We start from the raw sequence: 57,671 nt of genomic DNA on the forward strand, positions 1-57,671 counted from the left end.
GGGGGGGGGTGTTTGTATTTTTGGGGGGGCGGGGTGGGGGGGCGGGGGGCCCAATGTGGGTTGGTGTTTTTGGGTGTTGTTTTTGTATTTTCACTGGGGGGGGGGGGGGCGGCCCCCCCCCCCACCGCTTGGTGTGTTAAAAGGGGGCGTCCGCCACCCGCATCTCCTTGGCGAAGAAGGTGTAGGTGCCGGTGGCCACGGTCTGGCCCTGATCGTTGGTCAGAAGGGTGTCATAGACCAGAATGGTCTTGCCCAGCTTCTTGGGAGTAGCCAGGCAGTGGATATAGCTGCCGGTGCCGGGGGCCAGGTACTGCATGGAGCAGTCCAGGGTGACGCACACATGACCGCAGGTAAAGGCGGCGCAGCCCGCCACCGTGTCCGCCAGGGCCACCAGGGCGCCGCCGTGGACGATGCCCATGGGGTTCAGGCTCTCGGGGCGGATCTCCAGGGTGCCCTCTGCCTCCCGGCCCTCGATGCGGGTGACGGTAATATGGTTGTAGGGAGCAAAGTGGCCCTCGCCGTTGACCACCCGCTGAATATCACTGAAGGAATCCATCCAGAATCTTCTCCTCCGCTTCCTGCTCCGTCAGACCCAGGGTCATCAGCTTGAGGATCTGGTCTCCGGCGATGCGGCCGATGGCGGCCTCGTGGATCAGCTGAGCGTCCACGTGGTTGGCCACAATGGCGGGGATGGAGGAGATCTTCGCGTTGCCCATGATGATAGAGTCACACTGCACATGGCCGAAGCACTTGGTGTTGCCGGTCATTTTGGGGTAGAACACCTGGACGGAGTTGTCCTGGGCCACGGACCGGGAGATGACCCGGCCGGTGGCGTCCTCGCCGTCCAGAATGATTTCCATGTCGCTCTCGGCGGTCTGCTGACCGTGGGTGAGCAGCTTCTCGGTGATGATGGCCTCGGCGCCCTTGCCCACCACGATACGGGTCTCCCGCTTGGTGGAGTCCACGCCCCGGATCTGGGTGGACTCCATGTTGATGGAGGCGCCCTCGTCCAGATAGACGATGGTCTGGGGGTTCATGATCCGCTTGCCGGTGCCCTCACCGTCGCCGTAGTGGCGCTCCACATAGCGGACCTTGGAGTTCTTGCCGATGTGGAAGGTGTGGACGCCGTCGTGCTGGCTGGTCTCACAGCCGGTGTTGTGGATGCCGCAGCCGGCCACGATGTCCACATCGCAGTCGTCGCCGATGAAAAAGTCGTTGTACACCATTTCGCTCAGGCCGGTCTGGCTGATGATGACGGGGATGTGGACCGACTCGTGCTGGGTGCCGCTCTTGACGGTGATGTTGATACCCGACTTGCCCGGCTCCTCCTTGGTGGTGATCTCAATGTTGGCGGTGTTGTTGCGGGAGTCCAGCTGTCCGTTGCGGCGGATGTTGTAGGCCCCCTGAGGGGTCTTCTCCAGGTCCGCGATCTCCTTGAGGAGCTTCCATTCCGCTTGATCCATCTTACTTCGCTCCTTCCGACAGATAACTGCAAGAGGTCCTGGTGTTGGCCAGGATCTGGGGGAAGATCTCATCCTTGGGGCCCTGCTTCTGGACCTTGCCGTCGGCGATCATGACGATCTCGTCGGCCAGGTCGATGATGCGCTCCTGGTGGGAGATGACGATGAGGGTGGCCTCCCGCTTCTGGTGGATGAGCTTGAAGGTCTCGGTGAGCTTGGCAAAGGACCACAGGTCGATGCCGGCCTCGGGCTCGTCGAAGATCATCAGACCGGTCTTGCGGGCCAGGATGGTGGCGATCTCAATGCGCTTGACCTCGCCGCCAGACAGGGAGGCGTCCACCTCGCGGTCGATATAGTCCCCGGCGCACAGACCCACCTTGGTCAGGTACTGGCAGCCTTCCTCCCGGGTCAGCTTGTCGCTGCCGGCAGCCAGGGCCAGCAGGTCCTTCACCTTCAGACCCTTGAAGCGGGGGGGCTGCTGGAAGCCGTAGCTGATGCCCAGACGGGCACGGCCGGTGATGTCCAGATCGGTGATATCGGTGTCGTTCCAGCGGATGGTGCCGCCGGTGGGCTTAACCAGGCCCATGATGGCCTTGGCAAGGGTCGTCTTGCCGCCGCCGTTGGGGCCGGTGATGACCACAAACTGGTGGTCTTTGACAGAGAGGGAGACGTCGTTGAGGATGCCAAGCTCCTGGCCTTCCTCTCCCTCCACCTGATAGCTGAGATGATTGATCTCCAGCATAGACGGTCTCTCCTTTGTATATGGTTCATTCCACGAGCTATTATTTTATCACGCAGGGCTGGAAAATACAACCCTGAGCGGGGCAAATCTTACCGGGACGGCATAGAATGGGGGGAAACGATACCGAAACAGGAGGCAATGCGTATGGATCAGGAATGGCTGCCCAACTGTGACCGGGAGGTATTTGCCCGGGTGTGGAAGCGGGTGATGCCCGACCAGCGGGAGGACTGCCCCTTTGAGGTGGTGGAAGCGGCCCAACAGACCCTGCCCGCGGTGGTGGTGCCCGACCCGCCGGCGGCGGAAGAGGAGGAGGGGACGGTCTGCCTGGGGCCCGCCTCGGCGGTCCACGGTCCCCAGCTCCAGCAGTACATCGACCAGGAGCTGGCGGCCCACCGCTGCTGCCAGATGCTGGCCCGGCGGGTGCCGGGCAACGGAGGACGGATGCTGGCCACTCTGGCCGCCGAACAGCGGCGGCGGGCCAAGCGGCTGAGCACCGCCTATTTTCTCATCTCCGGGGTGCGGTATTGGCCTGCTGACCGGAGCGGAAGTCCCGTCAACGGCCCGGTGACCGCCCTCCTGCGGGAGCAGTTCCAGGCCAAGCAGGGCTACGCGGCCTGCTACCGGGCGGCAGCCGCTGGCACCGCCGACCCCTGCCTGGAGGCCCTTTTCCATGAGTCGGCCGATGAGGCGGAGGCTCACGCCTGGGTCATCCGCAACGTACTGGAGCAGATGTAGCAATCAGTCCCGGCGGAACACGTGGATGCGGAAGGAGGCCTGTACCTTCAGGCCGTCCAACTCCGCCAGCCGGGCGGCTCCCTCCTTGGGAGTCTTCCAGTAGTAGGGGGTCATCTGGAACAGGTGGGGCAGGTCCTCTCCCGCCACCTCCATGAGGGAATCCACCGGCACCACGTCCAGGTAGGAGAAGCCCTCATAGGGGATCTCCTGCTCCTGGTTGGGGTAGGGTGTATCGTAGAGCACCTGCTTGAGCTCCCACAGGTGGTTGGCGGCGGGTACTACATAGAGGAAGAGCCCGCCGGGGCGGAGCACCCGGCGAAATTCCTCCAGGGCCAGGGGAGAGAAGCAGTTGAGCAGCAGGTCCACGCTGTGGTCCGCCACCGGCAGGTGGTAGGCCGAGGCCACGGCAAACTCTCCCTGGGGCACCCGCTTGGCCGCCAGCCGCACCGAGGGCTTGGACAGGTCGATGCCTGCCAGCTGAACCGATTTGCCCGCCCCGGTGAGGGCGGCGTGGATGCCGGCGGTGTAGTAGCCCTCGCCGCAGCCCGAGTCCAGCACCGACACCGTTTCACCGGCGTGTTCCAGCGCTAAGTTGCACAGGGCGTCCCGCAGGGGAGCGTAGTAGCCCTTGGACAGGAACTGATTGCGGGCAGTTACCATGCCCTTGTCGTCACCGGGGGACTTGGAGTGTTTTTTGTTGGCTGGGAGCAGGTGGACATAGCCCTCCTTGGCCACATCGAAGCAGTGGCCGTTGGGGCAGGTATAGGAGCGCTCCGCCCGATGCAGGGGGGAGGCGCAGAGGGGACAGGTAAACAGGCTCAAACGGGCCATCTCCTTCCGAACGATCTGTTCGTATCATACCAGTTTGCCGGGGATAAAACAAGGGCCGCGCTTATGCGCGGCCCTTTGCTGTGGGAGTGATTTACTTGGTGGTGATGGTCAGAATGCCGTCAGTCACGGTCCAGGAGGCCCCCAGGGCATCCAGCAGAGGACCGGGGGAGACGTAGTAGTAGCCGCCCAGGGTAGTGTTGTGGAGCACCGCGTCCATGGTGCAGTAGGTGTCGCCCACGTAGGTGGAGACCTGGATGGGGGACAGGCCGGTGGGGGCCTGGTCGGGGTAGGAGAGCTTGTGCTCCTCAAAATAGGGCTGGCCGGCGTCCACACACAGGCTCTTCAGCCAGTAGACGTTGAACTGGGCGTCGGTGCCGCTGAGGGCGGCGGCCAGATCCCGCAGGCGATAATAGGTGTTGCCGTCGGCGTCGGTGGCGGTGGCCACGTCCTTGGCTACGCCGTCCACGGTGACGCAGGCGTTGGCCTTGGCCTGGGCTACCAGAGCGTCATAGTCGGCCAGGTTGTAGCTGGCGGCGTAGGGGGTGTCCAGCAGACCGGCGTTGATGTAGCCGATGAGCTCGGCACGGCGGGGATCATCCTCGTTTAGGTCCACGCCCACGATCTTCCAGTTGTTGTCCACCTCGGGGGCCACGGGGGAGTGCTCGGCAAAGTAGGCCACGATCATGTCGCGGATGGAGTTGGAGGACTCCCACTCCTTGGTGCCGGAGATCAGGTTTTGGCCCTTCAGGGCGGAGGAGTAGCGGTAGTTGTTCACCGCCAGGGTGAGGGTCTGGTCGTCCTTCAGAGGCTCGCCCTTGAACATGACGTTCTTGATGCGCTCCCCCTTGGGCTGGGACAGGTCGATCTCGTAGTCCACACCGGCGAACATATCATAGAGGTAGTCGGGGTACTCGGGGTCGAAGGAGATGTTGATGTCCCCTTCCTTCCACTGGTTGTAGCACTCGGCGGACCACTCCATGTAGGCCTTCAGTTCGGCGCCGGTGACCTTCACCCGGTAGAGGGTGTTGTCAAACTTGTAGATGTCGAAGATGTTGCCGTAGTTGATGTCACCGGCGGGCAGGTCGCTGGTGTTCTTGAACAGGGCGGCGGCGGACACGTCGGCGCCGGAGTTTTCCAGCTGGATCTTGTTGATCAGGTCCATGACGGCGGTATCCTCCAGCTTGCCCTGGGGCAGGCCGGCGATCTCATTCTCCGGCTGGAACTTGGCGGTGGTGGTGCCCAGCGGGGGGAGGGGCTCGCCGCTCTCGTCGGTGCCGCCGGCGATGAAGTCGATGGTCTCCTGATGGGCCTTGGCCACCAGGGGGATGTCCCGGATCTCCTGGCTGGGGGTCACGCCGGCCATGTCCACGATCTCCACGGAGGAGGCGGTGATGTTGTTGTCCTTGTCCAGGGTCAGATCGAAGCGGGCGATGTCACGGCCGCCGTTGCGGGCGCCGCCGATGACCACGTTGCCCTGCTGCTCCTTGACCACCACGTGGTTGTGGGCCACCTGGAGCACGTCGATCTCCGGATTGTCGTCCAGGATCTTCTGGGCGGAGTCGGAACCGCCCTCCTCGTCAAACTCGGCGTACATACCCATGTGGGCGGACACCACGATCACGTCGGCCTGGTCGCCGATCTCGTCGATGGCCTTGCCCGCGGCCACGTTGGCGGCCTCAAAGGTGGCGTCCTCGATGCCCTCCTTGCCGCCGTCCCAGATGGGCACGTCGGGGGTGACCACGCCGATGATGGCCACCTTCACGCCGTCCTTCTCCACGACGGTCCAGCCGGCGCCGGTGACCGGCTTGCCGTCGGTGCCGGTGACGTTGGCGGCCAGCACGGGGAAGTCGGCCTGGCCCAGGATGGTCTGCATGGTGGGGATGCCCCAGTTGAACTCATGGTTGCCCAGGGTCATGGCGTCATAGCCCATGTAGTTCATGGCGGTGATAACGGGGTGGGCCTGGTCGGGGGTCTTGTTGTAGAGGTCGTCGGTCATGATGGTGCCCTGGATATCATCACCGGCGTCAATGAGAATGGTGTTGGGATTCTCTGCCCGCACCTGCTGGATGTAGGTGTACAGGCGGGCCATGCCGTTGTTGTCGGTCTCCTTGTTGTCCTCGTAGGAAAAGCCCCAGATATTGCCGTGCATATCGGAGGTTCCCAGGATGGTGATGTGCTTCTCGTTGTCAGCGGCAAAGGCTGCGGGCATCAGGGATACCAACAGCGCCCCGGTGGCCAGCAGCGAGAGCAGCCGGCGGAACTGGCGTTTCTTCATAGTTGATCCTTCCTTCCAACCCATTTTTTACCGAGTAGTTTACTCGGCTTTCGATCTCATAGTAGCACGGCGTGACAGGGAAGTCACCCTTTTTTTCAGGTTTTTTTCAGAATCTTTTCCAGTTCCCCCTATTTTGCGCTTTGGGGCTGGGAGAAAACGACAAGGCCCGCCGCATTGCGGCGGGCCTCCGGGCTTTTTCAGGTATCCAGCAGCTCCTTGCCGGAGATGCCGGGCTCGGTCATGGAGTAGGGGTCCAGGATCTTGTCCAGGGCCTCCTGGTCCAGCAGACCCTCGTCCAGGATGAGCTTGCGCACCGAGGCGCCCGTCTCGATGGCCTGCTTGGCCAGCTGGGCGGCCTTCTCGTACCCCACGTGGGGGCAGAGGGCGGTAATGATGCCCACGCTGTTTTCCACCAGGTCCCGGCACCGCTCCCGGTTGGCGGTGATGCCGGTGACGCAGTTGTCCACAAAGGTATGTACCGCGTAGGTCAGGGTCTCCACACTCTGGATCAGGTTGTAGAAGATGATGGGCTCGAAGGCGTTGAGCTCCAGCTGGCCCGCCTCGGCGGCCATGGTCACCGTCATGTCGTTGCCGATGATGTTGAAGGCCACCTGATTGACCACCTCGGGGATGACCGGGTTGACCTTGCCCGGCATGATGGAGGAGCCGTTCTGCTTGGGGGGCAGGTTGATCTCCCCAAAGCCGCACCGGGGGCCGGAGGACATGAGCCGCAGGTCGTTGGACATCTTGGACAGGTTGACGGCGCAGGTCTTCACCGCGCCGGACACGGCCACAAATTCGTCCAGGTTCTGGGTGGCATCGATAAGGTCGAAGGCCTGCACCAGGCTCAGGCCGGTGACCTTAGACAGGTTGGGGATGATGCGGCGGAGATACTGCTCGTCGGCGTTGATTCCGGTGCCGATGGCGGTGCCTCCCATGTTGAGGCAGCGCATCTCGTCCTTGGCCCGCTCGAAGCGGGCGATATCCCGGCGGATGGCCTCGCTGTAGGCCCGGAATTCCTGGCCCAGGCGGATGGGCACCGCGTCCTGCATCTGGGTGCGGCCCATTTTCAGCACGTCGTCAAACTCCGCCGCCTTGGCGTCCAGGGCCTTGTAGAGCCGCTCCAGCTGGATCTGGGCCCGCACCAGCAGCTTGAGCACCGTCAGCTTGCCGGCGGAGGGGAAGACGTCGTTGGTGGACTGGCCGTAGTTGACGTGGTCGTTGGGGTTGACCAGGGTGTAGTCACCCTTCTGGCCACCCAGCAGCTCGATGGCCCGGTTGGCGATGACCTCGTTGGCGTTCATGTTCAGGCTGGTGCCCGCGCCGCCCTGGATGGGGTCCACGATAAAGGCCTCGTGGAGCTTGCCCGAGACGATCTCGTCGCAGGCATGGACGATGGCCTCTGCCACCCGTTTGTCCAGCAGGCCGATCTCCAGGTTGGTGATGGCCGAGGCCTTCTTGATCTCCGCGATGGAGTTGATGAGCTCCGGGTGCATGGTCAGGCCGGTGATATGGAAATTCTCCGCGGCGCGGAGGGACTGGACGCCGTAGTAGACATCCTTGGGGACGGCCTTCTCCCCCACAGAGTCGTGTTCGGAACGGTACTGCACTGCCATGATGGGGCCTCCTTGCAAGCTATCTGTCATTTGCGGCTCTCATCATAGCACTTTGCAACTGGATTTGCAAGTGCTCTTGCAAAAAAGATTCAGAAAACGGGAGGGGGTCTGCCACTAGGCACAGCAGAATTTGTGTGGTATAATAACTCTGTATAATGTTTTTTGCAAAAAGGAGTACGACATGATCACTGTTTCCGATCTGACCCTGGCATACAGCGGCCAGCCCCTGTTTTCTCATGTAGACCTGCAGTTCACCAAGGGCAACTGCTACGGCATCATCGGTGCCAACGGCGCCGGCAAGTCCACCTTCCTAAAAATCCTCTCTGGCGATCTGGAGCCCACCTCCGGCGAGGTGTCCATCCTGCCCAAGACCCGCATGTCCGTCCTGAAGCAGGACCAGAACGCCTGCAACGCCTATTCCGTCATGGATACTGTCATCATGGGCAACAAGCGCCTGTATGACATCGGCAAGGAGAAGGATGCCCTCTACGAGAAGGAAGAGATGACCGAGGAGGACGGCATCCGCGCCTGCGAGCTGGAGGAGGAGTTTGCCGAGCTGGGCGGCTGGGAGGCCGAGAGCGACGCATCCCGCATCCTCCAGGGCCTGGGCGTGGGCACCGAGTTCCACCAGACCTCCATGGAGACCCTGGATGCCCGCCTGAAGGTGAAGGTCCTGCTGGCTCAGGCCCTGTTCGGCAACCCGGACATCCTGCTGCTGGACGAGCCCACCAACAACCTGGACATCAACGCCGTCAACTGGCTGGAGGACTTCCTGCTGGACTTTGAGGGCACCGTCATCGTGGTCAGCCACGACCGCCACTTCCTCAACACCATCTGTACCCACATCGTGGATATCGACTACAACAAGATCAAGCTGTATGTGGGCAACTACGACTTCTGGTACGACGCTTCTCAGCTGATGCAGAACCTGATGAAGAACCAGAACAAGAAGAACGAGGAGAAGGCCCAGGAGCTGAAGGAATTCATCTCCCGGTTCTCCGCCAACAAGTCCAAGTCCAAGCAGGCCACCGCCCGCCGGAAGCTGCTGGAAAAGATCACCCTGGAGGAGATCCCCGCCTCCTCCCGCCGCTATCCCTGGGTGGCCTTCTCTCCTGACCGGGAAGTGGGTAAGGACATCCTCTTTGTCACCGACGTGTCCAAGACCATCGACGGGGTGAAGGTGCTGGACAAGGTGTCCTTCATCGTGGGCCACGGCGACAAGATCGCCTTCGTGGGCGACAACGAGAACGCCCAGACCGCCCTCTTCAAGATCCTCACCGGCGAGATGGAGCCCGACGAGGGCACCGTCAAGTGGGGCCAGACCGCCACCTACTCCTACTTCCCCAAGGACAACACCGAGTTCTTCAAGGACTGCGACGACAACCTGGTGGAGTGGCTGCGCCAGTGGTCCTCCGATCCCCACGAGGCCTACCTCCGTGGCTTCCTGGGCCGGATGCTCTTCTCCGGCGACGAGGTGTACAAGGCCGTGAAGGTCCTCTCCGGTGGTGAGAAGGTGCGCTGCATGCTCTCCCGCATGATGCTCTCCGGCGCCAACGTGCTGCTGCTGGACCAGCCCACCAACCACCTGGACCTGGAGTCCATCGCCGCCCTGAACAACGGCCTGGAGGCCGTCAAGTGCAACGTGCTGGTGGCATCCCACGACCATCAGCTCATCCAGACTGTGTGTAACCGGGTCTTCGACTTCACCGCCGACGGTCAGCTCATCGACCGCAAGATGACCTACGACGAGTACCTGGAGAGCCAGAAGGCAGACGCATAACAAAGCAAAACAGCGGGACGGCTTGGCCGTCCCGCTGTTTTTATAGTTCTGTGCTTTTTACCGGGCGGAGGCGATAAAAGAGCAGGCCCGTCAGATCGGCCAGGCCCCATCCAATAGGCACCGCCCACCAGATGCCCTTCAGGCCGATGGCCGGGATGGGGGCCAGTAGGTAGGCCAGGGCCACCCGGGTACCCAGGGAGACCACCGTCAGCACCACCGACACCCCGGGCCGCCCCAGGCCCCGGAACAGGCCGTAGAGCAGGAACAGGATGCCGATGCCGCAGTAGCACAGCCCCTCGATGCGCAGGTACTCCACCCCGATGGCGATGATCTCGGTCTCGCCGGGCTCCACAAAGAGTGCCATCAGCGGTGCGGCGAAGAGGCACACCAGCAGGGAGCTGACCACGCAGAAGAGGATGGACACCCACACGGCGGAGCGGATGCCCCGGCGGATGCGCTCCGGCTGGGCCGCCCCGGTATTCTGGGCCACGAAGGTGGAGAAGGCGTTGCCGAAGTCCTGGACGGGCAGGTAGGCAAAGGCGTCGATTTTGACGGCGGCGGCAAAGGCGGCCATCACGTTGACCCCGAAGGAGTTGACCAGCCCCTGCACCATCAGGATGCCGAAGTTCATTACCGACTGCTGCACGCAGGTGAGCAGGGAGTAGTTGATGATGCGGCCCAGCTCCCCCCGCCGGAAGGTACAGTGCTCTCGCCGGAGGCGGAGCAGGGGGACCCGGAACCAGCCGTACAGGGCGATGCCGGCGGCGGATATCCCCTGGGCCAGTACGGTGGCCCAGGCCGCTCCCGCTACGCCCCAGTGGAGCCCCAGCACGAACCACAGATCCAGGCCGATGTTGAGCAGGGTGGACAGAGCCAGAAAGACCAGGGGAGTGGCCGAGTTGCCCACCGCCCGCAGCAGACAGGCGAAGTAGTTATATAGGAAGGTGAAGCAGATCCCCAGCAGCACCACCTGCAGATAGGCGTGGGTGTCGTCCCAGGCCTCCGCCGGAATGCGCAGCAGCGTCATCACCGGTTCCAGCAGCAGGAGCACCCCTATGTTGAGAACCACCGCCACCGCGCCGATGAAGAGGAAGGAGAGGAAGAGGCAGCGTTTCAGCTCATCCTCCCGCCGGGCTCCATGGAGCATGGACCACAGGGCTCCGCTGCCCATGCACAGCCCCAGCAGCACCGAGGTGAGGAAGGTCATCAGGGTGAAGGAAAAGCCCACCGAGGCCAGGGCCTCAGCCCCCAAGGCACGGCCTACAATGAGGGTGTCTGCAATGTTGTAGCACTGCTGCAGCAGGTTGCCGGCGATCATGGGGGCGGCAAAGCACAGCATGGGACGGGTGATCCCGCCCCGGGTCAGGTCGATCTGCATGGTAAGTCCTCATCCCTTTCCACGGCATGATAACAGGCCGGGGGAAAAAATACAAGTGCGCCCTTGCCTTTTCCACTGGGAAACGGTAAGATAGAACATGCAAAAAAACCGTGCGTTTTTTCCCATTTCGTGCTATACTAAGTGCTTGAACTTACTTCATCCGGAAAGGATGCTGACAATGCGAAAAGAGATCCTTCTGCCCGCCGTCGCGGCGGTGGGCGGCCTGGCGGGTTTCGGCCTGCGCTGGTGGGAGCTGAACACCGCCTTTGAGCCGGATACCGGCCTTCCCATTTCCGGCGCCCCCGCCACCATGGCCCTCATCGCCCTGTCTGTGGTGGTGGCGGCTGTCCTTCTGATCCTGAGCCTGACGGTCAAATATCCCCAGTTCCAGGGGTACGACCAGGCCTTCTCCGCCAAGGGCAACACCCTGTATGCCACGGTGGGGGTGCTCTCCGGCTTCCTGCTGATCGGCGCCGGCGGCCTGATGGCCTACGACTTCGCCACCGGGGCCAATCCCATCTATACCCGGCTCATCGTGGCGGTGATGGCGGTGGCCTCCGGCGTGTGCGTCATGACCACCGTGCGGGACAACTTCAAGGGAACGGGCAACGGCAAGTACAGCGTGCCCCTGCTCATCCCGGCCTTTACCTTCTGCGTGTGGCTCATCGCCGCCTACCAGGTGCGGGCGGGGGACCCGGTGCAGCTGGACTACGTGTACGAGCTCTTTGCCATCATCACCGGCCTGCTGGGTCTGTACTTCATCGCCGGCTTCTCCTTTGATAAGGGCAAATGCGTCCCCGCAGTGTTCTTCTGCCTGCTGGGCGTGTATTTCTCCATCACCACCCTGGCCGACCAGCACGACTGGGCCACGCTGGTGCTCTATGGCTTTAGCATCCTCTACCTGCTGACCTCCAGCGCCTTGCTGCTGTACAATGCCGCCCGGCCTCTGCCTGTGGAGCCGGTCGAGAACGATACGGAGGGATCCTCTGATGTCTGAGAAAAAGAAATTCTATATCACTACCCCCATTTACTACCCCTCGGATAAGCTCCACATCGGCCACGCCTACTGCACCGTGGCCACCGACGCCATGGCCCGCTACAAGCGCCTGACCGGCTGCGACGTGATGTTCCTCACCGGTACCGACGAGCACGGCCAGAAGATCGAGGACAAGGCCAAGGCCGCCGGCGTCTCCCCAAAGGAGTACGTGGACAACATCGTGGAGGGCCCCCAGGGCGTTAAGGACCTGTGGAAGCTGATGAACATCTCCAACGACCGGTTCATCCGCACCACCGACGACTACCATGTGGCCGCCATCCAGAAGATCTTTAAGAAGATGTACGAGAAGGGTGACATCTACAAGGGCAAGTATGTGGGCAAGTACTGCAAGCCCTGCGAGTCCTTCTGGACCGAGAGCCAGCTGGTGGACGGTAAGTGCCCCGACTGCGGCCGTGAGGTCCAGGACGCCGAGGAGGAGGCCTACTTCTTCCGGCTGAGCAAGTACGCCGACCGCATTCAGGACCTGCTGGAGAACACCGACTTCCTGGAGCCCCGCAGCCGCGTCAACGAGATGGTGAATAACTTCATCAAGCCCGGCCTGGAGGACCTGTGCGTCTCCCGTACCTCCTTCCAGTGGGGCATTCCCGTGGACTTTGACCCCGGCCACGTGGTGTACGTGTGGATCGACGCCCTCTTCAACTACACCACCGCTCTGGGCTTCATGAACGACAAATACGACGATTTTGAGAAGTACTGGCCCGCCGACGTCCACTTCATCGGCAAGGAGATCGTCCGCTTCCACTCCATCATCTGGCCCGCCATGCTCATGAGCATGGAGATGCCCCTGCCCAAGAAGGTGTTCGGCCACGGCTGGCTGCTGCTGGACGGCGGTAAGATGAGCAAGTCCAAGGGCAACGTGGTGGACCCCTACCTGCTGGCCCAGCGCTACGGCGTGGATTCCCTGCGTTACTTCCTGCTGCGGGAGTTCCCCTTCGGCACCGACGGCAACTTCTCCAACGAGGCTCTCATCAGCCGCATCAACACCGACCTGGCCAACGACCTGGGCAACCTGGTGAGCCGTACTACCGCCATGGTGGGTAAGTACTTCGGCGCTCACCTGCCCGCCGGCTGCGGCGCTGACGAGGACGAGAAGGACCTGACCAATATGCTGGCCCAGACCCGGGGCAGCGTGGACCTGGCCGCCAACTTCCCCGAGGACGATCCCCGGAAGTTCGACGTGGAGCTCATCTCCATGGCCGCCGTGCTGCGCAACGCCTATGAGGACAAGATGGAGCAGTACGCCTTCCAGGACGCTCTGATGGAGGTCTTCAAGCTCATCGGCCGGGCCAACAAGTATATCGACGAGAACAAGCCCTGGGCCCTGGCCAAGGACGAGACCCAGCAGGACCGTCTGGCCCATGTGCTGTACAACCTGCTGGAGTGCGTGCGCATTTCCGCCGTGCTCCTCACCCCCTTCATGCCCGAGACCTGCGAGAAGATCTTTGCCCAGATCGGCGCCGACGACAGCCAGCGCACCTGGGAGTCCGCCGGTGTGTGGGGCGCGCTGCCTGCCGAGGCTTCCGTCAGCAAGGGCGAGAACCTGTTCCCCCGCATCGACGCCGCCAAGGAGCTGGAGGAGCTGGCTGCCCTGGAGGCTGCCGCCAAGGCGGAAGCCGCTGCCAAGGCCGAGCCCGAGTATATCACCATCGACGACTTCGCCAAGGTGAAGTTCGTCACCGCCAAGGTGCTGGCCTGCGAGGCGGTGAAGAAGAGCAAGAAGCTGCTCCGCTTCACCCTGGACTGCGGCGAGGGCGAGACCCGTCAGATCCTCTCCGGCATCCATGAGTACTACGAGCCCGAGGACCTGGTGGGCAAGACCGTGGTGGCCTGCGTCAACCTGGCCCCCCGGAAGATGATGGGCCTGGAGTCCAACGGTATGCTCATCTCCGCCGTGAAGGAGGGGACCGAAGGCCACGAGGAGCTCCACCTGCTCATGCTGGACGACAAGGTGCCCGCCGGCTGCACCTTGGGCTGATCCATTCAAACAACAAAAAAAGAGACGCTGCATATGCAGCGTCTCTTTTTTGTTTATTTTTACCGCTGATCCAGGGGCACGAAGGGCCGCATGGGAGCCACCGCCTTGTAGGCGGGACGGATGATGCGGTTGCCGGGCTGGTAGACCTCCTCGATGCGGTGGGCGCACCAGCCCACGATACGGGCCACGGCAAACAGAGGGGTGTACAGCTCCTGGGGAATGCCCATCATCTTGTACACCATGCCGGAGAACAGGTCCACGTTGGCGCACACTACCTTGTCCTCTCCCTTGACGGAGAGCAGGACCTCGGGGGTGAGCCGCTCCACGGTCTCATACAGCTCGAACTCGTCCAGCATGCCCTTGGTCTCGGCCAGCTTCTTGGCAAACTTCTTCAGGATGACGGCGCGGGGATCGGACAGGGTGTAGATGGCGTGGCCCATGCCGTAGATGAGGCCCGACTTGTCGCCGGCCTCCTTCCGCAGCAGCTTGCCCAGGAAGGCGCGCACCTCGTCCTCGTCCTTCCAGTCCTTCACTTCGTCCTCGATGTAGCCGAACATCTCCATGACCTTCTTGTTGGCGCCGCCGTGGCGGGGGCCCTTCAGGGAGCCCACGGCAGCTGCGATGGCGGAATAGATGTCGGTGCCCGAGGAGGACAGCACCCGGCAGGTGAAGGCGGAGTTGTTGCCGCCGCCGTGCTCGGCGTGGAGCACCAGGCACAGGTCCAGCAGCCGGGCCTCCTGCTCGGTGAACTGGTTGTCGTGGCGGACGGAGTAGAGGAAGTTCTCCGCCACGCTGAGCCCCGGCTGGGGCCGGTGGAGGTAGAGGGACTCGTCGTTGTAGTAGTGGCGCTTCACGGCAAAGGCGTGGGCCACGATAACGGGCACCCGGGCGATGAGCTGGATGGCCTGCCGCAGCTGATTGGGCAGGGACATGTCGTCGGGGTTATCGTCATAGGAATAGAGAGCCAGCACAGACCGGGCCAGCTTGTTCATCACATCAGGGCTGGGGGCCTTGATGATCATATCCTCGGTGAACATGTGGGGCAGCGTGTGGTTGTCGCTGAGCATCTGCTGGAACTGGGTGAGCTGCTCCCGGGTGGGCAGGGCGCCGAAGAGAAGCAGATAGGCGGTCTCCTCAAAGCCGAACCGATTTTCCCGCACAAAGCCGTCCACCAGCTCCTCCACGTCGATGCCCCGGTAGATCAGCTTGCCGGGGGCGGGGAAGCGCTCGCCGTCCTGTAGGTAGTAGCCCAGTACGTTGCCGATCTGGGTCACGCCGGCCATGACGCCAGTACCGTCGGCGTTGCGCAGGCCACGCTTGACCCGGTAGCGCTCATAGTAGGCGGGGTCGATCTGGTTATGTTTCTTATATTCCTCGCATAGACTCTCGATGAAGCCCATGGATGTTTCCTTCTCCAGATTTTGCATTTCCAGCCTCTCCTTTTGCGCAAATTCTTTTACACGGTATTGTACAACCAATTGGAAGCACAGTCAATATGGAAAATGCCAGATGGAGAAAATGAAACAAAAAACATCCAAACTTGCAAAAAGGAGGTGGTGAGGGTGAGACAGGTGGCGGTGGCCGCCCTGGCGCTGCTGCTGGCCCTCTTCCTGCTGCCGCTGATGCTGGTGCCCCAGGGGGAGGGGGAGCTGCCGGTGGAGAGCGGGAGCCTGCCCATTGACCACACCGTGGTCACCCCGGAGCCCTCCCTGGACAGCGGGCGGCAGGTAACGGTCAAGCTGGAGGATGGGACGGTGGAGACCATGGCCATGGACGACTATCTCTGGCGGGTGGTGGCGGCGGAGATGCCCGCAGCCTTTGAACCGGAGGCCCTGAAGGCCCAGGCGGTGGCGGCCCGTACTTATACCTACGCCAAAATGGAGCGCACCACCTCCGCCCATCCGGAGGCCGACGTGTGTACCGACGTGAACTGCTGCCAGGCCTACCGTACCCAGGAGGAGGCGGCTACCAGCTGGGGGTCCAATGCCCAGATGTATACCGAAAAGATCACCGCCGCTGTGGCGGACACCGACGGTGTGGCGGTGCTCTACGACGGCAGCCCCATCCAGGCCGTCTTTTTTTCCTCCGCCGACGGGCGGACAGTGGATGCGGTGGAGGTGTGGGGCAATGCGGTGCCCTATCTCACCGGGGTGGACAGCCCTGAGGGGGAGGAGGTGCCCAACTACCATTCCACAGTCACCCTGACGACGGAGGAGTTCAAGACCACCCTGCTGGCCGAGTATCCCGGGGCGGATCTGTCGGGGGACCCGTCCGGCTGGTTTTCCAATACGGTCTCCAACTCCGCCGGCGGCGTGAGCAGCGTGGATGTGGGGGGCGTCACCATCAGCGGGCAGGAGCTGCGCACCCTCTTCTCCCTGCGCTCCACCAGCTTTACCGTGTCCGCCGGGGCGGATGGCGTGACCTTTGCCGTCACCGGCTACGGCCACGGGGTGGGTATGAGTCAGTACGGGGCCAACGCCCTGGCCCAGGAGGGCAAGAGCTATGAGGAGATTTTAAAGTGGTACTACACCGGCGTGGAGGTGGAACAATATACCCCTGGGCAGCCGTGAGGCCGCCCAGGGGCGCTGTTTATGCCGTCAGTTGTCGGATGTTGGTCTCGTTCAGCTCATACCATACCGCATCCGCCTTTTGGGCCTGGGCTTCCAGAGCGGCCTCGTACTCGGCCTCAGAGACAGGCTGATGGTCCACCTCATAGGTGGTATTCTCCACATCCAGTTCACAGCGGAGGAGCGGCTCCATGGTGAGGCCCTCTTCCGTAAAGCGGACGGAAGCCACGCCCTCCTCCGTACCGGACAGGCTGGAGTAGGTAAAGGTGCCGTCGGTTTTCAGCTGCCAGAAGGTGCGCCAGTGGCTGGGATAGCCCCGGATCTCGTCCCCCTCCTGACGCAGGATTACATAGCCGCCCATGTCATTGGCCACGTCGGTGACCTGGAGGACCACCTCTTGGTTTCCGTCGCCGTCCAGATCCAGCACGGCAAACTCGGTCACGGCAGCGTAGGAGCTGTAGGGGCTGAAGGCCAGGGGAATGTCCAGGAGAAAGGTGGGAACCCCCTGGCCGGAGTCGTCCAGATAGAGGAAAGAGCTGTTGCCCAGCAGAACGTCCTGATAGGGGCTTTTCCCGCCGCCTGAGAAGGGGGTATAGGGGAGGGCGACGCCGGACTCCATCCAGCTCTCCCCAATGGCAACGGCGCTTTCGCCGTCCACCGGTACAGACACCTGGTCCAGCTCCACCAAAAAGCCCTCCGCCGACGGGTCGAACCGGTATTGGTGCCACTCCGTCCGCCCCGCGCCGCTGGAGCCGCAGTGGCAGAGGACACCGTCCTCCCGCACCACATAGAGGTTCCGTTCCCAGCCCTCCACCGCCAGCACGGGCTGGCCGTCCACCAGGGTATAGATGGCAAAGACATAGCCCTGGTCCAGATTCCAGATGTCGTTGCCCACCCAGCCCAGCAGCAGCTCCTCCGAGCCGTCCCCGTCCAGGTCCCGGCGGGCGTAACCGATCTGGTGCTCCTGTCCCCAGTAGGGGGCAATGACAGCGGATACCAGGTCCGGATAATCGTCAGGCTGCTGTTGGAGAAAGGCCTCCTCATACCGAGCCAGAAGGGTTTTGTACGGGTCGAACTCCCCGGTAGTAGCCCTGGGTTGAGGATCCATATCGACCACGGTGCAGGCGCAGCAGGTGACTATCAGCCCCAGAATCAGCGCCAGGCAGACCGCCGCCTTGCCGGGCTTGCGGTAGCCCTTGATCCCCAAAAGCCGGGCTTTCAGCTGCCGCTTTTCCTCGCAGAGGGTGGCGGCCATTCCGGCGGAGGTCCGCCCCTGACGGGCGGCCAGCATCAGCAGCATATCCCCGTAATCCATGCGCTGGGCGGGGTCCATGGAGCGGATGACCGCCTCGTCGCAGGCCAACTCGCAGTCCAGGGCGATCTGCCGCCCCATCCAGTGGACCAGGGGGTTGAACCAGTAGAGGCTGGTCACCAGAGTCACCAGCCATTTGTAGAAGAGGTCCCCCCGCCGGTAATGGGTCAGCTCATGACGAAGCACGGCAGACAGGGCGGGACCGTTGAAAAGAGGGCCGCTTTGCGGAAGAACCACCACCGGGTGGAAGAGCCCCATCAGCATGGGGGTGCCCACCTGACTGCTGCAAACCAACCCCACCCGGCGGTTGTGCTTCAGCTGTTGGAACAGGGCAAGGGCCTCCGCCGGGGGCGGGGTGAGGGAGGCCCTGATCCTGTGGGAAAAGAGGGCGTAGGCGGCGATATGCCAGCAGAAGAAGCCTGCCCCGACTGCCAGCCACAGGACAAACAGCACACCGGTAAGGGGGAAGACGGGAGCGGACGGCTCCGGGGTCTCATCCTGCTCTGCCGGGGCCTGCTCTGTAGGCAGCGTGACAGGGGTGGTCTGTACTTCTGCCTGATGGGGGAGCTGGGTCTCCTGCGTAACGGCCTCCCGGACCGGCTGGGGCGGCTCCGGCAGATGGATGCCATAGCCCACGGGAACCAGAAAGCGGAGGAGCACCGCCAGCCAGATATAATAGGTGAAGGCCTTGGGCACCTTGTTTCGCAGGGCGGGACGGATCAGCAGCAAAAGCACGCACAGCAGGGAGCCGGACAGGGTGAGGGAGAGCAGTGTGAGCAGAACCTCTTTCATGTGGACTCCTCCTGGTGGAACAGGGCGGACAGCTCGGCAATTTCCGACTGGCTCAGTTGGCCGTCGGACAGCAGGGAGGCCACCAGCTTTTTGGCGCTGCCGTTGAATACCTTGTTGACCAGATGGCGGGCGGACCAGCGGCCATATTCCGCCTGGGTGATGGCCGCCCGGTACATCCCCCGCCGCTCCAGCACCACCGCGCCCTTCTCGCACAGACGGCGCAGCAGGGTTTTGACGGTGGAATCCTCCCAGCCGCACTGGGCGGACAGGATACGGCGGATCTCAGAGAGGGCCGCCGGCTGGGGAAGACTCCACAGCACCTTCATGACCTCCAGCTCCGCATCCTGGATCTTTTCAGCACCCATACACATAGCGACCTCCTAAAAGTTTACTGTTGTAACCTAACATAAGGCTACAACAGTAAACTTTATTTGTCAAGAGGTTTCCTCGGCGGGCTGGACCATTTCTGACTCCGCCTCCACCACTGGGATCCCCTGCTCCTGCCGGTAGGCGATGAGCCAGGCGGGTTCATGGAAGCCGTCGTAGCCGTCGGGGTAGGTGCCCAGTACAGAATCCATGCTTCCGTCCTGGTGATAGAGGAACTCGAAGCAGCTGTAGTTGTCCGGTGTGCCGCCCACCAGCACGTCGTGGATAAGGTCGTTTTCGTCCGTATAGGTGTAGACATAGGCCTCCGTCTCGGAGAATTGGCCGGTGATGTCCAGCGCCTGTCCGTTCTCGGTGGTGAGCCACACCTTACCGTCCCGGACCTCCACCGGGGAGAAATCCGGGTCCGAGGGGCCGGTGATCTCAAAGTAAAGATAGCCGTCGTTGCCGTCTCTTACGGTCGCCTGGCCGCCAGTGAGGTAGGTGGTGCAGCTGAGGATGCCGGAGGCGGCCAAAGCCCCGATGGTCAGGATGACGGCTACAGCTGCGGCGGTGAGCAGATTGCGGCAGTGGTTCACTGTCACCTGGGCCAGCCAGGCCCGCTCCTTCCCCTGGGCGGGAGGGGCTTCCATGAGTTTGAGAAAGACCGACTGGCACACGTCCTCGGCGTCCTGGGGCGAGCGGGTGTAGCTCAGGGCCAGGCCGTAGACCATGGACCGGTACCGGTCGAACAGGGGGAGAAACTCCGCTTCGGTCATCCAAACACCTCCTTTTGCTGCGCATTGTGGCCACGCAGATAAGACAGGGCAGCACCCCAAAATCTGACGGGATAGCCTGAAAATTTTTCAGCCCATAAAGGGGATGGCCGTTGTCAAAAATGAGACTCTTTGGTATAATATCAAATTGGAAAGGCATGTGCTATGCCTTCCGAAATATGACGTAAAGTGAGAGATCGCACATGAACACACGGTATGACGTTGCTATTCTCGGCTGCGGCGAGGCCGGTATTTTCGCCGGGTATGAGCTGATGCACCGCAATCCCGGACTGAAGGTGGTGGCCCTGGATCAGGGGGCCGACATCTATACCCGCAGCTGCCCCATTGTGGCGGGCAAGGTGAAGGAGTGCATTCACTGCAAGGTGTGCGGCACCATGTGCGGCTTTGGCGGCGCCGGCGCCTTTTCCGACGGCAAATATAACTTTACCACCGCCTTTGGCGGCTGGCTTACCGACTTCATGCCCAAAGAGGAGGTCATGAGCCTCATCGACTACGTGGACTCCATCAACATGAAGCACGGCGCCACCGATAAGGTCTTCTCCACCGATACCCCGGCGGCCCGGGCTCTAGAGAAGCGTGCCCTGGAGCACGACCTCCACCTGCTCCAGGCCCGGTGCAAGCACCTGGGCACCGAGAACAACCTGAAAATTCTCCAGAGCATCTATGAGGAGTGCCGCAAGGGTGTGGAGTTCCGCTTCAACACCTCCGTCACCAAGATCATGGACCTGAAGGGGGAGGGCTACCGGCTCATCACTGAGAAGGGCGACGAGATCGACTGCACCTGGCTCATTGCCGGCCCCGGCCGCTCCGGCGCCGAGTGGTTCTCCAACCAGTGCAAGGAGCTGGGCATTCAGCTCATCAACAACCAGGTGGATATCGGTGTGCGGGTGGAGCTGCCCGCCAAGGTCTTTGAGCACATCACCGACGTGGTGTACGAGTCCAAGCTGGTGTACCGCACCAAGCAGTACGGCGACCAGGTGCGTACCTTCTGCATGAACCCCTACGGTCACGTGGTGGCCGAGAGCGTGGAGGGCATCAACACCGTCAACGGCCACTCCTACTCCGATCCCGCCCTCCAGAGCGAGAACACCAACTTCGCCCTGCTGGTGTCCAACCGGTTCACTCAGCCTTTCAACGAGCCCTACCGCTACGGTAAGCACATCGCCTCCCTGAGCAATATGCTGGCTGGCGGCGTGCTGGTCCAGCGCTTCGGCGATCTGGTCAGCGGTATCCGCACCAACGAGCACCGGATGAGCAAGTCCTTCGTCCGGCCCACCCTCACTGCCGCTGTGCCCGGCGATCTATCCCTGGCCCTGCCCAAGCGGCAGCTGGACGACATCATCGAGATGATCTACCAGCTGGATAAGATCGCCCCCGGTACCGCCAACTACGACACCCTGCTCTACGGCGCGGAGGTCAAGTTCTACTCCGCCCGGCTGGCTCTGTCCGGTGAGCTGGAGACCTCTCTCCCCGGCTTCTTTGCTGTGGGCGACGGCGCGGGCGTCACCCGCGGCCTGGCGCAAGCTGGTGCCTCCGGCGTGAAGGCGGCCCAGGTCATCCTGAACCGGCTGAAGTAAAGACAAGAAAAAACAGCTGCAAGCCATATGGCTTGCAGCTGTTTTTTATTTGCTGATCAGGCGGCGGAGACGCCGGCGTTGGGCAGCTGGTTGGAATCGGGCTTCTTCACCAGGAAGGCCAGCCGCTTGCAGAAGAACCGGGAGATAAAGCCCACCGTCAGGGCGCACACTACGGTGCCCTCCCGCAGGCCGTGGATGGAGCCCAGGTCCAGCAGAGACAGCAGGGTGGCGGCGGCCACCATGGTCAGGTCGTAGCCGGTCTTGGTCTTGCCGAAGTCCCAGTGGAACTCCTGGCTGCACACCCGGACAAAGCCCTCGCAGGGGAGGATGAGCACATTGGGGATGACCTCCAGAGCCACACCCAGGCCCAGGCAGCTGCAGCCCAGCAGCAGCACCACCCAGTGTCCGGCGTAGGACTGGGGGATCAGGTCGGACAGCAGAGACATCCACAGGTCGATGCAGCAGGAAAACACGAAGGTGGCGGGGATCTGGAGCAGCTGGATGGGCTGAAACTTCTTGCGGAGGATCAGAATCTGGCCGCCCAGCATGACGCAGTTTACGACGAAGGTAAAGGTGCCCAGAGAGACGCCGGGGAACACGAAGGTCAGCACATAGGCCAGACTGGACACCGCGGAGGTGCCCATGCCAGCCAGCGTGATCAGGGAGATACCCAGTGCCGAGCAGAGGACACCGGCGAAGAAAATGAGGTAGCGCCGGAGCAGTCCGGTGTGAGACATGTGGCTCGCCTCCAAAAAATCATTTTTTAGAACTAAAAATAGTTTAGCACGTTGAAGGGGGGCGGTTCAAGATGCATCTTTACCAAAACGAAAGTGGCTTTTTTGTGGAATTAACAGGGAGAACCGGGAAGGGATGGGGCCTTAGGTATCCCAAAAGGACGCCAGATATACGTAGGTAAAAGGATACCAGGAGGCGTTCTCTTTGCTTTGTTGAACGGAGAACGCGGACTCATATTCCGCCTGGGTGACCGACTGGTAGTCCAGATAGTAGTCGGTGCGCCAGGTGCCGGTTTCGTCCGTGGTGGTATCTACGGAACCCAGAGGCGCGGTGCCCCAGTCATGGCTGGGCCGGCCTGAGGCATCGGTATCCGTAAAGAACATGAGGCCGAACCCCTGGGAGGTGTCATAGGAATAGGAGTAGCTGCCGTCGGTTTTCAGATCCAGAAGCTCCTGTTCCTCCAGAGTATAGCCGTAGATGGTGCCGCTGCCATCTTGCCGCAGCACCACCCAGCCGGAGTAAGGGCCGGAGTCTAGGCGCAGACAGAGCACGACCTCCGGGGCGCCGTCCCGGTCCAGGTCGACCACGGCAAAGGTGTCCGCCGACAGCCCATCTCCCCGGGGGGCATGCTCCTGCAAAAACCGGGACAGGGTGGTGGAGACGCTGCCGCGGGTGTCGTAAAAGGCGCCGTCCTCCAGCAGTACAGAGCGAAACCGGGCGGACAGGACGGGAACGGACGTCCCGGCGCCCTGGGGGGTCGTCTCCCGGAGAGACGGGTCCGGCGGCCGGGCGGGGGTGAGGAGGGAGAGGGCAAAGCTGTCCGCCAGCTCCTCCAGGTCCTGCCGGCTCACCCCCTGCTCCGTGCCGGCCAGTACGTTGATGAGGAGAAAGGAGTCCTCCAGGTCGGCCAGCACCAGCCCCCGGTCCGGGCCCAAATCCAGGGTGACCTCCCGGCCCTCGGCGGTGCGGTAGTGCCATTCCTGGTAGGAAGATAGGTCCCCCACATTCAGATACACGTCGTTGAGGGTGCCCTTGACGCTGCGGCGGAACTGGTAGGACAGCTCCCCGTATCCGCTGGTGGTCAGGTATCCGTCATAGTGGAAGGTGCCGTCCTCATAGATCCGGCCGGAATAAGCGGTATTGTCCCCCAGAAAATCCCCCAGAAGGGAGATCCATTCCGCCTGGTCCTCCACTACATGGTTCCAGGTGTGGAGGGTCAGGCCGTACCGAGCGGCGATCTCCTCCAGCTCGTCCGCCATGTCCTGGGTGTACACGCTGTAGCAGCTGTATTTGGCCAGACTTTGGTCCATATGGTTGCCCACGATCCTGGCGATGCTGCCGTCCGGATCGTAGGAGGCAAGAAAATCGTTCCACTCCGCCAGGGCCTGGCTCTCCGGGGAGGTGATATAGCCGGACAGGCTGAGGGAGTCAGCAGGTGCCGGTTTCTCGGACTGGACAGTGGACTTGGGCAGCAGCAGGTCCCGCACCCCAAGCAGGTTGGCGGCCACCGCTCCGGCGGACAGGGCGGCAAGCACTGCCACAACAGCGGCCAGCAGCCACAGACGGCGGGGCCGCCGTTTTTTGGGCCGCTCCTTCTGGGCAAAGTCCTCCCAGCGGATGGTGGAAGTACTGTGGACCTGGGAGAAGGTCTTTTGATAGAATTCCCGGTTAGTCATCCTGCCACACCTCCCCCAACTGTTCCTTCAGCTTGGCCCGGGCCCGAGACAGCCGGGTGGTCACTGCTGAGGTCTCCAGATTCAGCAGCCCTCCGATCTCCCGGGCCGACAGTTCCTCATAGTAGTAGAGCACCAGTACAATGCGGTAGATCTCCGGCAGGGCCATGACGGCCTGATAGAGAGCCTCCTCCTCCGGCTGCTGAAACACCGGCTGAGGCGGTACCTCCTCCAGTGAGGCCCGCCGCTTCCGCCAGGGACTGCGCAGCACATCCCGGCAGTAATTCACCGTCACCCGTAGCAGCCACCGCCGCAGGTGCTCCTCCCCCTGGAAGGGCTTTTGGGCGGTGTACAGCCGTAGAAAGACCTCCTGTACCGCGTCGTCCGCGTCCTGGGGACTGGCCAGGACGTGGAGTGCCACCCGGTAGACCGTGTCCTGATAGCGCTCCACCGCGGCGGTGAAGCTGGTTTTATCCATGGGCGTCTCCCCCTTGTCTGAATGGTTTCATTTATGGTACGAGCGGGACAAGGGATTTGTCACAGAAAGCGTCAAAAAACGGGATGCCGGTTGGCATCCCGTTTTCCTATAATTTGATTCAGGCCGGATCAGGCTCCTCCGCCGGGGCGGGGGCGGTGCGGGTGACGGTGGCCCACTCCACTCGGCGCTCGGACAGCTCCTCCACCCGGATGTGCAGGCCGTAGATGTCTACCTCGGGGTGGCTGCCGTCCTCGGGGATCACCGACAGCTGGGCATACACCAGGCCGCCCAGGGTCTCCGATTCCTCCTCCTCCGGCATTTCCATGCCCAGGGTCTCGAAGAGCTCCTCCAGCTCAGCGCTGCCCGCCACACGCCAGCGGTTTTCGCCCAGAGAGATGATCTCCTGGTCCTCCTGGGGATCGAACTCGTCGTAAATGTTGCCCACGATCTCCTCCAGCAGGTCCTCCATGGTGACCAGACCGGCGGTGCCGCCGTATTCGTCCACGACGATGGCCATATGGGTCTTCTTGCTCTGCATATCCCGGAACAGCAGGTCGGTGCGCACCGACTGGGGCACGAAGTAGGGGGCGCGGAGCAGCTGACGCAGGGGCTTGGGCTGGGGCTTCCGGGCGTTGATGAGCCACTCGCGGGTGGAGAGAATGCCGATGATGTCGTCGGCGTCCTCCTCGTAGACGGGGAACCGGGACAGGCCGGACTCCTCAATGGTCTTTTCGATCTCCTCCTGGGTGTCCTCTGCCCACAGCATCACCATGTCGGTGCGGTGGACCATAACGTCGGCGGCGGTCATGTTGTTGAACTCGAAGATGTTTTCGATCATTTCCTTCTCTTCGGTCTCAATGGCGCCCTTCTCCTCGCCGATGTCCACCAGGCGGCGGATGCCCTCCTCGGAGACCGGGGGGCGGTCGGCGTTGGGGTCGATGTGGATCAGCCGCAGGAATAGCCCGGCCAGCAGGTCCAGCAGGGCGGTGAGGGGAAGCAGCACCGCCGACAGGGCAGACACCACGGTGCAGGTAAAGCGGGCCACGGCGGGACCCCGGTGTACCGCCACCCGGCGGGGGATCATGTAGCCGAAGACCAGATGGACCAGGGCCAGCACCAGAACGGTGAGCACCAGGCAGAGGACCCGGGCCGTGCCGATGGCAGAGCCGGTGAGAGCCCAGTGCTCCTGAGCCCAGGCAGCCAGCGGCATGCCCAGTCCCAGTGCGGCAAAGCCGGCGCCCCACAGACCGGCCAGGGTGATGCACAGCTGCACGGTAGTGCGGGTACGGCCGGAGCGGCGGAGCAGCTTCTCCAGACAGAGGGCCTTCCGGTCCCCTTCCTCCACCTGGTGGCGGAGGTCGGCCTCATTGAGGGAGAGAATGGAGAGCTCTGCGGCTGCAAAAAAGCCGCTGATACAGATAAAAAGAACCTGAAGCAGCAGCCGGGACCATAATGGGGGTAACAAGGTGATTCCTCCTAGCGAAAAGCGGTTTGACAGGATGGTTCTGCCTCTAAGTATAGCACAGCACGGAAAAAAATCTATAAGATTAAGGAAAAAAGTTGGTATCCATGTTATAATGGGGGCTGAAACCCGCCGCGGGCTATAGGTCCGCAACAGTAACGGCTCCCCGGAAGGGAGCCGCCGGAGTGTGAGAGAGAATGGGAGAACGGATGGGAAAGCGGTGGCTGGAGCACCCGGCCGCCTTTGTAAAATGGCTGGTCTTCGGCGGGATCAGCGGTCTGCTGTGCGGCGGTGTGGCTACCGCCTTTTACTATGCCTTTTCCGCCGTCACCGATCTGCGGCATGACAACCCCTGGCTGCTCTGGCTGCTGCCTCTGGGCGGCCTTGCCATTGTGCTGCTCTACCGGGCGTGCGGCATGGAGGGGGACCGGGGCACCAACTTCGTGCTGGTGGCGGTGCGGGAGAACCAGCCCCTCCGCCTGCGTACCGCGCCTCTGGTCTTTGTGTCCACCATGATCACCCACCTGGTGGGCGGCTCCTCCGGCCGGGAGGGAGCCATCCTCCAGATCGGCGGCTCCATCTCCTCCAAGGTGGGCCGGCTCATGCGCCTGGACGACAAGGACAGCCGCATCATCACCATGTGCGGCATGTCGGCCGCCTTTTCCGCCCTCTTCGGCACCCCGCTGACCGCCGCCATGTTTGCCATGGAGGTCACCAGCGTGGGCGTGCTCTATTACGCCGCCATCGTGCCCTGTATCCTGGCCTCCATCATCGGACTGTGGGTGGCCCAGGCCTTTGAGGTGCCTCCCACCGCCTTTACCCTGGAGGGCATCCCCAACCTGAGCCCCTTCACCCTGCTGCAGGTCATCGGCATGGGCATCCTCTTTGCTCTGCTGTCCATCTTCTTCTGCCGCATGATGCACGCCGCCCCCAAGCTGTACGACCGCTTCCTGCCCAACCATCTGGTGCGGGCGGCGGTGGGCGGTGGCCTGGTCATTGCCCTGACCTACCTGATTTGGATCTGGAACCCCGGTACGTATGACTACAACGGCGCCGGTGAAGCCATCATCCACGCCGCCATTGGCGGACAGGCCCGGCCGGAGGCCTTCTTCTTCAAGATGCTCTTCACCACCGTCACCCTGGGGGCGGGCTTCAAGGGCGGCGAGATCGTGCCGGTATTTTTCACCGGTGCCACCTTCGGCTGCACCGTGTCCCCCTTCCTGGGCCTCCACCCCTCCTTCGGGGCGGGCCTTGGCATGGTGTGCGTCTTCTGCGGCGTCACCAACTGCCCCATCACCTCCCTGCTGCTCTCCCTGGAGCTCTTCGCCGGGGACAGCCTGGGTATGTTCACCGGCCAGAGCCTGTGCCTGTTCGCGGTGTGTCTGGCGGTGTCCTACATGCTGTCCGGCTATTATGGACTGTACAGCGAGCAAAAAATCGTTTATAGTAAACTGCGGCCTGAATTCATCAACAAAAAGGCCAATGAGGATCATGAGTAAAACACGGAGCAAGGAGAACCATCATGCTGCAATTCAATCATTTCAACTTTAACGTCCTGGACCTGGAGCGGTCCCTGGACTTTTACCGTGAGGCCCTGGAGCTGACCCCGGTGGCCGAGAAGAACGCCGACGACGGCTCCTTCAAGCTGGTGTACCTGGGAGACGGGGAGACCGGCTTCCGGCTGGAGCTGACCTGGCTGCGGGACCGCACCGAGCCCTATGACCTGGGCGAGCAGGAGTTCCACCTAGCCTTCCTCACCGACCGCTATGAGGAGCTGCTGGAGCGCCACAAGGCCATGGACTGCGTGTGCTTTGAGAATCCGGCCATGGGCATCTACTTCATCGAGGACCCGGACGGATATTGGATCGAAATCGTGCCCGCGGAGGCCTGATACCATGAGCAAGACCGTGACAGGTGGCCGGCTGGCCTACGCCGACCTGCTGCGGGTGACCGCCATGCTGGCAGTCATCGTGCTGCATCTGGCGGGCTCCCAACTGGGCAATGTACCGGTAGGATCGGTGGAGTTTCACGTCCTCAATGCGTATGACGGACTGACCCACTGGTGCGTACCGGTGTTTATCATGCTCTCCGGCATGTTTCTGCTGGATCCCAAGCACAATTTGTCTCCCTCCAAGCTGGTGTTCGGCCACATCCTGCGGCTGGCGGTGGCTCTGCTGGTGTGGGGTGCCGCCTACGCCCTGGAGGTACAGATCGCGGCATCCGGCCTGAGCTGGCAGAGCCTGTGGACGGCTTTTCATCAGGTGCTGCTGGGCAAGACCCATTTCCACCTGTGGTTTTTGTATATGATGATCGGCCTCTATCTGATCACCCCCATTCTGCGGGCCTTTGTGCGGGGCGCCAGCCGGGGAGACTTCCACTGGTTTTTCCTGCTGGTGTTCCTGTTTGCCAATGTGCTGCCCACCCTGCTGCGGCTGCGGCCCAGCCAGACCATCAGCCTGTGGGTGAACAATCTGAATATCCACCTGGTGATGGGCTATGTGGGATACTATGTGCTGGGCTACTATCTGAAGAACTACACCCTGAACCGGGCGGCGGAATATATCATCTACATTCTGGGTGCGCTGGGGGCGGCGGCTACCGTGGGCGGTACCGCCTGGCTGTCCCAGAGACGGGGAGAGCTGATTCAGACCCTCTACAACTATGACAGCCCCAACATCGTCTTAATGAGTGTGGCGGTCTTCGTCTTCTTCCGCTATGTGCTGGGGGTCAGTGAGGAGCGTTCCCGCCGCCAGCGGATCTCCGGCGTGGCAAAGGTGTCCTTCGGGGTCTATCTGGTCCATGTCTTTTTCCTCATTGTACTGGACCGGCTGAACATCACCGTACTGTCTTTCCCCACCGCCCTGGCGGTGCCCCTTCTGACCGTGGCAGTGTTCCTGTGCTCCTTTGCCGTGGCCTGGCTCATCTCCAAGATCCCCCTGGTGGGGCGTTACCTAACTTAAAGGAGGCAACTGCGTGCTTTTTTCCAGTTCCATCTTCCTGTTTCTCTTTTTGCCGCTGGTGCTGGTCATCTATTACCTGCCCCTGCGTAAATTCCGGCAAGGGCAGAACGTCTTTCTGCTGCTGGCATCTCTGTTCTTCTACGCCTGGGGCGAGCCCTGGTTTGTGCTGGTGATGATGGGCTCCATTGTGGCCAACTACGGCTTCGGCCTGTGGGTGGCCCACAACAAGCGCAGGGGCAAGACCTGCCGGCTGCCCATTTTTCTCACCCTGGTGGCCAATTTGGGTATTCTCTTTGTATTCAAATACCTGATGTTTACCCTGAGTATTCTGAATGGCCTGGGTGCCTCCTTTGTGATCCCGGTGATCGAGCTGCCCATTGGCATCTCCTTCTTCACCTTCCAGGCCCTCAGCTATGTGCTGGACGTCCACCGGGACCGGGGCCAGGTACAGCGCTCCCCCCTGAAGGTGGGTCTGTATATCTCCTTTTTCCCCCAGCTCATTGCCGGACCTATCGTCAAGTATGAGACGGTGGCCGACCAGATCGACAACCGGCAGGAGAATTGGGCGGACTTCTCCTCCGGCTGCGCCCGCTTTGTGGTGGGCCTGGGCAAGAAGGTGCTGCTGTCCAACCAGCTGGCCCTCATTGCCGACCGGGCCTACGGCATGGCCGGGGACGAACTGACCATGTCCTTTGCCTGGCTGGGCGCGGTGGCCTATATCCTCCAGCTGTACAACGATTTCTCCGGCTACTCCGATATGGCCATCGGCCTGGGCAAGATGTTCGGCTTCCATTTCCTGGAGAACTTCAACTATCCCTTCATTGCCACCTCCCTGGCCGACCTGTGGCGGCGGTGGCACATCTCTCTGGCTACCTGGTTCCGGGACTACGTCTACTTCCCCCTGGGAGGCAGCCGGGTGGACACCAAAGCCAAGATGATCCGCAACATGTTTGTGGTGTGGCTCTTCACCGGCATCTGGCACGGGGCCAACTGGACCTACCTGGCATGGGGCCTCATCAACTTCGCCATGCTGATGCTGGAGAAGTTCGGCGGCCTGGGCAAGCGGTGGCCCCTTTTCTTCAAGTGGCTGTTTACCTTTATGGTGTTCCTGCTCACCTGTGTGTTCTTCCGGGCGGAGAGCATTATGGCCGCCCTGCAATATTTCAAGGCCATGTTCGGCTTCGGTGCCGGGCTGGGGGATGGGCTGACGGTGCTCTACCTCACCGAGTGTTGGCTGCCTCTGCTGGCGGCGGTGGTGTTTTCCGCCCCGGTGGTCCCCAAGGTGCGGGCCTGGGCCGACAAGCACAACTGTGTGCTGCTGGACGTGGGTTACGCCCTGCTCATTGCCGGGGTGTTCCTGGTGTCGGCCAGCTTCATCATCAAGGGCACCTATAACCCCTTCATCTACTTCAACTTCTGATAAGGAGCAGCTACATGAAACGACGCTATACCATAACCGCGCTTCTCTTCCTGCTGATGGCGGCGGGCGGCTTTTTCATGCTGGCCACCTCCTTTTTGGGGGGAGAAGGCAATTTTGAGACCCTGCTGAAGAGCTTTGCCAAGGATAAGGATGTGACCACCTTCCTGGCGGGGGCGGAGACCGCCGTCAACCAGGACCTGGACCGGGACCACCTGTTCATCCAGCTCTATGGCGGCGTCCAGCGGCTCACCGGCCGCCGGATGGTGGAGGACGCGGTGCAAGAAAACACCGTGGTCAAACTGGATACCGGTGCGCTGAACTTCGTCAAGCCCAACAGCACCGCGGAACCGGCGGAGAGCGTGGAGGCCAATGCCGCCGCCACGGCGGACTTCGCCGACCAGCTGGCGGAGCTGGACATTCCCTACCTCTTCGTCATGGCCCCCCAGAAGATCCAGCGGGGGCAGGACCTGCTGCCGGTGGGCATGGAGGAGAACGGCAACACCACCGCCGACGCCTTCCTGGAAGAGCTGGACCGGTGGGACGTCAGCTCCTTTGACCTGCGGCCCCTCTTTGAGAGCAACGGTATCTACTCCGGCTGGTTCTTCAACACCGACCACCACTGGAAGCCGGAGGCCGCCTTCTTTGCCTGGCAGAATCTGGCCCAGCTGCTGGATGACCGCTACGGCTTTGTGACCTCCTCCACCCTCACCGATCCCGCCAACTGGAGCACCACCGTGCTGGACGACTACTTCCTGGGCAGCCAGGGCAAGCGGGTGGGCTCCCTCTACGCCGGGGTGGACGACTTTACCATCTATACCCCCAAATTCAAGACGGAACTGACCTATTCCAGTCCCGACGGCGGCTTTGAGCGCACCGGCTCTTTCAACCAGTCGGTGTGTTTCCCCGAGCGGGTGGCGAAGAAGGACTGGTTCAACGGCAACCCCTACACCTATTATTCCGGCGGCGACTATGGTCTGGCCACCATGACCAACCACAAAAACCCCAAGGGGCCCAAGATCGTGCTGCTGCGGGAGTCCTTCTCCTGCGCTTTGGCTCCCTTCCTGGCCCTGTCCTGCTCGGAGCTGACCACCATCGACCTGCGCTACTACCAGGGGGATCTGATGGACACCATTGAGAGCCTGGAGCCCGATCTGGTGATCACTATGTATGCCGCCAGCTCCACCGGGCTGGAGAATATGTTTGCCTTTAACGGAACGGAGTGAACAGTGTGGAAGTGAGTGAGCGGATGCCCTCCCTGCGGCGGCTGGACTATCACTATATTGCCATGCAGGCGGGGTTCTGGGCCATGTTTGCCGCCATTGTGGCCTATCAGACCGCACTGCTGCTGGAGCGCGGCTTCAGCAACAGCGAGGCGGGACTGATGACAGCGGTGCGCTGCCTGGCGGGCATCGTGTTCCAGCCCCTGCTGGGCGGCTTTGCGGACCGCCATCCCCGCCTGCCCCTGAAGCATATCGTCACCCTGTCCATGTCCCTCTCCCTCATCGCCGGGGTGTGGTACTGGCTCTCGCCGGACATGGGTCTGTGGGAGACCACCCTGGTGTGGGTAATCATCGGCGGCCTGGAGGTGTCCTCCTACCCCCTGATGGACGCCATGGCGGTGCAGTTTATCAATGAGGGTATGCCCATCCGCTACAGCCTGGGCCGGGGCATCGGCTCCCTGGCCTATGCGGTGGTATGTGTGGTGTTGGGCTTCCAGTCCGGACGGCTGGGGCTGGAGAGCACCCTGGTGACCCACTTGGTCCTGGTGGCGGTGGAGATCCTGCTGGTGGCCACCTACCCGGCCTACCGGGGCAAAATCCGGACGGCGGAAGAGGAGGGGCCCAAGCCCCAGTCCGCCCTGTCCCTGCTGCGGAGCAATCCCCGGTTCACCCTCATGCTGGCCGGCGTGTTCCTGGGCCTTACCGGTATCATGCCCCTGTCCAACTTCCTGGTGAACATCGTCACCAGCCGGGGAGGCAGTGAGTCCGACCTGGGCATCGCCCTCTTCCTCATGGGGGCCTCCGAGCTGCCCACCGCCTTTTTCTTCCAAAAGCTGCTGCGGCGGCTGGGCAGCGGAAAGCTGCTGCTGCTGAGCATGATCTTCGGTACCTTAAAGGGTGTGCTGCTGCTGCTCACCTTCAACTGCCTGGGGGTGCTGGCGGTGCAGCCCATTCAGGTGCTGGGCTACGGCCTGTTTACCCCGGCTTCGGTGTACTTCGTCAACGAGTCGGTGCCCGAAGCCGACCGGGTCCGGGGCCAGACCGTCATGATGGTGGCCTCTAACGGCCTGGGCGGCATGATGGGCGGCGTGTTAGCTGGCTGGACGCTGGATTTAGGCGGCGCCAATCTGATGCTGGTGGCCTGTATCGTCTCCGGCTGCCTGGGTGTGCTCCTCTGCCTGGCCGCCCTGCGGCTGAATCCTAGAAAAATAAACCGAGTAGTATAGCTTTAGGGGCCGCTAAAAGGGTGAGCAAACACAAAATAGTGGAAAAAAAGGCTGTTCCTGAATTGGGGAACAGCCCTTTTTTTATGCTTACTGCGTATCCGTTTTGAAAAATTTTGATAAAAAGCTCCTGGAGCTGGTTAAAATGAAAATTACCTCTATGCAAAACGGAAAGATTGGTGTATGATAGTCCCGGTTTTGAAGAGTTATATTGTATACCTGTTATGGAGGTAGAAAATGAGAAAGACAAAAATCATCTGCACCCTGGGTCCCGCCGTGGACAATGAGGAGACCATCCGCCAGCTGATTCTGGCCGGCATGGATGCTGCCCGCTTCAACTTCTCTCATGGTACCCATGCCGAGCAGCTGGCTCGTCTGACCATGCTGAAGTCCGTCCGGGACACCCTGGGCCGCCCCGTGGCTACCATTCTGGACACCAAGGGCCCTGAGATCCGCATCAAGTCCTTTGCTAACGGCCCCATCACCCTGGAGAAGGGCCAGAGCTTCATGCTGAGCACCGACGAGGTGGAGGGCAACGAGAAGCAGGTGTCTGTTACCTATCTGAATCTGCATGAGGAAGTGGGCCCCGGCTGCCGCATCCTGGTGGACGACGGTCTGATTGAGCTGCTGGTGGAGAAGGTAGAGGGTCACAACATCTTCTGCACCGTGGAGAACGGCGGCCCCCTGTCCAACAATAAATCCATCAACATCCCCAACGTGAGCATCATGCTGCCCTCCCTCACCGAGAAGGATAAGGACGACCTGAAGTTCGCAGCTGAGAACGACTTTGACTTCATCGCCGCTTCCTTCGTCCGGAAGGCCAGCGACGTGGAGGACATCCGCGCCGAGCTGAACAAGCATGAGGGCGGCGAGAACATCCGCATCATCGCCAAGATCGAGAACCGCGAGGGCGTGGACAACCTGGAAGCCATCATTGAGGCCGCCGACGGCGTCATGGTGGCCCGCGGCGACCTGGGCGTGGAGATCCCCGCTCACGAGGTGCCCATCCTCCAGAAGAAGATGATCAAGGCCACCATCCGTCAGGGCAAGCCCGTTATCACCGCTACCCAGATGCTGGACTCCATGATGCGCAACCCCCGTCCCACCCGTGCCGAGGTGTCCGACGTGGCCAACGCCGTGTTTGACGGTACCTCCTGCGTGATGCTGTCCGGCGAGACCGCCTCCGGCAAGTACCCCGTGGAGGCCCTCCAGACCATGGTGGACGTGGTGACCTCCGCCGAGAACTCCATCCGCTACTGGAACCGCTTCCGCGAGCGCAACCTGCTGCCCGAGATCGGCGGCATCAACGACGCCATCACCCACTCCTGCTGCCTGACCGCCATGGACCTGAATGCCAGCGCCATTCTGGCTGCCACCAAGTCCGGCTATACCGCCAAGGTGATCTCCCGTTTCCGTCCCGCCTGCCCCATCCTGGCCCTGTGCCAGACCGAGTCTACCCGCCGCCAGCTGGCCATCTCCTGGGGCGTGAAGCCTCTGCTGTCCGGCGAGGTGGATTCCACCGACCGCATGTTCTCCATGGCCGTGGACGTGGCCCGCAAGGAGGGCATGGTGAAGCCCGGTGAGACCGTGGTTATCACCGCCGGCGTGCCTCTGGGCAAGTCCGGTACCACCAACCTGATCAAGGCTGAAGTGGTGAGCGAGCCTGTGTAAGGCCCGCACGTTTCCAAGGGTATGAAACGAGCCCCTGCCGTATGGCAGGGGCTCGTTTTTGTTTGGAGGCTCAACCGAGCCGCCGGACCAGATAGGGGATGGCGCGCTCGAATTCCACCCCGTACCAGTTGGCGTCGGGGGATTCCATGGTCATACGAATGGACCCCACCGTGTAGTCGGTGGCCAGGGCCAGGGCGTCCCCCAGCTCCATGCCTCGCATAAGGGAGCCTACGCAGGTGGAGGCAAACACGTCGCCGGTTCCAGGGAAGCTGGCGGGCAGGTGCTCCCCAAAGTAGCTGCCGTACCGGCCGGTCTCCCGGTCGTAGTACATGACGCCCAGTTTGTCCGGCCCAGAGCTGACGCCGGTGAGAGCCACATACCGGGGACCCAGGGCGGCCAGTGCCTGGAGCATCTCCCTGATATGGCCCTCATCGTACTCGGTGCGGTAGGGCAGACCGGTGAGCAGGCTGGCCTCGGTGAGGTTGGGCAGGATCAGATCGGCCTTGGCGCATACGCGGGCCATCTGGGCGGGGAAGTCGGGACCGAAGGCGGGGTAGAGCTTGCCGTTGTCCGCCATGACTGGGTCCACCACGATGAGGGTGCCCTCCTGCCGGAAGGTATCAAAGAAGGAACACACATCGTCGATCTGCTCTGTGGAGGCCAGATAGCCGGTGTAGATGGCGTCGAAGCTCAGCTTGCATTCCTGCCAGTGGGCGGCGATGGGCGCGATCTGGTCGGTGAGGTCCTTGCAGGTGAAGCCGGGGAACATAGTATGGGCGGACAGAACCGCCGTGGGAATGATGGAGCACTCCACCCCCATGGCCGAGATGATGGGCAGGGCCACCGTCAGAGAGCACTTTCCCACACAGGAGATATCCTGAATGCTGACGATCCGTTTCAAAAACCGCACTTCCTTTCCAATATCGCTGGGTGCAGTATAGCAGAGAAACTGGCCTGCTTAAAGCGTCACATATTGCTTATTTCATAAGGCCAGTTCTGGAAAATCGTGTGTTCAAGGCCCATCCACCCGTTGCACAATGGCCCACAGGCGTATATAATAGATAAGCTTATGTAAAAAGCATGGATTCGTGGATAAATCCCTTGATAACATTATCATTGCTCTGCTTTGCCGCTCCGGCAGAAGGGAGCAGAGAACAGAAGGAAGGAAACAGAGGCATGAAAAAGCCTGTTCTTGTGGTCATGGCCGCCGGCATGGGCAGCCGCTACGGCGGACTCAAGCAGATCGACCCCGTGGGGAACCACGGTCAGATGATCATTGACTACTCCATCTATGACGCCCGCCGGGCCGGATTTGAGACGGTGGTATTCGTCATCAAGCACCAGATCGAGGATACCTTCAAGGCCGCCATCGGCGACCGGCTCAGCAAGGTCATTGACGTGAAGTATGCCTACCAGGAGCTGGACGACCTGCCCGAGGGCTATGCCGTGCCCGCCGGCCGGGTGAAGCCCTGGGGCACCTGCCACGCGGTGCTGGCTGCCCGCAAGGTGGTGGACGGCCCCTTTGCCGTCATCAACTCCGACGACTACTACGGCCCCGAGGCGTTCCGGGAGATCTACCAGTACCTGGAGAACCATCCCGATCAGCCCGGCTGCTATGAGTATGCTATGGTGGGCTACCGCCTGGGCAACACCGTCACCGAGCACGGCCACGTGGCCCGGGGCGTATGCGCCGAGGAGGGGGACCACTACCTGAAAGAGGTGGTGGAGCACACCCACATTGAGAAGGACGGGGAGGACGCCCGCTTCACCGAGGACGACGGCCAGACCTGGACCCATCTCAGCGGCGACACCATCGTGTCCATGAACCTGTGGGGCTTCACCAACAGCTTTCTCACCGAGGCCCAGGCCCGCTTCCCTGCCTTCCTGGACAAGACCCTGGCCGAGAACCCCGAGAAGGGGGAGTACTTCCTGCCCAGCGTGGTGACCCAGCTGCTGGAGGAGGGCAAGGCCCGGGTAAAGGTGCTGCGCAGCGCCGACAAGTGGTACGGCGTCACCTACCGGGAGGACAAGCCGGTGGTGGTGGCGGCGGTGCAGGCCATGACCCAGGCGGGCCTCTATCCCGACGATCTGTGGGGAGCGTGTACCAATGGCAGCTGCTGAACAGTACTTACAGAAGGCCCTGGACGCCTTTGATTTCGGCGGCCAGGTGGTGGGGGCGGTGCGCTTCGGCTCCGGCCACATCAACGATACCTTCTGCGTCCACACCCAGCCGGGGGAGGACCCCTGCCGCCGGTTCATCCTCCAGCGCATTTCCCCCAGCGCCTTCCATCACCCGGAGCAGGTGATGGCCAACATCGCCGGGGTGACCAGCTACCTGAAGAAGGAGATCGCCGCCGAAGGGGGCGATCCCGAGCGGGAGACCCTCTCCCTCTGCAGCGCCAAGGACGGCAGCTGTTTTTACAGCGACCCGGAGGGGGGCGCCTGGCGGGTGTATCCCTTCCTGGAGGGCACCATGTGCCTCCAGTCCGCCGATACACCGGAGCGGTTTGCCGCCTCAGCCCGGGCCTTCGGCAAGTTCCAGCGGATGCTGAAGGACTACCCGGCGGAGACCCTGTATGAGACCATCCCCCCACTTCCACGACACCGAGGCCCGGCTGGCCAAGCTGAAGGAAGTGGTGGCCGCCGATCCCATGGGCCGTGTGAAGGACGTGGGGCCGGAGCTGGACTTCGTGGCCGCCCGGGAGGCGGACTGCTCCGTGGTGCTCCAGGCCCTGCGCAACGGGGAACTGCCCCTGCGGGTCACCCACAACGATACCAAGCTGAACAATGTGCTGCTGGACCGGACCACCGGTGAGGCGGTGTGCGTCATCGACCTGGATACCGTCATGCCCGGCCTGTCCATCAACGACTTCGGCGACTCCATCCGCTTCGGTGCCAACCACTGCGCCGAGGACGAGACCGATCTGGACAAGGTGAACTTTGACCTGAAGCTCTTTGACGCCTATACTGAGGGCTTCCTGGAGAGAGCCAGGGGCGCCTTTACTCCCGCCGAGCTGGATTACCTGCCCTGAGGCGCCCGGCTCATCACCCTGGAGTGCGGTATCCGCTTCCTCACCGATTACCTGGAGGGGGACCACTACTTCCGCATCCACCGGCCCGGCCAGAACCTGGACCGGTGCCGTACCCAGTTCAAGCTGGTGGCCGATATGGAGGCCTGCTGGGACAAGATGTGCTCCGTGGTGGACCGGTATCGCTAAGAAAAATGAAAACGCGTTGTTTTATCCAAGTCGGATAAAACAACGCGTTTTGTGTTTTGCAGGGAATCAGGCCAGTTCCAACTCCGGGAAGGGCTGTTCCACCAGGGACCCGGCGCAGTAGCGGGCGGCGATGTTCCGGTCATCCCCGTCGTAGAGGAACTGCTCCAGACGCTCGAAGGGGGTGCGCTCCACCAGAGCGTCCAGGGTGGAGGGGCGGAGCACCAGGGCGTCAAACTCAAAGCCGGGCAGGAAGGCCCCCACGTCCCCGAAGAAGGAGCCCGCCCCCCGGGTGGCCAGATAGAAGGCCTCCGCCAGGGAGAGGGGGGACTGGTCGGGGTGGTTTAGTCCATTCAGCTTGGAGGTCTGCACCGTAGCGGCCACGCTGCGGGCCATGGAAGCGGTATGGCCGCCGGCCACATCGCTGGCTACGCAGCAGCGCAGACCCAGCCCCAGGTCCTGCCGCAGAGGCATGATGCCGCTGGACAGGTTGGTGTTGGACAGGGCGCAGTGGGCCAGCATGACCCCCTTGTTCTTGAGCAGATCCTTCTCGCCGTCGGACAGGTGAATGGCGTGGGCCATGATGGTCTTGTCCTGCCGCAGCAGGCCGAAGTGCTCATACACCTGGGTGTAGGTGGGGATGTCCGGGTGGAGTTGGGCTACCCAGGCCACCTCACTGGGGTTTTCCGACAGGTGGGACTGGATGGGCAGATCATACTTTTCACCCAGCTGGCCCAGGCCGTCCATCAGCTCCGGGGTGGTGGAGGGGACGAACCGGGGGGTGAGGATGAAGCGGGTGTGCCGCAGCTCCTCCCGGCTGCGGCAGATCAGCTCCTCCGTGTCCGCCAGGGAGGCGTGGGTATCCTCCCGCAGGCTGTCGGGGGAGTTGCGGTCCATGTTCACCTTGCCGATGAGGCCCCGCAGGCCGGACTGCTCGGTGAGCTCCATCAGCCGCCAGGCGGCCTCCTTGTGGATGGTGGCAAAGGCGGAGAACCGCAGGGTGCCCACCGCCCACAGGTGGTTGAGGAAGGCCTTCCACGCCCGGTCGGCAAAGGCCGGGTCGGCAAAGCGGGCCTCCGCCGGGAAGGTGTAGGTCTCCAGCCAGGGCAGCAGCTCCTTGTCATAGCCGATGCCCCGGTTGATGATCTGGGGGGCGTGGATGTGCAAGTCGGTAAAGGCGGGGATGATGAGGGCGTCCCCCCAGTCGGTCACCGGCTGGCCCTCATACTCCGGCGGCAGGGTATCGTACAGCCCCACTACCGCAGTATTCTTGGTGACCAGATAGGCGTTGGGTCGGATCTCCAGCTCCCCCAGGGTGGGGGCGTGGAGGAAGGTTCCTTTCAGGATCATGGGATACTCCTTTCGGGGATGAAGAAGCTCAGAGCACCAGCTCTACGGTGTAGCCCAGTTCTTTCAGTCCGCTGACGATGCCGCCCGGGTCCACCATGTGGCCGGCGCCCACCGCCATAAAGTAGGTGTGGCTGCCCTCGGTCTCCAGGTACTTGGCGGCGGCCTGGATCATGCCGGGATCCCGCTCCGTAAAGAGCTTGGAGTTGAGCTCATCGGTGCTGTTGATGATGGCGGCCTTGTCGTATACCTGGGAGAAGGCGGCGGGGTCCCGGTCCTTCCAGGCAGCAAACATACCGGAGAGCATCTCCTCCTGCTGCTGGAGGCCCTCCTCCACTTCGGAGGAGGTGGTGCCGGACAGGGAAGCCTCCAGAGCGGACAGGGCGGCGTCCAGGTAGGCCTCCTGGTACTCGGCGGAAAGTCCGTCAAAGATGCCGCCCTGGAAGGCGTAGGTCTCCACCGCGCCGATGGCCTTGCCGGAATTGACCGCGGCGGCGTTCACATAGCTGTCGATGGCCATGGCGTTGGTGCTGGTGGAGTCATCCATCATGCTGAGGGTGGAGAAGGTGGAGGCCAGAGCCCAGGGCTTGTAGAGGTCCAGGGCATCGGCGCCCATGCCCAGGGCTGCGGCGGCGGTCTGCACCCGCTGGTAGAGCTCGGGGCTGATGTGGTCGGCCAGAGTGGTGCCGTCGCTGTAGGTCTGCATGCTCTGGAGCAGGGCGATGCCCTCCTGGTCGTTCAGGTCCAGCTCAAAGATGACCTCCTCGGAGGCCTGGATGGCGTCCCGCAGGGATTTATGGAGGGGATAGACGTTGTCCCGGTCCAGATGTATGGTGCCCAGCAGGTACAGGGTATTATCCCCGTTGGTGGCCTTCCACAGCAGACCCTTGGACCCGGCGTCCTGCTGGTCGTAGACCGCCAGGATGAGCCGGTTGGCCATGACCATGGCCTCCTGATAAGTGCAGGTGCGCTCCAGAGCCAGGTCACCGGCGGAGCCGCCTTTCACCACCCCAAGGCTGGTGAGGAAAGCGGTGGTGCCCTTTTCCACGCCGGGCAGCTCATAGGCGGCGGCCTCCTGGTAGAGGGCGTTCATGACGCCGCCCCTGGTGGTGTCCACCACCAGGCCCACGGCGTCCGCCGTCCGCTGGTCCAGCTCCAGCAGAGCCAGCTTGGCGGCCACCACGTCGGTCATGGACTCCAGCTGCTCCATGGTCACCGGGCTCTCAATATAAGAGGTATAGTTGTCGTCCACCAGACCCAGAGCGTAGCTGTCGGCCAGCTGGCTCACGGCCCAGGCGGCGGGCTGCTGGGGCTCCGCCGCCAGAGCGGGGACGGCCAGCAGGGCGGCGGACATCAGTCCGGCCAGGATCTTTTTCAGCAGGTTTCCTCTCATAGGTATGCTCCTTTCCTTTTTGTGGGGCATGGATGGCTTAGGTGAGACTGAGGCTGGCGATGTACTGCTTGGCGGTGCGGGGCGTTCTTCCCGGGTGGCGCATCTCCCAGCGGTCGGCGCCGGTGCGCAGGGCCTGCCTGTCCATAGTGATGCCGGACTGGGCGGCCATCCGCTCCACCAGGTCCAGGAAGTCGGCTTTGTTCAGGGCCAGATAGGGGATACGCAGGCCGAAGCGCTCGGCCAGGGAGGTCTTTTCCTGGATGGTCTCGCTGGCGTCCACCTCGTCTCCCGCCCGGTCGGAGAAGGTCTGCCGCACCAGGTGGCGGCGGTTGGAGGTGGCGTAGATGGCCACGTTGGCGGGACGGCGCTCCAGGCCGCCCTCCAGGATGGTCTTCATGACGGAATAGGTGGTGTCGTCCTGGTCAAAGGCCAGATCGTCGATGAACAGGATAAACTTGAGCCGCCGGCCGCCCAGGGTGCGGATAAGCCGGGGCATATCGGCCAGCCCTTCCTTCTGCACCTCGATGAGCCGCAGATCCTCAAAGCCGGGCCGGGAGAGCAGGCTCTTCACGGTGGCCGACTTGCCGGTGCCGCTGTCGCCGAAGAGCAGCACGTTGTTGACGTGGTGTCCCTCCAGCAGGGCCTGGGTGTTGGCGATGACCTGATCCCGCTGAAGCTCGTAGCCCATCATCTCGTCGGGGGTGGGGCAGTCGGGCTGATCCACCGGGAAGAGCTCCCCGTCCTCCCACAGGAAGGCACGGCTGCGGGCGAAGAGGCCGGAGCCGTGGGTGCGGTAGAAGTCGGTCAGCTCCTCAAAGGTAAAAGGACAGCCGGCGGGCCAGCGGGGCAGCCCCTCCAGCACCGGCAGTAGGGCGGCACCGGCCTGCTCCGCCATGGCGGAGATGAGGCGGCCGCAGTCCAGGCGGCACAGCTGGGTGAAGAGCTCCACATCCCGGCGGGCGGCCCCCTCCAGGGCGGGGTCGGAGCCCCCCTCCTCGGCCAGCCGGGCGTAGGGGGACTCGGTGTAACGCAGCTGGTCGTGGAGCCAGTCCCCCAGACCGGCGTAGTTTCCGGCCCGCAGGGCGTAAAACAGGGCGGCGTAGTCCTCCGCCGCACCGGCGCTGTCCTGCCGGGCCAGCTTGTCCAGCAGGGAGCGCACCAAATGGAGTTCAGGGGTCTCCAGAATATGTCGGTAAGCGGCAACGCCCCCCAGGGCGAAGCGCAGGGTTTCCATGGTCATGTTGGGTTCCTCCTTATCTGTGTCCATTTTATGCGCGGGGGGAACCGATGTCAATGCAAAGGCTTGACTTGAGCGTTCAATTTCCGTATGCTTGAAGAAAAGCGGATATGGAAAGGAAGTCTTGTGTATGCTGTTACAGGAGCAGCGGGAGCTGGTGGTGGAGTACGGTAAGAAGCTGGTCACCACCGGACTCACCGACGGTACCTTCGGCAACCTCAGTGTATTTGACCGGGAGAGCGGCCTCATGGCCATCAGCCCCTCGGGCATGGACTATTTTCTCACCACGCCGGAGGACGTGGTGGTCACCGATTTGGAGGGCAAGGTGGTGGACGGCAAGCGCAAGCCCTCCAGCGAGCTGGATCTCCACCGGCTGTTCTATCAGCGGCGGCAGGATGTGACTGGAGTGGTCCACACCCACTCCACCTTTGCCACCGTGCTCTCCTGCCTGCGCTGGCCCATTGAGCCGGTCCACTATCTGGTGGCCTACGCCGGGCGGCAGGTGCCCTGCATCCCCTACTACCCCTTCGGCTCCCTGGAGCTGGCCGAGGCGGCCTGGGAGGGCATGAAGGATCAGTACAACGCCTGCCTGCTGGGCAATCACGGCCTGCTGGCGGTGGGGGGCAGCCTGTCCTTTGCCTTTGATGCCGCCCAGCAGCTGGAGTTTCTGGCTAAGGTCTACTACTATACCAAGCAGGCCGGGGGCGGGATCAACCTGACGGCGGAGGAGCTGGAGGCGGTGCTGGGCAAGTTCCAGAGCTACCGCCAGGCCTAAGCCTTGCATTTTCAGCCGGTTCAGAGTACAATCTGGACTGGAATCCAAAAGAAAGAGGAAGTGAACCAATGGATCGGGAGGAAGCCTTTGAATTTCTGGACCGCACTGCCCGGGGAATCGCGGAGATGTTCGGCTCCACTTGCGAGACTCTGGTCCACGACATGGGGGACCCCAGGCACCCCATTCTGTCCATTTATAACGGCCATGTGTCCGGGCGGACGGTAGGTTCCACCATGGACATCCTGGGTACCGCCAAGGAGCTGGACCGGGATGCCCTGGTCACCGACTTCGTCAACCTGTACGCCACCACCCCCTCGGGTCAGCAGATCAAGAGCAGCACCTTCCACCTCATCGGGGAGGACTTCAACCTGGCCCTGGGCATCAACTTCGACTACAGCTCGCTGGTGTACGCCAACCGCATCCTGGTGGACCTGATGAGCGCCGAGGCCGACCTGCAAAGCGCCATGTGGCACGGCGGGGAGGGCCAGCTGACCCAGATCTTTGAGGAATGTCTGGCGGCGGTGGGCAAGCCGGTGAACGCCCTGACCAAGCGGGACCGGATGAAGATCATCGCCCTGCTGGACCAGAAAAACGCCTTCTCTTTCCGTAAGTCGGTGCCCTTTGTGGCCAAGCGGCTCCAGGTGTCCCGGTACACGGTGTACAAATACCTGGGGGAGCTGACCGGCGCCGCCGGCGAGGAGGAACAACCAAAGGAGGATTAACACCCATGTATCAGGATAAAATCAACGCCTATTTTGACGACCCGGCCCGCCGGCAGCAGCTGGTGGAGTCCATCTCCCGGCTGGTGCGCATCCGCAGCGTCCGGGAGGAGGCTCAGCCCGGCATGCCCTTCGGCCCCGGCCCTGCCGCCGCCCTGGCGGAAGCCCTGAAGCTGGCCGGAGAGCTGGGCTTTGCCACCAAGAACTATGACAACTATGTGGGCGCCGTGGACTTCAACGACCAGGAGACCCAGCTCCACATCCTGTGCCACCTGGACGTGGTGGGGGAGGGCACCGGCTGGACGGTGACCGAGCCCTACGCCCCTGTGGAGGTGGACGGCATGCTGTACGGCCGTGGCACCGACGACGACAAGGGTCCCGCCGTGGCCGCCCTGCTGGCCATGCAGGCCGTCAAGGACCTGGGGGTGCCCCTGAAGAAGAACGTCCGCCTGCTGCTGGGCACCGACGAGGAGAGCGGCTCTGAGGATATCGCCTACTATTATAATAAGGAGCCCTATGCCCCCTGCACCTTCTCTCCCGACGGCGAGTTCCCTGTCATCAACCTGGAGAAGGGCAGCTACAAGCCGGTGTTCACCAAGACCTGGGCGGCGGAGAGCGCCACCCCCCGGGTGACCGAGTTTCACGGCGGCTTCCGCATCAACGTGCTGCCTCCCGAGGCCTCCTGCGTGGTGACCGGCCTGTCCGATGAGGCGGCCGAGCCCTACTGTGAGGCAGCTGCCGCCGAGACCGGCGTTACCTACGAGCTCACCCAGCATGGGGACGACCTGCACATCCTGTGCAAGGGCAAGGGCGCCCATGCCTCCACCCCCGAGGAGGGCGTCAACGCCATCACCGGCCTGATCCACCTGCTGTGCGCCCTGCCTCTGGCCAAGGTGGGCTCCACCGCGGCCCTTCACGCCCTCAACGCCCTCTTCCCCCACGGCGACTGCGCCGGCAAGGCCCTGGGTATCGCCCAGGCCGACGAGCTGTCCGGCCCCCTGACCCTGGCCTTCTCCCTGCTGGAGATGAACGAGACCGGCCTGTCCGGCCAGTTCGACAGCCGGGTGCCGGTGTGCGCCAACGAGGACAACTGCCAAAAGGTCACCGAGGCCTCCTTTGCCAAGTTCGGCTTTACCGCCGAGGGCGGCATGCAGGAGCCCCACTATACTCCCGCCGACACCCCGCTGGTCAAGACCCTGCTCAAGTGCTATGAGCAGTACACCGGCAACAAGGGCGAGTGCCTGGCCATCGGCGGCGGCACCTACGTCCACGAGATCCCCGGCGGCGTGGCCTTCGGCTGCGCCATGCCCGGCTTCAACGGCAACATGCACGGTCCCGACGAGCATACCTGCATCGCCGATCAGCTCACCGCTGCCAAAATCTTTGCCCAGGCCATTATCGACCTGTGCGGCTGAGTATCCAAACGAAAAAAGACGACAGGATCCAACGGATCCTGTCGTCTTTTTGTTTAATCGTCGGTGCCTGTGGATTCGGAAGACTCCTTCCGCACCTGGGCCAGATAGCGGTAAATGGTGGCCTGGGAACATTGTAAGGTGTCCGCCACCTCTTTTACGGCCCCCTTCAGAAGGAAAATACCCTGGGGCTCCAGGGCGGCCACGATGCCCAGCCGTTCATCGGCGGTGAGCCGGTCGGCGGTGAGGCCCATCTGGCTCAGCTCCCGGGAGACCGCGTCGCCCGCCACACCGTGGATGGAGTTGTGGAATCGCTCCGCGGCGGTGGAGGTGTGACGGATGTCGTTGACCCGTCCCTCGTCAAACTGGAAGCTGGTCTCCACAAAGCTGTCCGGGTGGCACAGCTGCATGATCTGTTCGCTGACCGACTGGAAGCGGCTGTCGTCAAAGTTGATGCACAGCATGCCCACCAGCTCTTCGCCGTCCTTGATGAACAGGGTGGAGGAGCGCAGGGATTTTCCGGAGGCGGATACACCGGGATAGTGGAGCATATAATCGGTCTGTTCGTAGCTTTTGTCTTTCAGCACCTTCAGTCCAACATTCGTCAGAGGCGCCCCCACTTCCCGGCCGCTGACATGATTGTTGGCGATGGCAATGATGGAGCAATGGTCGTCCGTCAGGTCATGGAGCGCTACCTCGTAGTCCGGACCCAGCGCGCGGCCCAGGAACTCCGTCAGCCTGACATAGTAGGAAAGCAATGCACTGCCCATACGATCACCTCAATCCTTTTTTTGGGGGTGCGGCGATGGTACGTACCGCAGGATTCCTGAAACTTACCTATAGTATACCTTATTTTCAAGTGGTTCGCAAAAAGTTTTGATAATAATTTCTTACAAGAAATGATAAAAATTTCTGAGCACTTTGCCAGTGGTTCTATTAAACCACCAAAAAAGAAGGGTACCAAAATGTTTGTTAGCATAAAATAAACAAAAAGTGGTTGACATTTGGGTTCGACGGTGATAAATTTATCTCGGAAAAAAGAAGGGAGGTTAGCAAAATGAAGAAAATTATCAACACTGATAAGGCTCCCGCCGCTATTGGCCCCTACGCTCAGGCTGTTGAGATCGACAATCTGGTCATCACTTCCGGCCAGCTGCCCATCGATCCCGCTACCGGCGCGTTCCCCGAGGGCATCGCGGAGCAGACCCGTCAGTCCCTCACCAACGTGAAGTCCATCCTGGCCGAGGCTGGCCTGGGCATGGATAAGGTCATCAAGACCACCGTGTTCCTCAGCGACATGAACAACTTCGGCGCCATGAACGAGGTGTACGCCACCTTCTTCGGCGAGGGCGGCTATCCTGCTCGCTCCGCTGTTGAGGTTGCTCGTCTGCCCAAGGACGCCCTCGTGGAGATCGAGGTCATCGCAGTCAAGTAAGTCACACAGCCCTACACGTACTACACAACATTCGGAAAGGTTACTGTCCGCCTGTTGAAGGAGCCGGAAGAGCCGGCTCCCGACGACCGGGGTATCCTCTAATAAAATGATGGCGCCAAGCGCCTAAATTATGGAGGTAAATAAAATGGACAAGAATGTGAAGCACTACCCTCTGGCTCAGGATGTTGAGATGCCCCAGCACTGCGCGTTTGCCGTGCGTGACCTGCCCCAGGCCACTGTCGAGCAGCGTGAGCGCGCCCTGAACGCCACCCACTGGAACGAGTTCTCCTTCCCCTCCGGCCTGCTGACCGTCGACATGCTGTCTGACTCCGGCACCACCGCCATGACCAACCAGCAGTGGGCTACCCTGTTCCTGGGCGATGAGGCCTATGGCCGTAACACCGGTTACTATGTCCTGCTGGACACCTTCCGCGACATCTTCGAGCGCGGCGGCGAGAAGAACTGGAAGAAGAGCATCGACCTGGTCCGCACCGACTGCCGCGACCTGGAGAAGATGATGGACGAGCTGTTCCTCTGCGAGTACGAGGGCGGCCTGTTCAACGGCGGCGCCAAGCAGATGGAGCGCCCCAACTCCTTCATCATCCAGCAGGGCCGTGCCGCTGAGTCCGTGCTGATGGAGATCGTGAAGAAGATCCTGACTGCCCGTCATCCCGGCAAGGTCTTCACCATCCCCTCCAACGGCCACTTCGACACCACCGAGGGCAACATCAAGCAGATGGGTTCCGTGCCTCGTAACCTGTACAACAAGGAGCTGCTGTACGAAGTTCCCGAAGGCGGCAAGTATGAGAAGAACCCCTTCAAGGGCAACATGGACATCGAGAAGCTGGAGCAGCTGATCAACGCCGTGGGTGTGGACAACGTGCCCCTGATCTTCACTTGTATCACCAACAACCCGATCTGCGGCCAGCCTGTTTCCATGGCTAACATCCGCGAGATCAACCGTGTGGCTCACAAGTATGACATTCCTCTGGTCTTCGACGTGGCTCGTTGGGCTGAGAACGCCTACTACATCAAGATGAACGAGGAAGGCTACGCCGACAAGTCCATCGCTGAGATCGCCACCGAGATGTTCTCCTACTGCGACGCCTTCACCATGTCCGCCAAGAAGGACGGCCACGCCAACATGGGCGGCATGCTGGCCTTCCGCGACAAGGGCCTGTTCTGGAAGAAGTTCTCCGACTTCAACGAGGACGGCACCGTGAAGACCGACGTGGGCGTGCTCATCAAGGTTAAGCAGATCTCCTGCTACGGCAACGACTCCTACGGCGGCATGTCCGGCCGTGACATCATGGCTCTGGCTGCTGGCCTCTATGAGTCCTGCGACTTCAACTATCAGCATGACCGTGCCATGCAGTGTGAGTACCTGGCTCAGGGCTTCTACAAGAACGGCGTTAAGGGTGTCGTTCTGCCCGCCGGCGGCCACGCTGTGTACATCAACATGGACGAGTTCTTCGACGGCAAGCGCGATCACACCACCTTCGCCGGCACCGGCTTCTCTCTGGAGCTGATCCGTCGCTATGGTATCCGCGTGTCCGAGCTGGGCGACTTCTCCATGGAGTACGACCTGAAGACTCCCGAGCAGCAGGCTGAGCTGGCCAACGTGGTCCGCTTCGCTATCGACCGTAGCCGCCTGACCAAGGAGCACCTGGACTACGTCATCGCCGCTGTTGCTCAGCTGTACAAGGACCGTGAGTCCATCCCCAACATGCGCATCGTCTGGGGCCACAAGCTGCCCATGCGTCACTTCCACGCTTTCCTCGAGCCCTACCCCAACGAGGAGAAGTAAGACGCGCTGCACATTGTAACAATGTGACGTAACTGCATCACGCGGAAGCATGCAGACACAATGAACGGCGGCGCCCACGAACTTCATAGATCGTTCGTTGGGCGCCGCCTTTCTGTTTTGAAAAAGGTGTGCTGCGGCGTTTCCGTGTGGAACAAGATCCCTGCCATCTCCCATATTCAGCCTCTGTACGCATAGCCGGATCGGTGTGATGACCCGGGATCGCGTTCCCTGCCTTTATTTTAAATGAGAAGAGAGGTTAGAGTTTATGGCAGCTCCTGATAAGACCTTAGAAACCCGCGACGGTTTTAAGAGCAAATGGGGCTTCATCCTTGCCTGTATCGGCTCCGCCGTAGGCATGGGCAACATCTGGCGTTTCCCCATCATGGTCTCCACTTACGGTGGTATGACCTTCCTGCTGCCCTATTTCCTGTTTGTCGTTCTGATCGGTATGTCCGGTGTTATGGAAGAGTTCGCTCTGGGCCGTGCCGCTGGCGCCGGCCCCATCGGTGCCTTTGGCTATGCCACTGAGGACCGCACCGGCAAGAAGAAGGTCGGCGAGGCCATCGGCCTGCTGCCTGTTCTCGGTTCCATGGGTCTGGCCATCGGCTACACCGTGGTTCTGAGCTGGATCTTCAAGTATGCTTTTGACAGCATCACCGGCAGCATGTACGCCATGGGTACCGATATGGCTACCATCGGCGGCGCTTTCGGTGCTATCGCTCCCGAGAATGCCAACCTCATCGAGAGTGTTAAGACCGTGTTCAGCGGCGAGGCCGGCAACACTCTGTGGCTGGTCATTGGTCTGGTGGTCTCCATCGTCATCATGGCGCTGGGTGTTTCCGGCGGCATCGAGAAGGCCAACAAGATCATGATGCCCGTTCTGTTCGGTCTGTTCCTGATCCTGGCTGTCTACATCGCCACTCTGCCCGGCGCTTCCGAGGGCTACAAGTACATCCTGACCCTGAATCCCGCCGGTCTGCTCAACCCCAACGTCTGGATCTTTGCCTTTGGTCAGGCGTTCTTCTCCCTGTCCGTGGCTGGTAACGGCTCCGTGATCTACGGTTCCTACCTGCCCAAGAACGAAGACATCGGTTCCTCCGCCCGCAACGTGGCCATCTTCGATACCCTGGCTGCCCTGCTGGCTGCCTTCGTTATCATCCCCGCCATGGCCGTCGGCGGCGGCGACCTGACCAAGGGTGGCCCTGGCCTGATGTTCGTGTGGCTGGTCAACGTGTTCAACGGCATGCCTGGCGGCCGTATCGTGGGCGCTATCTTCTTCATCTGCGTCCTGTTTGCCGGCGTGTCCTCCATCATCAACCTGTATGAGGCCCCCGCGGCCACCCTGCAGGAAGTGTTCCACTTCAAGCGTCTGCCTGCCGTGCTCACCATCGGTGTCATCGGCGCTATCATCGCCGTCTGCATCCAGGGCATCACCTCTCCCTGGATGGACGCCGTGTCCATCTACATCTGCCCCCTGGGCGCTGCTCTGGCCGGTGTCATGTTCTTCTGGGTCCTCACCAAGGAGAAGGCTCTGGCTGCCATCAACGAGGGCGCCAAGAAGCCGATCGGCAAGTGGTTCCTGCCTCTGGGCAAGTTCGTCTATGTCCCCCTGTGCATCGTGGCCCTGGTGGCCGGCGCTGCTCTGGGCGGCATCGGCTAATCCGAGGCGGCTCAAGCCACATAACGTGTAAAAAGAACCGGAACTCTGTTACAGAGTTCCGGTTCTCTTTTTTTGCTCATTTCTGGTGGCAACCTGTGGCTACCCGGCGGCTACCAGTAGCCATTGAAAAAACGGAAACTCCTTGTGCGGCAAGGATTTGTGGAAAAACTGGCAAGATGTTCCCTCTTCCTGGTCAAATCAAACAAGGAGGAATTCCAAATGAGAAACCTCAAGCGTGTTCTCAGCCTGGCTCTGGCCGCTCTCATGCTCATGGGCATGATGGTCGTCGGCGCTGGCGCTGCGAGCAAGGATTTCACCGATGCGGATGAAATCAAGAATGTTGAGGCTGTCGACGTTATGGTCGCTCTCGGTGTGCTCGAGGGCGGCGATAAGGGCGACTTCCAGCCCAACTCCATCCTGACCCGTGAGCAGGCTGCCAAGATCATCTGCTACATGCTCCTGGGTGAGGAGGCTGCTGAGAAGCTGACCACCAACTACAGCATTTTCAGCGATGTTCCCGCCAGCCGCTGGTCCGCCCCCTACATCAGCTACTGCGTGAACCTGGGCATCCTGGCTGGCGACGGCGCCGGCCACTTCTATCCCGAAGGCAAGCTGACCGGCGTTGCTTTCGCCAAGATGCTGATGGTCTGCCTGGGCTACTCCGCTGAGCGCGAGCACTATGTGGGCAACAACTGGGAGATCAACGTGTCCGCCGCTGCCATCGCTGCCGGCGTGGCTCCCAAGGGCCTGGACCTGTCCAAGGAGCTGTCCCGTCAGGACGCTGCTCAGATGGCCTTCAACACCCTGCAGGCCACCATGGTTGAGTACCTGAACGACAACACCATCATCATCGGCAACACCACCGTGTCCACCGTGGGCAAGGCCACTGCTGTGAAGCAGTCCCCCTACACCGACACCATGGACACCGAGAACCTGCAGTTCGCTGAGAAGTACTTCAGCGGCCTGAAGAAGGTTCCCGCCACCGACGCTTTTGAGCGTCCCGCTATCAGCTGGCGTTACAATGCCAAGCTGGTCGGCACCTACACCCTGGATTCCGACCTGACCTACACCACTGGTGTGGAGCTGAGCGAGATCTACGCTGATCTGGGCCTGTCCAAGGCCAAGGCCACCAACGGCTTCTACATTGACGGTAAGTCTCAGAATGCTGTGACTCTGGCCAAGAACGACGACACCACCATCGGTGGCAACGGCGTTCTGACTCAGGTCTGGTACGACGAGCATGAGGATGGCACCAGCACTCTGACCATCACCGAGATCAACACCTATGTTGCCAAGATTAACAGCGTTGCCAAGGCCACCAGCAGCTCTGACCGCTATGTGACCCTGAATGCGCTGCGGAATCCCGGCACTCTGAACAACAAGTACGTGACCGAGAACTTTGCCGTCAATGATCTGGTGACCTACACCGCTGCTTGGAACGGCACTCGTTACGACATCCAGAGCGTTGAGCTGCTGGAGAAGAACACCACCGGCCTGCTGACCGAGTGGAAGGGCGGCAACATCTATGTTCCCGGCGAGAAGGGCACCAGCAATGCCAACTTCACCGTGGACGGCACCAACTATAAGTACAGCACCAACTACTACATTGCTGACGAGAACGGTGCCAGCATCCGCATCTCCGACTTTACCGTGAACAAGTCTGAGGTCAATGTCTACCTGGATCAGTATGGCTATGCCATCTATGTGTCCGGCGTTGAGTCTCCCAAGAACTATGCCGCCGTTATCGGTGTTGGTTCTTCCAACCAGTACGGCGATGAGACCAAGGGCGTGACCCTGCTGCTGCCCGATGGCACTCAGAAGACCGTCACCGCCAAGATGGACAACTGGTCCAATCTGACTAACGCTACCGGTCCTTCTTACAACATGGTCACCGATGCTACCGCTGATATCGTCACTTACACCGTGGACGACAATGGCGTGTACAAGCTGACTCTGGCTGGCACCAACGGCAAGTACAACAGCACCGCTTACAATGCTGCCGATGAGGTGGTCTTTGTCAACGGTAAGTCTCAGTTCATCCTGGATCACAACCACGATGACGTGTACACCGATTCTCTGGATAAGGTCCTGTACACCACCAGCGAGACCGTCTTTATGGTGGCTACTCCCAAGGCTGGCGGCGGCCAGAACTACAATGTGTATGTTGGCTACAACAACATGCCCAGCATTGACCCCAATGTTCCCACCACCGGTATTGCCTATGTGACCAACAGCTACTATGCCAACCAGATTGATGTGGTCTACATCTCCACCACTCAGCTGGCCGGTATCGCCGGTGTCGACACCTTCTTCGTGAAGGACGGCTCCAACATCATCACTGACAGCACTGGTAAGTACTATGTCTTCCCCGCTATCGTGGACGGCAAGGAGACCACCATCAAGATCGATGCTGAGACTGTGGCTGATTGGAACATGGACGGTTCTGTTCCCACCACCGAGAAGCTGGTTGGCGCTGCCAAGGGCATGTATGCCATTGACAATGTCACCATGAACAGCAACGGCATCATCACCGGTTGTGCTGTGAGAAACAACACCTACTTTGCCGCTTCCGCTGGTACCGCTGGTACCGTGGCTGCCAATGGTGTGGTTCTGGGTATCGGCTCCAACAAGAATACCGCTACCTACTGGGCCTACAACAGCAACACCAAGGTCTACTACGTGAGCGAGGACTTCAAGACCATCTCCATCTCCAGCGTTGAGGCTGTGATCACTGACGCCAACGATCTGGTTTACGCTGCCTATGACAGCGCCAACAAGGTTCTGACTGACGTGGTTATCGTTGAGGTTCCCGATCAGACCACCCCGACCTACACTGTGAATGTTGCTGGCTGCTCCGGCATTGCTTGGGTCAACAAGGTTGACGGCACCCACTACACTGGCGACGCTGGCACTGTCCAGGAAGGCAAGAACTTCCAGTTCAAGCTGGATATCGTTGACCCCACTAAGGCTCTTGTCTCTGTCAAGGTGGGCGATACCGTTCTGACTCCCGATGCCAACGGTGTGTACACTGTTGCCAACGTTACCGCTAATACCACCGTCAATGTTACCTTCTCCACTAAGGTGACCCTGACCTTTAAGACTGGCTCTGACAGTGCTATGGTCTCTGTGAACGGCGGCGAGTACAAGCTGGTCGACGCTCTCGGCACTGACGACTATCAGGTCGTTGTTGCTCAGGGCAGCACCGTGACTCTGCAGATCCTGCCCGCTTCCGGCAAGACTGTGAGCAGCGTGACCTCCACTGGTAACTTTGTGAGCGGTACCGGCAATACTCAGACTATCATTGCCAACGCTACTGCTGATGTTACCATCACTTATGCTCCCTAACGGTTAATTTCGTAAAGGGCATAACAATAAAATCCCCCGGCTTATACGAGCCGGGGGATTTTTTACATCTCACCCCACAGGACAAACTGGTTTCCGGGCCATGGAAATCCACCTTTAAATACAATCTTATGAAACTCCAAAAAGAGGATTCCCGTGGGGTATATCATTGTACCATTGTAGGACTGAAGGGATACGAAGCGGTCAGCCCGAAAACCGGGGAACATGGTGATCCGGGGAGAATATGCCTCCCTTTGGCTGAAATCCGTGTTGGTCTGAAATAGGAAGAAGCCCTCCGATGAATTGATGTAAAGCCGAGACTGGGGCATGTCATATGCCATGCAGTCCAGATGCACTTTGTCCCATTTTGTCCAATCGACATCACTCAGGTCGATTTCAAAACTGGTGAGATACTCCGTGATATTGATCTCTTTCAGCTTGGTGAACCGGCTTTGAGTGGCCAGGGCGCGGACCTCGTCCAGTTCGGACTGCTCTGCCTTCCGGCTCACCCCCTCCGCCAGACTGTCCAGTGCCGTGTCGATCTTCTGGAGATCCTGGTTGAAGTCGGTGCGCAGGAACTTATCCTGGGGCTGCCATTGATGAAGCTGATAGTGTTCCGTATAGTCTGACATATAGATTCCTCCTTGTTTTGTCTCTTACCCACCGGATGGGGGTAAGGGGCTTTTTGTTGCATCGGGAAGAAACGCGGGTTTTGCCCCGGTGCAACAGCAGCGCCTATAGTGGCAAAACGCCAAAGCTACAACAAGGAGGAATGTACATGGCAAACTATACACCGAATTATCAGCTCCACCAGTGGGAACCGGAGGACCCCTTCCTGCGCACCGACTTCAACCAGGATTTGTCCAAGATCGACACGGCCCTGGACAGCCTGGCGGACAAATCTGCCCTTCTAGAAACCGCTGTAGCTTTGTGCGGTAATTGTACAGTAGAGTATCACGTCTATATTGGAACTGGTACTGGTGCAGCAGTACATACTTTCAGTGCACTTCCATTGGTTATTTTTGTCTTTGATCAAGCGGGTATTTTCGTTACAGCAGGGCAAGGAATGCCCCGAGCACACATGCATAATATCAATGGAGTAGCTGCTCAATGGGGTACAAATTCGGTTACCCTTGCTTATGACGATGAAGCTTTTATGAATAATGCCGGGCAGAAATACATTGCAATAGGACTGATACATAATTCATAAAGTAAAAAGGAGCCCCCGATTTGGGGGCTCCTTTTTGATGAACTATTCCAGGTAATTACCAGGTGATAGTCAGAGTGCCGGGAACGGTAACGGTGCTAGCAAAGTTAATCTCGTAGGTACCAACCTTAGGATCGGTGGCACTGGGAGTCACAGTGATGCTAGCGCCGGCCACGCCGCTAACGCTGAAGGAAACGCTGCTGAGGTTAGTAGTGGTGCAGGAGATGGTGCCGGTGATCTTGTAACCCTCGGCAGCCCAGTAAGTGCCGGTGGAAACGATCATGTTGGCACCAGCAGCGCGCTCGACCTTGACCAGGTAAGCGGTACGAACGGTGGCGGTGAAGGTGTAAGCACGATCGCCCATCAGAGCAACATAGTTGCTGTTATTGGTCTTGTACTGATAGGTGTAACCAGCGTTCTTCAGACCCTCAATGGCCAGCTCATCCACGGTCTTGCCGCTGTTCACGCGGTCAATGACAAGCAGAGTACCAGTCTGGGCAGCGGGGTTCAGGGAGTTGACCACAGCGGACTCGGCAACACCATCGGTGGGATCGATCACTTCGCCCTGAGCATCGGTATCAACAATGATTACGCTGGTGGCGATCTTGTTGCGATCCAGAGTGGCAATCAGAGTACCGTTGGCAACCTTGCCGCCGTTCTGCATGGCCTTGATGGCGGTATCGGTGTTGTCGAAGTAAGTCACCACAGTCTTGTCGTCAACGGTCTCCACCAGAGCGGTGGGGCACTTGTCGGCAACAGCAATGCCATTGGTAGCGTTGGTGGTGGTGTACAGAGTCCAGCCCTTCATGTTCAGGTTGGCATTGGTCAGAGTCTCATTGACAACAGAGTCAACAGCAGCAACGTCGATGGTGACGGTGGAAGCACGATTCGCCTCAACCACGAAGCCGTTGGAGTCGAAGCCCAGAGTCAGCAGATCGCGCTTGTGGACATTCTTCAGAGCCACCAGGTCGCCCCACTCGCCGCGCTCACGGACGGTGGTCTCCACGCCGTTCATGATGCCCTTAACAGACCAGTAGTACAGGCCGTCGGTGTACTCCTCGTAGTTCACATCGCTGAGGGCGTAGAAAGTGTTCTCCACGCTGGCGGTGTCCTTGCCCACCACGATGGCGGCAACAACATAGCCGTTCTTGTAGATGGCATAAGCGCCCTCGCTGGCGGTGCCATTAAAAGCGGTACCATTGGGAATGTCCAGAGTCTTCTTGGCGTTGGTAGTGCTATAGACGGTCAGATCGGTGTTCTTGATGCCGGTGTTAACGGACTTCACCTTGTTGATGATGCCGCTGCCGGTCTGGCCACCCAGAGCCTTCAGGCCCACGGTGATGTACTGAGAATCAGCGTTGCCGTAAGCAACCTGGCCACCAGCAATCTTGTTATCGCCAGCATCAGCATTCAGAGCGATATGCTGGCTATCGATGGTACCATTGCTGGAGTAGGTGGTCTGAGCCTGGTTGGCAACATAGGTCAGGGTGTACACGTTAGAAGAGTTGACAGTGTAGGAGTACCAGGTGTTCTCCAGAGCCTTGCCGCCATTGCCCACGATAGTGGTATTGTCCCATGCAACGCTGGCGGACTTAAAGGTGGACTTATCCACATTGACGGTGATGGTCTTCATGGTGCCGTCGGTGAAGATGGCAGTAGCCTCAGCAGTGGGATTGGCGGTGTTGTTCTGAGTGATGTTGTAGCCGGTGATGAACACGTAGGTGTTGGCATCCTCGACCAGTTCGATGCCGATCAGGTTGTCATAGGCATCCAGGTACAGGTTGTAGGTAGCCTCAGCCAGGTTCTGATCGTCGTACTGATCCAGCACGCCGGTCTTGTACTGAGCGGAAGCAGCGTAAGCATAGGTAGTGCCGTCAGCAACAACCTTGGAGCCCTTGGAGAAGGCGCTCAGCTTGGTATCCTTAACAACCTCGGGAGCGCTGATGATCTCGATGGCGTTGCCAGCGATGTTCACCAGGACGATGTCGCCGTCCTTCACGTTCTCGATGGCCAGATCCTCGCCCTTAACGACCATGGTAGAAACCTTGGTGGTGTCCAGAGCGTGGATCTTGTCGGCGTTGTTGTAGGAGTAGACCTGGAAGGCAACCTTGTCGGTCTTCTCGTTGTAGTCGGCAGTAGCAACAGCCAGGTAGGTGTTGATAATGGCGATGGTGATCTCGCCAGCATCGGAGTCCACATAGACCTCGGTCAGAACGCCGGTGTCAGTGTGAGCCAGATCGCGGTTGTTGGTCTTGACCAGCAGGTTCTTGGTGATGTCATCAACCTTGTAGCCGTCCACATAGACGTTGAGCTTGCACTCCTTGATGATGGAGGCGGTCAGAACATTGTACAGCTCCTTGCCGGTGACAGCGGTGGTGTAGGACTCAACCAGCAGGTCGGAGTCAACATAGGTGCCAACTTCCTTCTTGTCGTACACCCAGGTGTGGGCGGGACGACCGAAGGCGTCGGTGTTGGCGTTCTTCTTCAGATTGCCGAAGTACTTCTCAGCAAACTGCAGGTTCTCGATACCCATGGTATCGGTGTAGGGGTACTGCTTCACAGCGGAAGCCTTGCCGGTGGTGGAGATGATGGTCTCACCGCCGATGATGATGGTATTGTCGTTCAGGTACTCAACCATGGTGGCGCTCAGGGTGTTGAAAGCCATCTGGGCAGCGTCCTGACGGGACAGCTCCTTGGACAGGTCCAGAGCCTTGGGAGCCACGCCGGCAGCGATAGCAGCAGCGGAGACGTTGATCTCCCAGTTGTTGCCCACGAAGTTCTCACGCTCAGCGTTGTAGCCCAGAGCGACCATCAGCATCTTGGCGAAAGCAACGCCAGTCAGCTTGCCCTCGGGGAAGAAGTGGCCGTTGCCGTCGCCAGCCAGGATGCCCAGGTTCACGCAGTAGCTGATGTAGGGGGCAGACCAGCGGTTGGCAGGCACGTCGCTGAAGATGCTGTAGTTGGTGGTCAGCTTCTCAGCGGACTCCTCACCCAGCAGCAGGTAGCAGATGATCTTGGCAGCCTGCTCACGGGTCAGGATGGAGTTGGGCTGGAAGTCGCCCTTATCGCCGCCCTCGAGCACACCGAGAGCGACCATAACGTCGACAGCCTCAACATTCTTGATTTCATCCGCATCGGTGAAATCCTTGCTCGCAGCGCCAGCGCCAACGACCATCATGCCCATGAGCATAAGAGCGGCCAGAGCCAGGCTGAGAACACGCTTGAGGTTTCTCATTTGGAATTCCTCCTTGTTTGATTTGACCAGGAAGAGGGAACAAGTTGAAAGCAATCCTCCAACCCCTTGCACCACAAGACTTTTGGCGCCTTCAGGTGGCGACAGGTAACCGCCAGGTAGCCAAAAATCACCTAAAATCGGCTCATTTCCTCCCACCATGCAACCGTTGACGGCAGGCAAAAACCCTGACAAAATACAGTATACGCGCTAATTCGACAATTCAACTGATGAGTATGGGAGGAACTGGAATGGCGAGAAAGACGATCAAGAAAAACCTGGCCTATGATGATCAGAAGCAGCTGTACTACGTCTGCTTTAATTATGGCACCGACGCCGAGGGCCGCCGTGACCGGCGTGTGCGCACCTTCGCCGACCGGGCGGAAGCAGAAACTGCCCTGGAACAGTTCCAGGGCGGACGGGGCAGGCGGCTCCCCTGCGATTGCAGCCGCCTCACCCTGGCGGAGTGGCTGGACTACTGGCTGGAGGAGGTCATCGCCCCCAACCGGGCTTACACCACCTACTACTGCTACCGCTCCGTGATCAAAAACCATATCAACCCGGCGTTGGGCCGCATCCGGCTCAGGCAGCTGGAGGCCTGGCACATTCAGCGCTATTACGCCCAGAAAATGCGGGAGGGGCGGCTGGACTCCAATAGTGTCCACAAGCACCACATTCTGCTCCACACCGCCCTCCAGCTGGCCTTCCGGCAAAAGATTTTGCGGGAAAACCCGGTGGAGCGAGTGGAGGCTCCCCGGGAGCACCCCACCCGGCAGTTCTACTACACCCCC

The 57,671-nt window shown here is 60.9% G+C and carries 46 protein-coding genes (1 of these 46 running past the window's edge); 24 read left to right on the forward strand and 22 right to left on the reverse strand.

Features of this window, described 5'->3' with window-relative positions:
• Positions 1-136 precede the first annotated feature (136 nt).
• The 3 genes from J9789_RS00005 to J9789_RS00015 are packed head-to-tail and all read right to left on the reverse strand — an operon-like array spanning position 137 to position 2,202.
• Positions 137-556: a PaaI family thioesterase gene (locus tag J9789_RS00005; RefSeq protein ID WP_209341112.1), complete on the reverse strand. Its 420-nt coding sequence runs from the start codon at positions 554-556 to the stop codon at positions 137-139.
• A complete protein-coding gene (locus J9789_RS00010; protein WP_209341113.1) occupies positions 540-1,463 on the reverse strand; it encodes a SufD family Fe-S cluster assembly protein in 924 nt (307 codons plus the stop codon). Before J9789_RS00010 ends, J9789_RS00005 begins: the two co-directional genes overlap by 17 nt.
• Before the next feature lies 1 nt (position 1,464).
• Positions 1,465-2,202: an ATP-binding cassette domain-containing protein gene (locus J9789_RS00015; RefSeq protein ID WP_209341114.1), complete on the reverse strand. Its 738-nt coding sequence runs from the start codon at positions 2,200-2,202 to the stop codon at positions 1,465-1,467.
• A gap of 144 nt (positions 2,203-2,346) precedes the next feature.
• On the opposite strand from J9789_RS00015, the gene J9789_RS00020 reads away from it, so the two are divergent.
• Positions 2,347-2,937: a rubrerythrin gene (locus tag J9789_RS00020; protein ID WP_209341115.1), complete on the forward strand. Its 591-nt coding sequence runs from the start codon at positions 2,347-2,349 to the stop codon at positions 2,935-2,937.
• A 3-nt stretch (positions 2,938-2,940) separates the two neighbouring features.
• On the opposite strand, the gene J9789_RS00025 is transcribed toward J9789_RS00020, so the two are convergent.
• The 3 genes from J9789_RS00025 to J9789_RS00035 all read right to left on the reverse strand — a co-directional run bounded on the left by J9789_RS00025 (position 2,941) and on the right by J9789_RS00035 (position 7,659).
• A complete protein-coding gene (locus J9789_RS00025) occupies positions 2,941-3,768 on the reverse strand; it encodes a putative RNA methyltransferase (RefSeq protein WP_209341117.1) in 828 nt (275 codons plus the stop codon).
• 91 nt (positions 3,769-3,859) lie between these two features.
• On the reverse strand, positions 3,860-6,043 hold the full coding sequence (locus J9789_RS00030) for a 5'-nucleotidase C-terminal domain-containing protein (RefSeq protein ID WP_209341119.1): 2,184 nt from the start codon (positions 6,041-6,043) through the stop codon (positions 3,860-3,862).
• A 197-nt stretch (positions 6,044-6,240) separates the two neighbouring features.
• Positions 6,241-7,659, reverse strand: a complete 1,419-nt coding sequence (locus J9789_RS00035) for an aspartate ammonia-lyase (protein ID WP_209341121.1) — start codon at positions 7,657-7,659, stop codon at positions 6,241-6,243.
• A gap of 181 nt (positions 7,660-7,840) precedes the next feature.
• Here J9789_RS00035 and J9789_RS00040 point away from each other — a divergent pair, with 181 nt between their 5' ends.
• Positions 7,841-9,439 carry an ATP-binding cassette domain-containing protein gene (locus tag J9789_RS00040; RefSeq protein ID WP_209341124.1) on the forward strand — a complete coding sequence of 533 codons (1,599 nt, stop codon included), beginning with the start codon at positions 7,841-7,843 and terminating at the stop codon, positions 9,437-9,439.
• Positions 9,440-9,479: 40 nt separating this feature from the next.
• Here the strand turns inward: J9789_RS00040 and J9789_RS00045 are convergent, their stop codons facing one another.
• Positions 9,480-10,817 (reverse strand): MATE family efflux transporter, encoded by a 1,338-nt coding sequence (locus tag J9789_RS00045; protein ID WP_209341125.1) that lies wholly within the window; start codon positions 10,815-10,817, stop codon positions 9,480-9,482.
• Between the two features lie 178 nt (positions 10,818-10,995).
• On the opposite strand from J9789_RS00045, the gene J9789_RS00050 reads away from it, so the two are divergent.
• Complete coding sequence (locus J9789_RS00050) at positions 10,996-11,814, forward strand: hypothetical protein (protein WP_209341127.1); 819 nt, start codon at positions 10,996-10,998, stop codon at positions 11,812-11,814.
• Positions 11,807-13,849, forward strand: coding sequence for a methionine--tRNA ligase (metG, locus tag J9789_RS00055; RefSeq protein WP_209341129.1), 2,043 nt, complete (start codon positions 11,807-11,809; stop codon positions 13,847-13,849). Before J9789_RS00050 ends, metG begins: the two co-directional genes overlap by 8 nt.
• A gap of 59 nt (positions 13,850-13,908) precedes the next feature.
• Here the strand turns inward: metG and J9789_RS00060 are convergent, their stop codons facing one another.
• The gene (locus J9789_RS00060; protein WP_209341131.1) at positions 13,909-15,276 is read right to left on the reverse strand and encodes a citrate/2-methylcitrate synthase; all 1,368 of its coding nucleotides are present in this window, start codon (positions 15,274-15,276) and stop codon (positions 13,909-13,911) included.
• A gap of 135 nt (positions 15,277-15,411) precedes the next feature.
• On the opposite strand from J9789_RS00060, the gene spoIID reads away from it, so the two are divergent.
• The gene (gene spoIID, locus J9789_RS00065) at positions 15,412-16,419 is read left to right on the forward strand and encodes a stage II sporulation protein D (protein WP_209341133.1); all 1,008 of its coding nucleotides are present in this window, start codon (positions 15,412-15,414) and stop codon (positions 16,417-16,419) included.
• Between the two features lie 19 nt (positions 16,420-16,438).
• Here spoIID and J9789_RS00070 read toward each other — a convergent pair whose 3' ends face one another.
• The 3 genes from J9789_RS00070 to J9789_RS16870 all read right to left on the reverse strand — a co-directional run bounded on the left by J9789_RS00070 (position 16,439) and on the right by J9789_RS16870 (position 19,662).
• Positions 16,439-18,520, reverse strand: coding sequence for a M56 family metallopeptidase (locus J9789_RS00070; RefSeq protein ID WP_209341135.1), 2,082 nt, complete (start codon positions 18,518-18,520; stop codon positions 16,439-16,441).
• Complete coding sequence (locus J9789_RS00075) at positions 18,517-18,885, reverse strand: BlaI/MecI/CopY family transcriptional regulator (protein ID WP_209341137.1); 369 nt, start codon at positions 18,883-18,885, stop codon at positions 18,517-18,519. Before J9789_RS00075 ends, J9789_RS00070 begins: the two co-directional genes overlap by 4 nt.
• A gap of 69 nt (positions 18,886-18,954) precedes the next feature.
• On the reverse strand, positions 18,955-19,662 hold the full coding sequence (locus J9789_RS16870; protein ID WP_245184962.1) for a sigma-70 family RNA polymerase sigma factor: 708 nt from the start codon (positions 19,660-19,662) through the stop codon (positions 18,955-18,957).
• Positions 19,663-19,862: 200 nt separating this feature from the next.
• On the opposite strand from J9789_RS16870, the gene J9789_RS00085 reads away from it, so the two are divergent.
• On the forward strand, positions 19,863-21,257 hold the full coding sequence (locus J9789_RS00085) for an NAD(P)/FAD-dependent oxidoreductase (protein ID WP_209341139.1): 1,395 nt from the start codon (positions 19,863-19,865) through the stop codon (positions 21,255-21,257).
• Positions 21,258-21,313: 56 nt separating this feature from the next.
• On the opposite strand, the gene J9789_RS00090 is transcribed toward J9789_RS00085, so the two are convergent.
• The 4 genes from J9789_RS00090 to J9789_RS00105 form a co-directional block, all read right to left on the reverse strand.
• Positions 21,314-21,994: a DUF6198 family protein gene (locus J9789_RS00090; RefSeq protein ID WP_209341140.1), complete on the reverse strand. Its 681-nt coding sequence runs from the start codon at positions 21,992-21,994 to the stop codon at positions 21,314-21,316.
• Positions 21,995-22,135: 141 nt separating this feature from the next.
• Entirely contained in the window at positions 22,136-23,668 is a 1,533-nt protein-coding gene (locus J9789_RS00095; protein WP_209341142.1) for a hypothetical protein, read from the reverse strand.
• The gene (locus tag J9789_RS00100) at positions 23,661-24,143 is read right to left on the reverse strand and encodes a sigma-70 family RNA polymerase sigma factor (protein ID WP_209341145.1); all 483 of its coding nucleotides are present in this window, start codon (positions 24,141-24,143) and stop codon (positions 23,661-23,663) included. The genes J9789_RS00095 and J9789_RS00100 overlap by 8 nt, the downstream gene beginning before the upstream one ends.
• A gap of 118 nt (positions 24,144-24,261) precedes the next feature.
• Positions 24,262-25,608, reverse strand: coding sequence for a hemolysin family protein (locus J9789_RS00105; protein ID WP_245184963.1), 1,347 nt, complete (start codon positions 25,606-25,608; stop codon positions 24,262-24,264).
• A 194-nt stretch (positions 25,609-25,802) separates the two neighbouring features.
• On the opposite strand from J9789_RS00105, the gene J9789_RS00110 reads away from it, so the two are divergent.
• The 7 genes from J9789_RS00110 (at position 25,803) to pyk (ending at position 34,099) form a co-directional block, all read left to right on the forward strand.
• Positions 25,803-27,104 (forward strand): chloride channel protein, encoded by a 1,302-nt coding sequence (locus tag J9789_RS00110; RefSeq protein WP_209341147.1) that lies wholly within the window; start codon positions 25,803-25,805, stop codon positions 27,102-27,104.
• A 23-nt stretch (positions 27,105-27,127) separates the two neighbouring features.
• Entirely contained in the window at positions 27,128-27,496 is a 369-nt protein-coding gene (locus tag J9789_RS00115) for a VOC family protein (protein ID WP_209341148.1), read from the forward strand.
• Between the two features lie 4 nt (positions 27,497-27,500).
• On the forward strand, positions 27,501-28,565 hold the full coding sequence (locus J9789_RS00120; protein WP_209341149.1) for an acyltransferase family protein: 1,065 nt from the start codon (positions 27,501-27,503) through the stop codon (positions 28,563-28,565).
• 13 nt (positions 28,566-28,578) lie between these two features.
• Entirely contained in the window at positions 28,579-29,985 is a 1,407-nt protein-coding gene (locus J9789_RS00125; protein ID WP_209341150.1) for an MBOAT family protein, read from the forward strand.
• Between the two features lie 14 nt (positions 29,986-29,999).
• Entirely contained in the window at positions 30,000-31,208 is a 1,209-nt protein-coding gene (locus tag J9789_RS00130) for a DHHW family protein (protein ID WP_209341152.1), read from the forward strand.
• A gap of 5 nt (positions 31,209-31,213) precedes the next feature.
• Positions 31,214-32,431 (forward strand): MFS transporter, encoded by a 1,218-nt coding sequence (locus J9789_RS00135; protein WP_348633602.1) that lies wholly within the window; start codon positions 31,214-31,216, stop codon positions 32,429-32,431.
• A gap of 234 nt (positions 32,432-32,665) precedes the next feature.
• Entirely contained in the window at positions 32,666-34,099 is a 1,434-nt protein-coding gene (gene pyk / locus J9789_RS00140; protein WP_209341154.1) for a pyruvate kinase, read from the forward strand.
• 70 nt (positions 34,100-34,169) lie between these two features.
• Here pyk and J9789_RS00145 read toward each other — a convergent pair whose 3' ends face one another.
• Positions 34,170-35,009, reverse strand: coding sequence for a pyridoxamine kinase (locus tag J9789_RS00145; RefSeq protein WP_348633603.1), 840 nt, complete (start codon positions 35,007-35,009; stop codon positions 34,170-34,172).
• A 266-nt stretch (positions 35,010-35,275) separates the two neighbouring features.
• Here J9789_RS00145 and J9789_RS00150 point away from each other — a divergent pair, with 266 nt between their 5' ends.
• Complete coding sequence (locus J9789_RS00150; RefSeq protein ID WP_209341158.1) at positions 35,276-36,220, forward strand: sugar phosphate nucleotidyltransferase; 945 nt, start codon at positions 35,276-35,278, stop codon at positions 36,218-36,220.
• Positions 36,221-36,675: 455 nt separating this feature from the next.
• On the forward strand, positions 36,676-37,131 hold the full coding sequence (locus J9789_RS17345; protein ID WP_348633604.1) for a phosphotransferase: 456 nt from the start codon (positions 36,676-36,678) through the stop codon (positions 37,129-37,131).
• A 252-nt stretch (positions 37,132-37,383) separates the two neighbouring features.
• Here the strand turns inward: J9789_RS17345 and J9789_RS00160 are convergent, their stop codons facing one another.
• Genes J9789_RS00160 through J9789_RS00170 form a run of 3 tightly spaced genes read right to left on the reverse strand, consistent with a single transcriptional unit; the run spans position 37,384 to position 41,294 of the window.
• Positions 37,384-38,664, reverse strand: a complete 1,281-nt coding sequence (locus J9789_RS00160; RefSeq protein WP_209341160.1) for an amidohydrolase family protein — start codon at positions 38,662-38,664, stop codon at positions 37,384-37,386.
• A gap of 28 nt (positions 38,665-38,692) precedes the next feature.
• Complete coding sequence (locus tag J9789_RS00165) at positions 38,693-40,054, reverse strand: TraB/GumN family protein (RefSeq protein WP_209341162.1); 1,362 nt, start codon at positions 40,052-40,054, stop codon at positions 38,693-38,695.
• A gap of 37 nt (positions 40,055-40,091) precedes the next feature.
• Positions 40,092-41,294 (reverse strand): ATP-binding protein, encoded by a 1,203-nt coding sequence (locus J9789_RS00170; protein WP_209341164.1) that lies wholly within the window; start codon positions 41,292-41,294, stop codon positions 40,092-40,094.
• 127 nt (positions 41,295-41,421) lie between these two features.
• Between J9789_RS00170 and J9789_RS00175 the strand changes: the two genes are divergently transcribed.
• From J9789_RS00175 to J9789_RS00185, 3 genes are all read left to right on the forward strand, one after another.
• Positions 41,422-42,066: an L-fuculose-phosphate aldolase gene (locus J9789_RS00175; protein ID WP_209341166.1), complete on the forward strand. Its 645-nt coding sequence runs from the start codon at positions 41,422-41,424 to the stop codon at positions 42,064-42,066.
• A 68-nt stretch (positions 42,067-42,134) separates the two neighbouring features.
• Positions 42,135-42,788, forward strand: coding sequence for a helix-turn-helix transcriptional regulator (locus tag J9789_RS00180; RefSeq protein ID WP_087335439.1), 654 nt, complete (start codon positions 42,135-42,137; stop codon positions 42,786-42,788).
• Positions 42,789-42,793: 5 nt separating this feature from the next.
• Complete coding sequence (locus tag J9789_RS00185) at positions 42,794-44,200, forward strand: Sapep family Mn(2+)-dependent dipeptidase (protein WP_209341168.1); 1,407 nt, start codon at positions 42,794-42,796, stop codon at positions 44,198-44,200.
• Between the two features lie 53 nt (positions 44,201-44,253).
• On the opposite strand, the gene J9789_RS00190 is transcribed toward J9789_RS00185, so the two are convergent.
• Positions 44,254-44,967 carry a PAS domain-containing protein gene (locus tag J9789_RS00190; RefSeq protein ID WP_209341170.1) on the reverse strand — a complete coding sequence of 238 codons (714 nt, stop codon included), beginning with the start codon at positions 44,965-44,967 and terminating at the stop codon, positions 44,254-44,256.
• 287 nt (positions 44,968-45,254) lie between these two features.
• Between J9789_RS00190 and J9789_RS00195 the strand changes: the two genes are divergently transcribed.
• The 4 genes from J9789_RS00195 to J9789_RS00210 all read left to right on the forward strand — a co-directional run bounded on the left by J9789_RS00195 (position 45,255) and on the right by J9789_RS00210 (position 52,444).
• Positions 45,255-45,632 carry a RidA family protein gene (locus J9789_RS00195; protein ID WP_209341172.1) on the forward strand — a complete coding sequence of 126 codons (378 nt, stop codon included), beginning with the start codon at positions 45,255-45,257 and terminating at the stop codon, positions 45,630-45,632.
• Positions 45,633-45,777: 145 nt separating this feature from the next.
• A complete protein-coding gene (locus J9789_RS00200) occupies positions 45,778-47,439 on the forward strand; it encodes a tryptophanase (protein WP_209341174.1) in 1,662 nt (553 codons plus the stop codon).
• Positions 47,440-47,704: 265 nt separating this feature from the next.
• On the forward strand, positions 47,705-49,099 hold the full coding sequence (locus J9789_RS00205; RefSeq protein WP_209341176.1) for a sodium-dependent transporter: 1,395 nt from the start codon (positions 47,705-47,707) through the stop codon (positions 49,097-49,099).
• A 219-nt stretch (positions 49,100-49,318) separates the two neighbouring features.
• Positions 49,319-52,444, forward strand: a complete 3,126-nt coding sequence (locus tag J9789_RS00210; protein WP_209341178.1) for an S-layer homology domain-containing protein — start codon at positions 49,319-49,321, stop codon at positions 52,442-52,444.
• 62 nt (positions 52,445-52,506) lie between these two features.
• Here J9789_RS00210 and J9789_RS00215 read toward each other — a convergent pair whose 3' ends face one another.
• Entirely contained in the window at positions 52,507-53,073 is a 567-nt protein-coding gene (locus J9789_RS00215) for a hypothetical protein (protein WP_209341180.1), read from the reverse strand.
• Between the two features lie 146 nt (positions 53,074-53,219).
• Here J9789_RS00215 and J9789_RS00220 point away from each other — a divergent pair, with 146 nt between their 5' ends.
• On the forward strand, positions 53,220-53,651 hold the full coding sequence (locus J9789_RS00220) for a hypothetical protein (RefSeq protein ID WP_209342319.1): 432 nt from the start codon (positions 53,220-53,222) through the stop codon (positions 53,649-53,651).
• A gap of 55 nt (positions 53,652-53,706) precedes the next feature.
• Here J9789_RS00220 and J9789_RS00225 read toward each other — a convergent pair whose 3' ends face one another.
• Positions 53,707-56,883 carry an S-layer homology domain-containing protein gene (locus tag J9789_RS00225; RefSeq protein WP_209341181.1) on the reverse strand — a complete coding sequence of 1,059 codons (3,177 nt, stop codon included), beginning with the start codon at positions 56,881-56,883 and terminating at the stop codon, positions 53,707-53,709.
• Positions 56,884-57,131: 248 nt separating this feature from the next.
• On the opposite strand from J9789_RS00225, the gene J9789_RS00230 reads away from it, so the two are divergent.
• A protein-coding gene (locus tag J9789_RS00230; RefSeq protein ID WP_209341183.1) for a site-specific integrase crosses the window boundary here: on the forward strand, positions 57,132-57,671 show its 5' portion. 603 nt of this gene lie beyond the right edge of the window; the window shows 540 of its 1,143 coding nt (coding positions 1-540); its start codon is at positions 57,132-57,134; its stop codon lies off the right edge, out of view.

It is taken from the genome of Flavonifractor sp. AGMB03687 (assembly GCF_017811815.1).
Lineage (GTDB): Bacteria > Bacillota > Clostridia > Oscillospirales > Oscillospiraceae > Flavonifractor.

Coding starts and splice junctions, on each gene's coding strand:
- J9789_RS00050 (WP_209341127.1), top strand. CDS start 10,996: ATGCGAAAAGAGATCCTTCTGCCCGCCGTCGCGGCGGTGGGCGGCCTG.
- J9789_RS00200 (WP_209341174.1), top strand. CDS start 45,778: ATGGACAAGAATGTGAAGCACTACCCTCTGGCTCAGGATGTTGAGATG.
- J9789_RS00075 (WP_209341137.1), bottom strand. CDS start 18,885: ATGGGTGCTGAAAAGATCCAGGATGCGGAGCTGGAGGTCATGAAGGTG.
- J9789_RS00090 (WP_209341140.1), bottom strand. CDS start 21,994: ATGTCTCACACCGGACTGCTCCGGCGCTACCTCATTTTCTTCGCCGGT.
- J9789_RS00020 (WP_209341115.1), top strand. CDS start 2,347: ATGGATCAGGAATGGCTGCCCAACTGTGACCGGGAGGTATTTGCCCGG.
- J9789_RS00180 (WP_087335439.1), top strand. CDS start 42,135: ATGGATCGGGAGGAAGCCTTTGAATTTCTGGACCGCACTGCCCGGGGA.
- J9789_RS00015 (WP_209341114.1), bottom strand. CDS start 2,202: ATGCTGGAGATCAATCATCTCAGCTATCAGGTGGAGGGAGAGGAAGGC.
- J9789_RS00085 (WP_209341139.1), top strand. CDS start 19,863: ATGAACACACGGTATGACGTTGCTATTCTCGGCTGCGGCGAGGCCGGT.
- J9789_RS00175 (WP_209341166.1), top strand. CDS start 41,422: ATGCTGTTACAGGAGCAGCGGGAGCTGGTGGTGGAGTACGGTAAGAAG.
- J9789_RS00220 (WP_209342319.1), top strand. CDS start 53,220: ATGGCAAACTATACACCGAATTATCAGCTCCACCAGTGGGAACCGGAG.
- J9789_RS00040 (WP_209341124.1), top strand. CDS start 7,841: ATGATCACTGTTTCCGATCTGACCCTGGCATACAGCGGCCAGCCCCTG.
- J9789_RS00150 (WP_209341158.1), top strand. CDS start 35,276: ATGAAAAAGCCTGTTCTTGTGGTCATGGCCGCCGGCATGGGCAGCCGC.
- J9789_RS00185 (WP_209341168.1), top strand. CDS start 42,794: ATGTATCAGGATAAAATCAACGCCTATTTTGACGACCCGGCCCGCCGG.
- J9789_RS00005 (WP_209341112.1), bottom strand. CDS start 556: ATGGATTCCTTCAGTGATATTCAGCGGGTGGTCAACGGCGAGGGCCAC.
- J9789_RS16870 (WP_245184962.1), bottom strand. CDS start 19,662: ATGACCGAAGCGGAGTTTCTCCCCCTGTTCGACCGGTACCGGTCCATG.
- J9789_RS00095 (WP_209341142.1), bottom strand. CDS start 23,668: ATGACTAACCGGGAATTCTATCAAAAGACCTTCTCCCAGGTCCACAGT.
- J9789_RS00195 (WP_209341172.1), top strand. CDS start 45,255: ATGAAGAAAATTATCAACACTGATAAGGCTCCCGCCGCTATTGGCCCC.
- J9789_RS00160 (WP_209341160.1), bottom strand. CDS start 38,664: ATGATCCTGAAAGGAACCTTCCTCCACGCCCCCACCCTGGGGGAGCTG.
- J9789_RS00170 (WP_209341164.1), bottom strand. CDS start 41,294: ATGACCATGGAAACCCTGCGCTTCGCCCTGGGGGGCGTTGCCGCTTAC.
- J9789_RS00030 (WP_209341119.1), bottom strand. CDS start 6,043: ATGAAGAAACGCCAGTTCCGCCGGCTGCTCTCGCTGCTGGCCACCGGG.
- J9789_RS00110 (WP_209341147.1), top strand. CDS start 25,803: ATGGGAGAACGGATGGGAAAGCGGTGGCTGGAGCACCCGGCCGCCTTT.
- J9789_RS00035 (WP_209341121.1), bottom strand. CDS start 7,659: ATGGCAGTGCAGTACCGTTCCGAACACGACTCTGTGGGGGAGAAGGCC.
- J9789_RS00165 (WP_209341162.1), bottom strand. CDS start 40,054: ATGAGAGGAAACCTGCTGAAAAAGATCCTGGCCGGACTGATGTCCGCC.
- J9789_RS00205 (WP_209341176.1), top strand. CDS start 47,705: ATGGCAGCTCCTGATAAGACCTTAGAAACCCGCGACGGTTTTAAGAGC.
- J9789_RS00045 (WP_209341125.1), bottom strand. CDS start 10,817: ATGCAGATCGACCTGACCCGGGGCGGGATCACCCGTCCCATGCTGTGC.
- J9789_RS00210 (WP_209341178.1), top strand. CDS start 49,319: ATGAGAAACCTCAAGCGTGTTCTCAGCCTGGCTCTGGCCGCTCTCATG.
- J9789_RS00070 (WP_209341135.1), bottom strand. CDS start 18,520: ATGAAAGAGGTTCTGCTCACACTGCTCTCCCTCACCCTGTCCGGCTCC.
- metG (WP_209341129.1), top strand. CDS start 11,807: ATGTCTGAGAAAAAGAAATTCTATATCACTACCCCCATTTACTACCCC.
- J9789_RS00130 (WP_209341152.1), top strand. CDS start 30,000: ATGAAACGACGCTATACCATAACCGCGCTTCTCTTCCTGCTGATGGCG.
- J9789_RS00225 (WP_209341181.1), bottom strand. CDS start 56,883: ATGAGAAACCTCAAGCGTGTTCTCAGCCTGGCTCTGGCCGCTCTTATG.
- J9789_RS00010 (WP_209341113.1), bottom strand. CDS start 1,463: ATGGATCAAGCGGAATGGAAGCTCCTCAAGGAGATCGCGGACCTGGAG.
- J9789_RS00100 (WP_209341145.1), bottom strand. CDS start 24,143: ATGGATAAAACCAGCTTCACCGCCGCGGTGGAGCGCTATCAGGACACG.
- J9789_RS00120 (WP_209341149.1), top strand. CDS start 27,501: ATGAGCAAGACCGTGACAGGTGGCCGGCTGGCCTACGCCGACCTGCTG.
- pyk (WP_209341154.1), top strand. CDS start 32,666: ATGAGAAAGACAAAAATCATCTGCACCCTGGGTCCCGCCGTGGACAAT.
- J9789_RS00215 (WP_209341180.1), bottom strand. CDS start 53,073: ATGTCAGACTATACGGAACACTATCAGCTTCATCAATGGCAGCCCCAG.
- J9789_RS00060 (WP_209341131.1), bottom strand. CDS start 15,276: ATGCAAAATCTGGAGAAGGAAACATCCATGGGCTTCATCGAGAGTCTA.
- J9789_RS17345 (WP_348633604.1), top strand. CDS start 36,676: ATGAGACCATCCCCCCACTTCCACGACACCGAGGCCCGGCTGGCCAAG.
- J9789_RS00190 (WP_209341170.1), bottom strand. CDS start 44,967: ATGGGCAGTGCATTGCTTTCCTACTATGTCAGGCTGACGGAGTTCCTG.
- J9789_RS00115 (WP_209341148.1), top strand. CDS start 27,128: ATGCTGCAATTCAATCATTTCAACTTTAACGTCCTGGACCTGGAGCGG.
- J9789_RS00025 (WP_209341117.1), bottom strand. CDS start 3,768: ATGGCCCGTTTGAGCCTGTTTACCTGTCCCCTCTGCGCCTCCCCCCTG.